This window comes from Sphingomonas sp. BRN-1R (assembly GCF_057748035.1).
The window spans coordinates 1210155-1267179 of record NZ_CM173236.1 but is presented as its reverse complement, the minus strand read 5'-3'; the positions used below and the strand labels follow the sequence as shown (position 1 = coordinate 1267179).

General features: G+C 67.5%; 52 protein-coding genes (2 of these 52 only partly in view). 32 read left to right on the top strand and 20 right to left on the bottom strand.

Going from position 1 to position 57025, the window contains the following annotated elements:
- From AC3ANX_RS05735 to AC3ANX_RS05710, 6 genes are all read left to right on the top strand, one after another.
- On the top strand, positions 1-160 hold the 3' portion of the coding sequence (locus AC3ANX_RS05735) for an NAD(P) transhydrogenase subunit alpha (protein WP_488336059.1). The gene continues 962 nt to the left of window position 1, outside the view; only the last 160 of its 1122 coding nucleotides appear in the window; its start codon lies beyond the left edge, outside the window; its stop codon occupies positions 158-160.
- 17 nt (positions 161-177) lie between these two features.
- Positions 178-489, top strand: a complete 312-nt coding sequence (locus AC3ANX_RS05730; protein ID WP_488336058.1) for an NAD(P) transhydrogenase subunit alpha part 2 — start codon at positions 178-180, stop codon at positions 487-489.
- Between the two features lie 105 nt (positions 490-594).
- Positions 595-2082, top strand: coding sequence for an NAD(P)(+) transhydrogenase (Re/Si-specific) subunit beta (locus tag AC3ANX_RS05725; RefSeq protein WP_488336057.1), 1488 nt, complete (start codon positions 595-597; stop codon positions 2080-2082).
- Between the two features lie 269 nt (positions 2083-2351).
- Positions 2352-3305, top strand: coding sequence for a hypothetical protein (locus AC3ANX_RS05720; protein WP_488336056.1), 954 nt, complete (start codon positions 2352-2354; stop codon positions 3303-3305).
- 98 nt (positions 3306-3403) lie between these two features.
- The gene (locus AC3ANX_RS05715; RefSeq protein WP_488336055.1) at positions 3404-3919 is read left to right on the top strand and encodes a hypothetical protein; all 516 of its coding nucleotides are present in this window, start codon (positions 3404-3406) and stop codon (positions 3917-3919) included.
- 117 nt (positions 3920-4036) lie between these two features.
- Complete coding sequence (locus tag AC3ANX_RS05710; RefSeq protein ID WP_488336054.1) at positions 4037-6415, top strand: TonB-dependent receptor; 2379 nt, start codon at positions 4037-4039, stop codon at positions 6413-6415.
- Positions 6416-6575: 160 nt separating this feature from the next.
- Here AC3ANX_RS05710 and AC3ANX_RS05705 read toward each other — a convergent pair whose 3' ends face one another.
- Positions 6576-7487: a LysR family transcriptional regulator gene (locus AC3ANX_RS05705; protein ID WP_488336053.1), complete on the bottom strand. Its 912-nt coding sequence runs from the start codon at positions 7485-7487 to the stop codon at positions 6576-6578.
- Between the two features lie 105 nt (positions 7488-7592).
- Here AC3ANX_RS05705 and AC3ANX_RS05700 point away from each other — a divergent pair, with 105 nt between their 5' ends.
- From AC3ANX_RS05700 to AC3ANX_RS05680, 5 genes are all read left to right on the top strand, one after another.
- Positions 7593-8291, top strand: a complete 699-nt coding sequence (locus AC3ANX_RS05700; RefSeq protein ID WP_488336052.1) for a pirin family protein — start codon at positions 7593-7595, stop codon at positions 8289-8291.
- A 34-nt stretch (positions 8292-8325) separates the two neighbouring features.
- The gene (locus tag AC3ANX_RS05695) at positions 8326-9153 is read left to right on the top strand and encodes an alpha/beta fold hydrolase (protein ID WP_488336051.1); all 828 of its coding nucleotides are present in this window, start codon (positions 8326-8328) and stop codon (positions 9151-9153) included.
- Positions 9154-9246: 93 nt separating this feature from the next.
- The gene (gene purE, locus AC3ANX_RS05690) at positions 9247-9726 is read left to right on the top strand and encodes a 5-(carboxyamino)imidazole ribonucleotide mutase (protein WP_488336050.1); all 480 of its coding nucleotides are present in this window, start codon (positions 9247-9249) and stop codon (positions 9724-9726) included.
- 94 nt (positions 9727-9820) lie between these two features.
- On the top strand, positions 9821-10891 hold the full coding sequence (locus tag AC3ANX_RS05685) for a 5-(carboxyamino)imidazole ribonucleotide synthase (RefSeq protein ID WP_488336049.1): 1071 nt from the start codon (positions 9821-9823) through the stop codon (positions 10889-10891).
- A 17-nt stretch (positions 10892-10908) separates the two neighbouring features.
- Positions 10909-11259 (top strand): GFA family protein, encoded by a 351-nt coding sequence (locus AC3ANX_RS05680; protein ID WP_488336048.1) that lies wholly within the window; start codon positions 10909-10911, stop codon positions 11257-11259.
- Positions 11260-11277: 18 nt separating this feature from the next.
- Here the strand turns inward: AC3ANX_RS05680 and AC3ANX_RS05675 are convergent, their stop codons facing one another.
- Both AC3ANX_RS05675 and AC3ANX_RS05670 read right to left on the bottom strand, forming a co-directional pair.
- Complete coding sequence (locus tag AC3ANX_RS05675) at positions 11278-11580, bottom strand: hypothetical protein (protein ID WP_488336047.1); 303 nt, start codon at positions 11578-11580, stop codon at positions 11278-11280.
- A 30-nt stretch (positions 11581-11610) separates the two neighbouring features.
- Positions 11611-14418 carry a M16 family metallopeptidase gene (locus tag AC3ANX_RS05670; RefSeq protein ID WP_488336046.1) on the bottom strand — a complete coding sequence of 936 codons (2808 nt, stop codon included), beginning with the start codon at positions 14416-14418 and terminating at the stop codon, positions 11611-11613.
- A 110-nt stretch (positions 14419-14528) separates the two neighbouring features.
- Here AC3ANX_RS05670 and clpB point away from each other — a divergent pair, with 110 nt between their 5' ends.
- Positions 14529-17108 (top strand): ATP-dependent chaperone ClpB, encoded by a 2580-nt coding sequence (gene clpB / locus AC3ANX_RS05665; protein WP_488336045.1) that lies wholly within the window; start codon positions 14529-14531, stop codon positions 17106-17108.
- A 73-nt stretch (positions 17109-17181) separates the two neighbouring features.
- On the opposite strand, the gene AC3ANX_RS05660 is transcribed toward clpB, so the two are convergent.
- From AC3ANX_RS05660 to xseA, 4 genes are all read right to left on the bottom strand, one after another.
- Complete coding sequence (locus tag AC3ANX_RS05660; protein ID WP_488336044.1) at positions 17182-20130, bottom strand: TonB-dependent receptor domain-containing protein; 2949 nt, start codon at positions 20128-20130, stop codon at positions 17182-17184.
- A gap of 234 nt (positions 20131-20364) precedes the next feature.
- Entirely contained in the window at positions 20365-21297 is a 933-nt protein-coding gene (locus AC3ANX_RS05655; protein ID WP_488336043.1) for a peptidoglycan DD-metalloendopeptidase family protein, read from the bottom strand.
- Positions 21297-21494 (bottom strand): DUF2093 domain-containing protein, encoded by a 198-nt coding sequence (locus AC3ANX_RS05650; protein WP_488336042.1) that lies wholly within the window; start codon positions 21492-21494, stop codon positions 21297-21299. The genes AC3ANX_RS05655 and AC3ANX_RS05650 overlap by 1 nt, the downstream gene beginning before the upstream one ends.
- 12 nt (positions 21495-21506) lie before the next feature.
- Entirely contained in the window at positions 21507-22883 is a 1377-nt protein-coding gene (xseA, locus tag AC3ANX_RS05645; protein WP_488336041.1) for an exodeoxyribonuclease VII large subunit, read from the bottom strand.
- Here xseA and purD point away from each other — a divergent pair.
- The gene (gene purD / locus AC3ANX_RS05640; protein ID WP_488336040.1) at positions 22882-24144 is read left to right on the top strand and encodes a phosphoribosylamine--glycine ligase; all 1263 of its coding nucleotides are present in this window, start codon (positions 22882-22884) and stop codon (positions 24142-24144) included. The genes xseA and purD overlap by 2 nt on opposite strands.
- A gap of 10 nt (positions 24145-24154) precedes the next feature.
- On the opposite strand, the gene AC3ANX_RS05635 is transcribed toward purD, so the two are convergent.
- Positions 24155-24598: a hypothetical protein gene (locus tag AC3ANX_RS05635; protein WP_488336039.1), complete on the bottom strand. Its 444-nt coding sequence runs from the start codon at positions 24596-24598 to the stop codon at positions 24155-24157.
- A gap of 195 nt (positions 24599-24793) precedes the next feature.
- Between AC3ANX_RS05635 and AC3ANX_RS05630 the strand changes: the two genes are divergently transcribed.
- From AC3ANX_RS05630 to AC3ANX_RS05605, 6 genes are all read left to right on the top strand, one after another.
- Positions 24794-25102 (top strand): hypothetical protein, encoded by a 309-nt coding sequence (locus tag AC3ANX_RS05630; protein ID WP_488336038.1) that lies wholly within the window; start codon positions 24794-24796, stop codon positions 25100-25102.
- A 48-nt stretch (positions 25103-25150) separates the two neighbouring features.
- Entirely contained in the window at positions 25151-25846 is a 696-nt protein-coding gene (gene ung, locus AC3ANX_RS05625; protein WP_488336037.1) for a uracil-DNA glycosylase, read from the top strand.
- Positions 25847-25910: 64 nt separating this feature from the next.
- The gene (locus AC3ANX_RS05620; RefSeq protein ID WP_488336036.1) at positions 25911-26915 is read left to right on the top strand and encodes a fumarylacetoacetate hydrolase family protein; all 1005 of its coding nucleotides are present in this window, start codon (positions 25911-25913) and stop codon (positions 26913-26915) included.
- Between the two features lie 37 nt (positions 26916-26952).
- Positions 26953-28644 (top strand): alpha,alpha-trehalase TreF, encoded by a 1692-nt coding sequence (gene treF / locus AC3ANX_RS05615; RefSeq protein ID WP_488336035.1) that lies wholly within the window; start codon positions 26953-26955, stop codon positions 28642-28644.
- Entirely contained in the window at positions 28641-29057 is a 417-nt protein-coding gene (locus AC3ANX_RS05610; RefSeq protein WP_488336034.1) for an ACT domain-containing protein, read from the top strand. The genes treF and AC3ANX_RS05610 overlap by 4 nt, the downstream gene beginning before the upstream one ends.
- Before the next feature lie 79 nt (positions 29058-29136).
- Positions 29137-29451 (top strand): DMT family transporter, encoded by a 315-nt coding sequence (locus tag AC3ANX_RS05605; protein ID WP_488336033.1) that lies wholly within the window; start codon positions 29137-29139, stop codon positions 29449-29451.
- 118 nt (positions 29452-29569) lie between these two features.
- Here the strand turns inward: AC3ANX_RS05605 and AC3ANX_RS05600 are convergent, their stop codons facing one another.
- The 4 genes from AC3ANX_RS05600 to AC3ANX_RS05585 form a co-directional block, all read right to left on the bottom strand.
- Positions 29570-30115 carry a 2'-5' RNA ligase family protein gene (locus tag AC3ANX_RS05600; protein WP_488336032.1) on the bottom strand — a complete coding sequence of 182 codons (546 nt, stop codon included), beginning with the start codon at positions 30113-30115 and terminating at the stop codon, positions 29570-29572.
- A complete protein-coding gene (locus AC3ANX_RS05595) occupies positions 30102-33422 on the bottom strand; it encodes an error-prone DNA polymerase (RefSeq protein ID WP_488336031.1) in 3321 nt (1106 codons plus the stop codon). Before AC3ANX_RS05595 ends, AC3ANX_RS05600 begins: the two co-directional genes overlap by 14 nt.
- The gene (locus tag AC3ANX_RS05590; protein ID WP_488336030.1) at positions 33419-35416 is read right to left on the bottom strand and encodes a Y-family DNA polymerase; all 1998 of its coding nucleotides are present in this window, start codon (positions 35414-35416) and stop codon (positions 33419-33421) included. Before AC3ANX_RS05590 ends, AC3ANX_RS05595 begins: the two co-directional genes overlap by 4 nt.
- Before the next feature lie 109 nt (positions 35417-35525).
- Complete coding sequence (locus tag AC3ANX_RS05585; RefSeq protein ID WP_488336029.1) at positions 35526-36305, bottom strand: ImuA family protein; 780 nt, start codon at positions 36303-36305, stop codon at positions 35526-35528.
- A gap of 159 nt (positions 36306-36464) precedes the next feature.
- On the opposite strand from AC3ANX_RS05585, the gene AC3ANX_RS05580 reads away from it, so the two are divergent.
- The 3 genes from AC3ANX_RS05580 (at position 36465) to AC3ANX_RS05570 (ending at position 40387) form a co-directional block, all read left to right on the top strand.
- Entirely contained in the window at positions 36465-37751 is a 1287-nt protein-coding gene (locus AC3ANX_RS05580) for a thiamine pyrophosphate-dependent enzyme (protein WP_488336028.1), read from the top strand.
- Between the two features lie 292 nt (positions 37752-38043).
- Entirely contained in the window at positions 38044-39048 is a 1005-nt protein-coding gene (locus AC3ANX_RS05575; RefSeq protein ID WP_488336892.1) for an alpha-ketoacid dehydrogenase subunit beta, read from the top strand.
- Position 39049: 1 nt separating this feature from the next.
- On the top strand, positions 39050-40387 hold the full coding sequence (locus AC3ANX_RS05570) for a dihydrolipoamide acetyltransferase family protein (RefSeq protein ID WP_488336027.1): 1338 nt from the start codon (positions 39050-39052) through the stop codon (positions 40385-40387).
- A gap of 89 nt (positions 40388-40476) precedes the next feature.
- Here AC3ANX_RS05570 and AC3ANX_RS05565 read toward each other — a convergent pair whose 3' ends face one another.
- Together AC3ANX_RS05565 and AC3ANX_RS05560 are read right to left on the bottom strand one after the other, a co-directional pair.
- Positions 40477-40623, bottom strand: coding sequence for a lmo0937 family membrane protein (locus AC3ANX_RS05565; protein WP_488336026.1), 147 nt, complete (start codon positions 40621-40623; stop codon positions 40477-40479).
- 77 nt (positions 40624-40700) lie between these two features.
- Positions 40701-41483 carry an SDR family NAD(P)-dependent oxidoreductase gene (locus AC3ANX_RS05560; RefSeq protein ID WP_488336025.1) on the bottom strand — a complete coding sequence of 261 codons (783 nt, stop codon included), beginning with the start codon at positions 41481-41483 and terminating at the stop codon, positions 40701-40703.
- Between the two features lie 117 nt (positions 41484-41600).
- On the opposite strand from AC3ANX_RS05560, the gene AC3ANX_RS05555 reads away from it, so the two are divergent.
- Positions 41601-43691 carry a RelA/SpoT family protein gene (locus AC3ANX_RS05555; protein ID WP_488336024.1) on the top strand — a complete coding sequence of 697 codons (2091 nt, stop codon included), beginning with the start codon at positions 41601-41603 and terminating at the stop codon, positions 43689-43691.
- Between the two features lie 192 nt (positions 43692-43883).
- On the opposite strand, the gene pgi is transcribed toward AC3ANX_RS05555, so the two are convergent.
- A complete protein-coding gene (gene pgi / locus AC3ANX_RS05550) occupies positions 43884-45374 on the bottom strand; it encodes a glucose-6-phosphate isomerase (protein WP_488336023.1) in 1491 nt (496 codons plus the stop codon).
- Between the two features lie 107 nt (positions 45375-45481).
- Here pgi and lepB point away from each other — a divergent pair, with 107 nt between their 5' ends.
- Together lepB and rnc are read left to right on the top strand one after the other, a co-directional pair.
- Entirely contained in the window at positions 45482-46342 is an 861-nt protein-coding gene (gene lepB, locus AC3ANX_RS05545; protein ID WP_488336022.1) for a signal peptidase I, read from the top strand.
- A complete protein-coding gene (gene rnc, locus AC3ANX_RS05540; protein WP_488336021.1) occupies positions 46339-47007 on the top strand; it encodes a ribonuclease III in 669 nt (222 codons plus the stop codon). The genes lepB and rnc overlap by 4 nt, the downstream gene beginning before the upstream one ends.
- 198 nt (positions 47008-47205) lie before the next feature.
- Here rnc and AC3ANX_RS05535 read toward each other — a convergent pair whose 3' ends face one another.
- A complete protein-coding gene (locus AC3ANX_RS05535) occupies positions 47206-48216 on the bottom strand; it encodes a glycosyltransferase family 2 protein (protein ID WP_488336020.1) in 1011 nt (336 codons plus the stop codon).
- A 126-nt stretch (positions 48217-48342) separates the two neighbouring features.
- Between AC3ANX_RS05535 and AC3ANX_RS05530 the strand changes: the two genes are divergently transcribed.
- Complete coding sequence (locus AC3ANX_RS05530; RefSeq protein ID WP_488336019.1) at positions 48343-48762, top strand: Rieske (2Fe-2S) protein; 420 nt, start codon at positions 48343-48345, stop codon at positions 48760-48762.
- 5 nt (positions 48763-48767) lie between these two features.
- Here the strand turns inward: AC3ANX_RS05530 and AC3ANX_RS05525 are convergent, their stop codons facing one another.
- Entirely contained in the window at positions 48768-49193 is a 426-nt protein-coding gene (locus tag AC3ANX_RS05525) for a hypothetical protein (RefSeq protein ID WP_488336018.1), read from the bottom strand.
- Between the two features lie 116 nt (positions 49194-49309).
- On the opposite strand from AC3ANX_RS05525, the gene gor reads away from it, so the two are divergent.
- Complete coding sequence (gor, locus tag AC3ANX_RS05520; RefSeq protein ID WP_488336017.1) at positions 49310-50659, top strand: glutathione-disulfide reductase; 1350 nt, start codon at positions 49310-49312, stop codon at positions 50657-50659.
- A 22-nt stretch (positions 50660-50681) separates the two neighbouring features.
- Here the strand turns inward: gor and AC3ANX_RS05515 are convergent, their stop codons facing one another.
- Entirely contained in the window at positions 50682-51620 is a 939-nt protein-coding gene (locus AC3ANX_RS05515; protein WP_488336016.1) for a phosphatase PAP2 family protein, read from the bottom strand.
- A gap of 331 nt (positions 51621-51951) precedes the next feature.
- On the opposite strand from AC3ANX_RS05515, the gene AC3ANX_RS05510 reads away from it, so the two are divergent.
- Both AC3ANX_RS05510 and AC3ANX_RS05505 read left to right on the top strand, forming a co-directional pair.
- Positions 51952-52326, top strand: a complete 375-nt coding sequence (locus tag AC3ANX_RS05510; protein ID WP_488336015.1) for a hypothetical protein — start codon at positions 51952-51954, stop codon at positions 52324-52326.
- Positions 52327-52421: 95 nt separating this feature from the next.
- Positions 52422-52694: a DUF3297 family protein gene (locus tag AC3ANX_RS05505; RefSeq protein ID WP_488336014.1), complete on the top strand. Its 273-nt coding sequence runs from the start codon at positions 52422-52424 to the stop codon at positions 52692-52694.
- Between the two features lie 37 nt (positions 52695-52731).
- Here AC3ANX_RS05505 and AC3ANX_RS05500 read toward each other — a convergent pair whose 3' ends face one another.
- Positions 52732-53568 (bottom strand): class I mannose-6-phosphate isomerase, encoded by an 837-nt coding sequence (locus AC3ANX_RS05500; RefSeq protein WP_488336013.1) that lies wholly within the window; start codon positions 53566-53568, stop codon positions 52732-52734.
- A 143-nt stretch (positions 53569-53711) separates the two neighbouring features.
- Between AC3ANX_RS05500 and AC3ANX_RS05495 the strand changes: the two genes are divergently transcribed.
- Positions 53712-54512 (top strand): outer membrane protein assembly factor BamD, encoded by an 801-nt coding sequence (locus AC3ANX_RS05495; RefSeq protein WP_488336012.1) that lies wholly within the window; start codon positions 53712-53714, stop codon positions 54510-54512.
- A gap of 22 nt (positions 54513-54534) precedes the next feature.
- Positions 54535-56199, top strand: coding sequence for a DNA repair protein RecN (recN, locus tag AC3ANX_RS05490; protein ID WP_488336011.1), 1665 nt, complete (start codon positions 54535-54537; stop codon positions 56197-56199).
- A 3-nt stretch (positions 56200-56202) separates the two neighbouring features.
- Here recN and AC3ANX_RS05485 read toward each other — a convergent pair whose 3' ends face one another.
- A complete protein-coding gene (locus AC3ANX_RS05485; RefSeq protein WP_488336010.1) occupies positions 56203-56517 on the bottom strand; it encodes a hypothetical protein in 315 nt (104 codons plus the stop codon).
- Between the two features lie 345 nt (positions 56518-56862).
- Here AC3ANX_RS05485 and AC3ANX_RS05480 point away from each other — a divergent pair, with 345 nt between their 5' ends.
- Positions 56863-57025, top strand: the 5' portion of a protein-coding gene (locus AC3ANX_RS05480) for a cold-shock protein (RefSeq protein WP_488336009.1). Its footprint extends 44 nt past the window's final position; 163 of the gene's 207 nt are visible here — the first part of the coding sequence; the start codon lies at positions 56863-56865; its stop codon lies off the right edge, out of view.

Below are 57025 nucleotides of genomic sequence, written 5' to 3'. Positions count from 1 at the left end.
GGCAGCGGATGCCTCGGCGCTGTTCTCGCGCAACCTGTTCAACTTCCTCAGCGCGTTCTGGGACAAGGACGCAGGCGCGCCGGTGCTCGATGCCGAGATCGGCGACGCGGTGCGGCTGACCAAGGCTGGTCAGGTCGTGAACCCCAGATTGCTCGGTTGAGCGACAGGAGCGAACCCATGGACTTCATCTCGATCCTGTCGATCTTCGTCATGGCCTGTTTCGTCGGCTATTACGTCGTCTGGTCGGTCACGCCCGCGCTGCATACGCCGCTGATGGCGGTGACGAACGCAATTTCGTCGGTCATCATCGTTGGCGCGCTGATCGCCGCCGCCGCCGCCGGGATCGGCGCGGGGGGCGCCGTGTCCAAGCTGCTGGGACTGATCGCGGTGGTGCTGGCGAGCGTCAACATCTTCGGCGGCTTCGCGGTCACCGCGCGGATGCTCGCGATGTACAAGAAGAAAGAGCGGCCGGCGGCCGCGAAACACTAAGGCCCGTCACCCCGGCGAAGCTGGGGTCTCGTGCGGCTCTTGTCCGTGTGAGCAACGGGAGATGCCAGCGTGCGCTGGCATGACGATCTGGGGGTAGGACAAACGATGGAACAGCTGGCGGTAAATCCCTGGGCGGCGCTTGCCTATCTCGTCGCGGGCGTGTGCTTCATTCTCGCTTTGCGTGGACTGTCGTCCCCTGCCACGTCGCAGCGCGGCAACCGCATGGGCATCATCGGCATGGCCATCGCGGTGGTGACGACGCTGATCGTCCACTTTCCGCTCGTCCCGGTCGGGATACTCCCCGGCGGCGTTCCGGTGTTCGCGCTCGATACCGTGACGGCGGTCGAGATCCTCGTCGCGATCGCGATCGGCGCCGGCATCGGCATCCTCACCGCGCGGCGGATCGCGATGACGGACATGCCGCAGCTCGTCGCCGCCTTCCACTCGCTGGTCGGCCTGGCGGCGGTGCTGGTGGCGGCAGCGGCGTTCCTCAATCCACTCGCCTTCGGCATCGCCGACCGGGTGATCCCGCTGATCGGCCAGCCGTTCCTCGCCATCCACCAGGTCAGCCGCATCGAGATGGGGCTTGGCGTCGCGATCGGCGCGATCACCTTCTCTGGCAGCGTGATCGCGTTCCTCAAACTCAACGGCAACATGGGCGGCGCGCCGATCCTGCTGCCGGCGCGTCACATCATCAACCTCACCGTGCTGGCGGCGATCCTCGGACTGATCGCCTATTTCACGCAGGACCAGAGCGCGTGGGTGTTCTGGACGATCACCGTTCTGTCGTTCGCGATCGGCTTCCTGCTGATCGTGCCGATCGGGGGCGCGGACATGCCGGTGGTGGTGTCGATGCTCAACAGCTATTCGGGCTGGGCGGCAGCGGCGATGGGGTTCACGCTGCACAACAGCGCGATGATCATCACCGGGGCGCTGGTCGGCTCGTCGGGCGCGATCCTGTCGTACATCATGTGCAAGGCGATGAACCGCAGCTTCATTAGCGTGATCTCGGGCGGCTTCGGCGCGGCGACCGCATCAGAAGGCGGCGCCGCCAAGACCGACCGGCCGTGGAAGCGCGGCTCGGCCGAGGATGCCGCATTCCTGATGCAACAGGCCGAACAGGTCATCATCGTGCCCGGCTACGGCATGGCGGTCGCGCAGGCGCAGCACGCGCTTCGCGAGATGGGCGACAAGCTCAAGGAACACGGCGTGCGCGTGAAATATGCGATCCACCCGGTCGCGGGGCGCATGCCCGGGCACATGAACGTGCTGCTTGCCGAGGCGAACGTGCCCTATGACGAGGTGTTCGAACTGGAGGATATCAACTCGGAATTCGCGCAGACCGACGTCGCCTTCGTGATCGGCGCGAATGACGTCACCAATCCGGCGGCGAAGACCGACAAGACCTCACCGATCTACGGCATGCCCGTTCTGGATGTCGAAAAGGCCAAGACGGTGCTGTTCATCAAGCGATCCATGGGCGGCGTGGGCTATGCCGGCGTCGACAACGACGTTTTCTATATGGACAACACGATGATGCTGCTCGCCGACGCCAAGAAGATGGTCGAGGAAATCGTCAAGTCACTCGATTGAAGTCTCTGTCGTAACATTTGAAACGAAACATCGCGAATCGCCAGTAATGCTACGGCTGGCGATCATGCCTCGTCTTGACGCGCTTCAACAAAGGTACAGGATTGGCCACGTTTAATCCTCCGCGCTGGCGCTAATTTTGGAGCGATTTCGCGGCGCAGCAAACATCAACACCGAAATTATCGTTAACAAGTCCATAATGGAGGCTTCCCACCTGCTCCATTCTGGATAAATGCGTAGTTTGTACATGGGGAAAAAGCAGGGAAGCCGAGATGAACAGGTGGGAAGGATGGGAGAGTGCGCGGCCGCCGGCCGCTGCGGCAGCCGCTTTGGTGATCGCCGATCATGACGGCGCCGAAGCCGCTGCCGCGATCGACGCGACCGGCGCGCGGATGTTGGGGCGGGTCGGCTGGGCGGGGGCGGCGGCGCGACTGGAAACGCAGGGGCCGCTGCAACTGATCGCGCTCGACTGCGAAGGCGCGGACGAGGGCGCACTGGCCGCCGCGCTGCCGCACGTCGATCTGTTCGCCCGCGAGAACGAGGCACGGCTGGTCGTCGCGCTCGCCTCCTCGCAGGTCGATCTCGTCGCCGCTAATATGTTCGGGCCGCACGTCGAGCTGTTGTGCGCGCCGTCGCTTGCCGAGCGGGTCGGTGCCTATGCGCTGTCGCTCTCGCACGACGGACGCGAGCGGTTTTCCGATTCGGCGCGCGATGTCGAGGCGGTGCGGTTGCGCCGCCTCAACGAGGAGATTGCGCGTATCGCCGAGACGCTCGCCCGGCTCAGCCGCACCGACGCGGAGGAGTCTCCGCGTGGCCGCATCGCCGATCGCACGGCCGGATACACCGCCCAGCCGCTCGCCACCGCAAGCGACACGCCGCCGGTCGCGCCGCGCGAGGTGCGAGCCGCGATCCGCGCGCGGCGGCTGCGCGACCAGTATTTCGATGCCGGACTGTTCGAGGATCCGGCATGGGACATCCTGCTCGACCTGTTCGCGGCCGAACTGGAGCGCGCGCAGGTCTCGGTGTCGAGCCTGTGCATCGCCGCCGCCGTCGCGCCGACCACCGCCTTGCGCTGGATTGCCAAGATGACCGAAGCCGGCATGCTGGTGCGCGTACCCGATCCGTTCGACCGGCGGCGCGCGTTCATGGAATTGTCGTCCGGGGCGAGCGATGCGATGCGCGGCTATCTCGGTGCGGTGAAACGCGCCGGGCTGCCGGTGGGGTAAGATCCCCGCGCCTGCGTCGGGCCGGTAGAGCCGGTTACCGTCTCGATCACATGCCCATTTGCGGCTAAGGTCTCCGCGCTGCGGCGGAGACCACCGGTATGGACGAGTCGACCCTTTTCACGATCGTACTGCCCGCCATGATCGCGGCCGTGTTCCTGATCTCGGGCGCGCTGTTGTTCTGGATCTTCCGCGCGCAACGCCGCCGGCTGGCAGTGCCGCCGACGATCGGCGCGGACGGCGCCACCAGTTTTCCGGTGCGCGCGATCCACACGCGTGCTGGCGTTTTCGGCGGAGCGTCCAGCAACAGCATCAATCCGGAGTTCGCGGTCGGTCCCGCCGGCATTGACCTGCGTGCGCTGCGCCGTCGCCATCTCGACTTCAGCGATATCGAGCATGCCGACGCGCGCCGCACGATGACCGGCGAAGCGCTCGTGCTGCGGGTGCGCGGCGGGCGCGTGTTCGTGATGCGCTTCGGCGATGCCGATTACGTCCGCCGCATCCTGCGCCTGCTGCCCGGCACCATCCCGATCACCGAGGACGCCGCGATGCTGCGTGACGGCTCCACCGCTGCGGCCACGCCCGGGTTGCGCCGCTACGGCGGGCCGCTCGCCTGATATTCCAGGCGCGTACCGGGATCGACGTCGTGGGTTGAACTATATCCCACGATATACAATAAGCCCCGCCAACGCCCGAAACGGGCAAGCGGCACGCCGCTACGAAAAGGGGTTTTCGTGACATATCCGGTTCTGCGCGCGGCCATCGCGACGCTTCTCGCCTGCACGCCGTTCGTGGCGCATGCCGCCGATGCACCACCTGCCCCCGCCGCCGAGCCGTCAGCGGATCAGCCGGGTGATGCCGACATCCTCGTCACCGCCCGCCGCCGCGCGGAAGATCCGCAGAGCATCCCCGGCGCGCTCTCTGTGGTGGGCGGGGCGCTGCTCGACCGGTCGTACACGGTCAACACGCAGGGGTTGTCGGTGCTGGTGCCGTCGCTCAACTACAGTTCGGCGAACCCGCGCAACACCGCCTTCACCATTCGTGGCCTGGGGTCGAGCGTGGTCGCGGTCAGCCAGGCGAACGACGGGCTCGAACCCGGGGTCGGCTATTACGTCGATCAGGTCTATCACGCGCGCCCCGCCACCGCCGCATTCGACTTCAGCGACATCGACCATGTCGAGGTTCTGCGCGGCCCGCAGGGGACGTTGTTCGGCAAGAACAGCACGGCAGGCGCGATCAGCATTTCCACGCGGGCACCGACGTTCACCCCTGAAGCGTATGAAGAGGTGTCGGTCGGCAGCCGCGACTACGTGCAGGCCAAGGCGGCCGCATCGGGCGCGCTGATCGGCGATACGGTGGCCGGGCGCATCTCGGCGGTGGTCACGCGGCGCGATGGCGTTATCCAGAATACCCGCACGGGTGCCGACCAGAACACGCTCGGCAGTCAGGCCGTGCGCGGGCAGTTGCTCATCAAGCCCACGCAAGCGTTTCAGCTCCGCCTCACCGCCGATTTCAGCAATTTCGAGAGCGATTGCTGCACGCAGGTCTATCTGCGCGTCGCCCCGACCTTGAAGGCGGCGACGCGGCAATATGCCTATCTCGCCGCGCATCTCCCCGGCGGCGCATACACGCCCGCCAGCTTCAACCCCTATGATCGCGTGACCGATATCGACGCGGCGGTCGGCACCAACACCAACGAGGGCGGCGTGTCGGCGGTGGCGGACTGGAACGTCGGGCCGGTAACGCTCACCTCGGTCAGCGCGTGGCGGTTCTGGAACTGGGATGCGGCGAACGACCGCGACTATACCGGCATTCCGATCCAGACCAGCCAGCACATCCCGTCGCGGCAGGACCAGTATAGCCAGGAGTTGCGCTTCGCCTCGAACGGCACCGGCGCGATCAGCTATGTCGGCGGGCTCTACTTCTTCCGCCAGCGCGTGATCGGGCGGCCGATCTCGATTTACGGGCCGCTCGCGACCTACTGGCTGCTCGGCGGGCCGTCGGCGGCGCTGCCGGGCAATCTGCTCGACGGTTACGGCTCGGACGGGCGGACCGACTTCCAGTCGAACAGCTATGCCGCATTCGGCGAGGTCAACTGGCGGCCGGCGGCCGGGCTGACGCTGACCGGGGGCCTGCGCTACACCTACGAGGACAAGACGGGCAGCTACGATACCTACACCTTCGGCGGCCCGACCGGGCTTACGCAGGCGCAGATCAACAGCCAGCTTTCGATCCTGCGCGGGCAGACCTACAGCGCCAAGGTCGACGGCGGCAGCCTGACCGGGCGCGCCAACGTCTCCTATGATTTTACCTCGGGCGTACTCGGCTATGCGAGCTTCGCGCGCGGAGCGAAATCGGGCGGGATCAACATGTCGGGCCTGCCGCTCGACAACAACAATTTGCCCGCGCTTTCGAAGGCGGTGGTCAAGCCCGAGACCAACACCGCTTATGAGGTCGGCCTCAAGACGCGGCTGTTCGACCGGCGGCTGATCTTCAACATCGACGGTTTCTACACGCGCGTCACCGATTTTCAGGCGAACGTGACCGATACCGGCGCGGCGGTCGCTTTGCGCACCTATCTCGCCAACATCCCCAAGGTGACAGTGCGCGGGTTCGAGGCGGACGCGACCGCGATCATCACGACCGGCTTCTCGCTGCGCGGATCCGTCGCCTATGCCGACGGCAAGTACGATTCCTACCCCAACGGCCCCTGCCCGATCGAGCAGATCGGCACCGCCACCACCGTCTGCAACCTGTCGGGCAAGCCGCTGTCGAGCCTGCCGAAATGGACCGTCTCGGCGGGCGGCGACTATACGTTGCCGGTGCCCGCGCTGCACGGCGACTTCATTCTCCACGCCGATTCGGTGTCGCGCACCAAGCAGTACGGCGACCCGACCGACTCCGCCTACACGCTCATCAAGGGCTATACTTTGGTCAACGCCAGCCTCGGCTATCGCAACAAGGCCGGCTGGGAAGTGGACGTGTTCGCGCGCAACCTGTTCGACGCGAACTACATCCAGAACGTGACCATTCAGGCCGGCAATTCGGGGCTGATCCTCGGTACGCCGAGCGACCCACGCACGATCGGCGTGACCTTCCGCGCGCGGCAGTAGCGCCCGCCGTTCGTGCCGAGTAGCGACCGAGTAGGCGAAGCCATATCGAGGGCGCGTATCGAGGCACAGGTCGCGTGCGATCACGCGTCCCTCGACACGCCACCTCGATACGCCCTCACGGGCTACTCGGCGGCTACTCGGGACGAACGGGGTAGAAAGATCACGCCCAAGGCGGCGTCGCCAGCGCCTTGGCGAGGTAGTCGATCAGCACCTGCACCCGGAGCGGCCGCAGCGGCGACGGCGGCATCAGCAGGTGGAGCGCGAGCGGGGCGACCGTCCATCCGGGCATCGCCAGCTCGAGCCGCCCGGCCGCGATGTCGCGCCACACCAGGAACTCGGGTTGCAGCGCCAGCCCCTGCCCGGCGAGCAACGCCGGCCCAAGCATGTCGACATTGTCGGTCCACACGCGCACCGGCGGCTCGACCACCTCCTCGCCGAAGCGCGGATGCGTGAAGCGCCACACCCCGCGCGTGCCGCTGCCGGTATAGGCGAGCGCGCGGTGCGCGGCGAGTTCGGCCGGATGCGTCGGCCGTCCCCGCGCGTCGAGATAGCCGGGCGAGGCGACCAGCAGGATGCGCACCGCGCACAGCCGCCGTGCGAGCAGCGACGAATCCTCCAGCCGCGCGATCCGCAAGGCGAGATCGAACCCGTCCGCGACCAGATCGACCCGCCGGTCGCTCAACGCGAGATCGAGCGTCACGTCGGGATAGGCGTCGAGGAACGGCGGCAGCGCATCGCCGAGATAGCTGATCCCGAACGACAGCGGCGCGCTCATCCGCACGACCCCGCGCGGTGCTGCGGATTGCTCGGTCGCCTCGTCCTCCACCGCCTCGCCCTCGGCAAGGATGCGCGCGGCGCGCACCAACGCGGCGCGACCGCCGTCGGTCAGCGACAAGCGACGCGAGGTGCGCGCGATCAGCGCGACACCGAGCCGGGCCTCGAGACGGCCGATCGCCTTGGACACGGTCGGGTTCGACAGGCCGAGCGCCTGCGCGGCACCGGCGAACGAACCACATTCGGCGACTTTGGCGAAGATCGCCCACGCTTCGAGATCGGGGAGACGACGTGTCATTTTCGGCAATGATACAATGCCATCATTGCTCTTTCGTCAAGTGGCGATCAGCCGCATCTTCAACGGGTCAGGAGCGAAGGCCGCTCCACACAGGGAGTTTGCACCATGATCGACCGTAGGCCCTTCAATCAACTCGGCGGCGCCAACCACGGCTGGCTGGACGCCAAGCATCACTTCTCGTTCGCCGGCTATTACGATCCCGCCAAGATGGGCTGGGGCGCGATCCGCGTGTGGAACGACGACACGATCGCACCCGGCACCGGCTTCCCGCCGCACCCCCACGCCGACATGGAGATCGTCACCTATGTCCGCGTAGGCGCGATCACGCATCAGGACAGCCTCGGCAACATCGGCCGCACCGAAGCGGGCGACGTGCAGGTGATGAGCGCCGGCTCGGGCGTGCGCCATTCCGAATACAACAAGGAGGCCGGCACCACGCAGATCTTCCAGATCTGGATCGAGCCCAAGACGCGTGGGGAAAAGCCCTCCTGGGGCGCCAAGCCTTTCCCCAAGGGCGAACGCTCCGGCCAGTTCGTCACGCTCGCCAGCGGGTTCGCCGAGGATGCCGATGCGCTGCCGATCCGCACCGATGCGCGCATCTCCGGTGCGACGCTGAAGGCGGGCGAGAGCACCGACTATGCGCTCGACGCCAGCCGCCACGCCTATCTGGTGCTCGCCAAGGGTTCGGTCGAGATCAACGGCGTGACCCTCGACGCGCGCGATGGTGCCGCTATCACGGGTGAGACGCTGCTGCACATCACCGCTAACGACGACGCCGAGATCGTCCTCGTCGACGCCGCCTGATTTTTACCACCGCAAGACCAAAGGGAGACACATCATGGCCACCATCACCACCGCCGACGGCACCGAGATCTTCTACAAGGACTGGGGTTCGAAGGACGCTCAGCCGATCATGTTCCACCACGGCTGGCCGCTTTCCGGCGACGACTGGGACGCGCAGATGATGTTCTTCCTCGGCGAAGGCTATCGCGTGATCGCGCACGACCGGCGCGGGCATGGCCGCTCGTCGCAATCGGCGACCGGGCACGACATGGACACCTATGTCGCCGACGTGGTCGCGCTGACCGATCACCTCGACCTGAAGGACGCGATCCACATCGGCCATTCGACCGGCGGCGGCGAGGTCGCCCGCTATGTCGCGCGCGCCAAGCCGGGCCGCGTCGCCAAGGCGGTGCTGGTCAGCGCGGTCGCGCCGATCATGGTCGCGACCGACAGCAACCCGGACGGCGTGCCGATCTCGGTATTCGACATGGTGCGCGAACAGACCGCCACCAACCGCGCGCAATTCTACTACGACTTCACCCTGCCCTTCTTCGGCTACAATCGCGACGGCGCGGAGGTGAAGGAAGGCGTGCGCCGCAACTGGTGGCGGCAGGGCATGATGGGCAGCGTGCTGGCGCATACGCTCGGGGTGAAGGCCTTCTCCGAAACCGACTTCACCGCCGATCTCAAGGCGATCACCGTACCGACGCTCGTGCTGCACGGCGAGGACGATCAGGTCGTGCCGTTCCCGACCACCGGCAGGGTGTCCGCGACATTGGTGCCGGGTGCCAAGCTGATCTCCTACCCCGGCTATCCCCATGGCATGCTGACCACGCACGCCGACGTCATCAACAAGGATCTGCTGGCCTTCGTGAAAGGCTGATCGTTACGAAAATCGGAAAGGCGTGGCACGAAAGTGTCGCGTCTTTGCGCGTGAGGCGTTGCCCTGCCGCCGTGTCGCCGCTACGGCCTCGGCATGGAACCGCAGGTCGGCATCATCATGGGCAGCACCTCCGATTGGGAGACGATGCACCATGCCGCCGATCTCCTGACCGAACTCGGCATCGCCCACGAGACCAAGGTGGTCTCGGCACACCGCACCCCCAAGCGGCTGTACGACTATGCCGAAGCCGCCGCCGGGCGTGGGCTGAAAGTCATCATTGCCGGCGCGGGCGGTGCGGCGCATCTGCCGGGCATGGCGGCGGCGATCACGCATCTGCCGGTGCTGGGCGTGCCGGTCCAGTCCAAGGCGCTGAGCGGCGTCGACAGCCTCTATTCGATCGTGCAGATGCCGGCGGGCGTGCCGGTCGGTACGCTCGCGATCGGCAAGGCGGGTGCGAAGAACGCCGCGCTGCTCGCCGCCGCGATCCTCGCGCTTGCGGATGCGCCGCTGTCCGCGCGGTTGCAGGCGTGGCGCGCGGCACAGACCGATAGCGTCGCGACCGATCCCGCATGATCGTTCAGGCCCACCTCCGTTCGTGCCGAGCAAAGTCGAGGCACCTGCGCATGTCCCTCGACTTCGCTCGGGATGAACGGGTGGAGTTGAAATCTTGAAACCCCTTCCCCCCGGCTCCACCATCGGCATCCTCGGCGGCGGTCAGCTTGGCCGGATGCTCGCGGTGGCGGCCGCGCAGCTCGGCTATCGCACGCACATCCTTGCGCCCGACGCCGAGAGCGTCGCCGCGCAGACCGCCGGCAGCTTCACCCGGGCTGATTACCACAGCCGCATCGTGCTCGACGAATTCGCCGCCATCGCCGATGTCGTCACTTACGAATTCGAGAACATCGCGCTCGATCCGATCGTGTACCTCGCCGCCAAGGTGCCGGTGCACCCCGCCCCCGCCGCGCTGGGCGTCGCGCAGGACCGGGCCGAGGAAAAGAGCTTCGTCGCCGAACTCGGCGGGCGCACCGCACCGTGGGCACGCGTCGAGAGCCTCGACGAACTGCATCCCGCACTCGCGACGATCGGCGCACCGGCGATCCTCAAGACGCTGCGGCTCGGCTATGACGGCAAGGGCCAGGTCCGCATCCACGACGCCGCCGAGGTTGAGGCCGCCTGGGCGTCGATCGGCGCGCGGCCGGCGATCCTCGAAGGCTTCGTCGCGTTCGACCACGAATTCTCGATCATCCTCGCGCGCGGTGCCGACGGTATGATGGTGAGCTACCCGCCGCCGTGGAACGAACATAAGGACGGCATCCTCGCCCGCTCCTCGCTGCCTGCCCCCGCCGAGATCGCCGCGCAATGGGGCGAGGCGGCGGCGCTGGCCGGGCGCATTGCTGACCGGCTCGGCTATGTCGGCGTGCTGGCGTGCGAGTTCTTCGCCGGCGCCGACGGCCCGGTGTTTAACGAGATGGCGCCGCGCGTCCACAATTCCGGGCATTGGTCGATCGAGGGCGCGGTGACGTCGCAGTTCGAGAACCACATCCGCGCGATCTGCGGCCTGCCGCTCGGCGATACCGGCCTCACCGCGCCGACGGTCGTGATGGAGAACCTGATCGGCGAGGATGCCAATCGCTGGGCCGAGATCCTCGCCCAGCCGGGCGCGCACCTGCACCTCTATGGCAAGGAGGTGCGGCCGGGCCGAAAGATGGGGCATGTCACGCGGATCGGGCGCGCCTGAAGCCCGGCGCAGCGGTCATGAGCGACACGGTGCCCGAGCATCACGGAAGCTGCCATTGCGGGCGCGTCCAGCTCGTCTTGCGGGACATGCCGTCGGAAGCCGCCGAGTGCAATTGCTCGATCTGCCGACGCACCGCCGGACTATGGCAGTATTGCGCGCCCGAAGCCCTGACCGTGAGCGGGCAAAGCGTCTCGTATCAGCAGGGCGATCGCGCGCTCGACCTGTGGCACTGTCCCACCTGCGGCTGCACGACGCACTGGACGCCGACCGATCCGGCTTATCCGCGCGTCGGCGTCAATCTCCGCATGTTCGACCCCGCCGTGTGGCGCAATCTGCCGCGCCGGCTGGTCGATGGCGCCAGCTACTAGCGCCACCCAATCAGCCGGTCAGCCCTTGCGCGTACCCGCCAGCGGGAAGCTGCCGAGCATCCCCGCCCCCACCGTCCCGGTCAGCGCATCGCCGTCGATGGTCGCGCTGCATTCGAGCGTCATCGGCATGGGCGAGGTGATCGACATCACCCAGGCGAGCGTGTCGCCGTCGACCGTGCCGTTCGGGATCTCCACCGCGCCGAGCGCACCGCTCAGGTTGCCGGTGAAGCTCGCCCCTGCGCTCTGCACCGCGAGCACAGCCTTCTGGTCGCCAAGCGGTGTGCGCACCACGACATCCCAATTTCCGTCGACTGCCGCCATCACCTGAACTCCTTCTGTCTCGCGCCCAAATCAGCGCGCGGTCGCGACCGATGCCGCCGGGATCACCTCGACAGGCAAGCCGATCGTGTCAAGCTGCGGGCGCACCACCTTGGCATCCCCGACCACGACCCAGAACGCGCGGGCCGGATCGATCGTTGCACGCGCCGCCGCGTTGACCTGATCCAGCGTCAGCGCGCGATATGCCTGCGTGATGTGCGCATAATAATCGTCGGACCGCTGCCACAGATCGTTGTTCTGCATCGCGCCGAGCAGCGCGTTCGACGTCTCGAACTCACCGGGCAGCGAGCGGGTCGCATCGGCGATCGCGCGATCGAACTCCGCCTGCGTCATCGGCGCGGTGGTGACGTAGCCGGACACTTCCTTGCGAAGTTCGAGGATCGCCGGGCCGGTCTTGTCCGCCTGCACCGGCGCGCTGACAAGGTAAGGCGCGGCGTGTTGCAGCCGGGAGAAGCCCCCGCTCGCGCCGTAAGCCCAATGCTTGTCCTCGCGCAGGTTCATGTTGATCCGCGCAAGGAAACCGCCGCCGAGCGCGTCGTTGGCGACGATCACCGGCAGCAGTTCGTCGGTGCCGGCGCGCGCGGTGGGCAACGCGCCGAGGATCACCGACTGCGGGGAATCGGGCCGGTCGACCAGCACGATCTTCGGCGCGGTCGGCACGAGCGGCGCGGCGAAGGACTTCACGCCGGGTGCGCCGGTGCCGGTCCAGTCGCCGAAACCATGCTCGAACGCTGCGGTGATCTCGGCAAGCGGACGGTCGCTCACCACGAACAGCTTGGCCTTGTCGGGGCGCAGCCAGGCATGATTGAACGCGAGGAGATCGTCGCGTGTCACGCGCGCGATCGCCGCCGGATCACCGCTGCCATTCGCCTTGGCATAGGGCGAGGCCGCGCCATACAGCAGCGGCGGCAGCACCCGATTGGCGAGCCTGCCCGGATCGGTCAGTTCCTGTGCGACACCAGCGAGTTGCTCGGCGCGTTTGCGCTCGATCTCGGCAGGTGCATAGGCCGAGTGACGGACCAGATCGGCGAGCAGGTCGACCACCGGCAGCAGATTGGCGCTCGGCGCGCCGAACGAAACGCTGGTGCGATCCGCGCTCATGCCGATGCCGATCCCCGCGCCGAGCCGCTCCTTCGCCTCGGCGATCCCGGTCGAGGTGAGCCGGTCGGTGCCCTCGGTCAGCATCGCCATCGCCAGTTGCGCGGTGCCCGATTTGCCCGGCGCGTCGGCGGCGAGCCCGGCGTCGAAGCTCAGCACCGCCCGCGTGAACGGCACGGCCTGGCGGTGCGCATAGACGATCTCGATGCCGTTGCTCAGCCGCGCGCGTTCGATCTTCGGATACGTCAGGTCGATCGCCGCGCCGGCGGGCGGGATGCTCCCGCGCGTGCCCTTCACCACCGGCTCCGGCTGGTGCGCGACCGGCGCGGGCGGCGGCACCACCGCCTCGGCATACGCGTCGCGCGCGCCGGGCTCGACCGTGAGGGCATAGACCGGGCGCGACAGCCACTTCGCCGCAACGTCGCGAACGTGCGCGGGCGTCTCCGCGGCGAGACGGCCAAGCTGTTTCTTGAAGAAGCCGGGATCGTCCGAATAGAGCGCGCCCTCCGCCAGCACGCGGGCCTTGCCGCCCCCGCCGACCTTTTCGAGGCTGGCGATCGTGCCGGATACGGTCTGCGTGACGTAGCGGCTCAGCTCGTCAGCGGTCGGCCCGGTCCTGAGGAAGTCCGCGACGATCGCGTCCAGCCGCTTCGCCACCAGCGCCGCATCGACGCCCGGCCGCACCACCGCGCGCACGGTGAAGGTGCCGAGCTGCGAGAAACTGCTGTTATAGGCGCTGACCTCGACCGCCAGCTTCTCCCCGCGCACCAGCGCGTTGTCGAGCCGCGAACTCGACAACCCGCCGAGTACGCCAGCCGCCACGTCGAGCGCGGTCGCGTCGGAATCGTTCAGCCCCGGCACCGCCCAACTGCGGATCAGCATGGTCGCACCGACCCGATCCTTCATCACCTCGTATTTCGGCGCGGTCAGCGTCGGGATATCGACGGCGGGCAGTTTGTTTTCCGGCCCGCGCGGGATCGCGCCGAAATACTGCTCGACCAGCGGCCTGGCGGTCGCCGCGTCGATGTCCCCGGCCAGCACCAGCACGGTGTTGTTGGGGCCATAATGCGAGCGGAACCAGTCCTTCACGTCGGCAAGGCTGGCAGCGTCGAGATCGGCCATCGATCCGATCGTGGTATGGCCATAGGGGTGATCGGCGGGGAACAGCCCCTCGGTCAGTTTGTACTGGACGAGGCCGTAGGGGCGGTTGTCGCCCTGCCGCTTCTCGTTCTGCACCACGCCGCGCTGCCGGTCGAGCGTCGCCTGGCTGACCGCGCCGAGCAGATAGCCCATCCGGTCGCTTTCGAGGAACAGCGCGCGGTCGAGCGCGGTGGTCGGCACCGTCTCGTAGTAATTGGTGCGGTCGAAATAGGTGCTGCCGTTCATGTCGGTGCCACCGACCTGCTTCAACGGCGCGTAGAAATCGCCCGGCGCATTCTCGCTGCCGTTGAACATCAGATGCTCGAACAGATGCGCGAAGCCGGTCTTGCCCTTGGGCTCGAACTTGGAGCCGACATTGTACCACACGCTCACCGCGACGATCGGCGCCTTGCGATCGGTGTGGACGACCACGCGCAGCCCGTTGGCGAGCGTGAACTGCGTATAGGGGATGTCGACTTGCCGGATCAGCGACGCGACCGGCGCTGGCTTGGCGGTCCGGGCTTCGGCAGGCTGGGCGAGGAACATAGCGGTTCCGATAAGTGCGAGGGCTTTGAGACGCATGATTTCATCCCGGTAGGTCGGCGCGTGCGCTACCATGCCGCATCGCAGGGGCTTGTGTTGTAAATTGGCAACACCATATGCCGGTGCGTTAAAGGAGGGATTTCACCCACATGAATCTCGAAAAGTTCACCGACCGCGCCAAGGGCTTCCTGCAATCGGCGCAAACCGTCGCGATCCGCATGAGCCACCAGCGGATTGCCCCCGAGCATCTGCTGAAGGCGCTGCTCGAGGACGAGCAGGGCATGGCGAGCGGGCTGATCCAGTCGGCCGGCGGCGACGCCAAGCGCGCGCTGTCCGAGACCGACCTCGCGCTGTCGAAGATCCCGGCGGTGTCGGGCAGCGGTGCGCAACAGTCGCCCGGCATCGACAACGATCTGGTGCGCGTGCTCGACCAGGCCGAGCAGATCGCGCAAAAGGCCGGCGACAGCTACGTCACCGTCGAGCGGCTGCTGGTCGCGCTGGCACTGTCGCCGGGCACGGCGGCGGGCAAGGCGTTGCAGGCAGCGGGCGTGAAGGCGGAGGCGCTCAACGCCGCGATCAACGCGTTGCGCGGCGGCCGCACCGCCGACACCGCTTCGGCGGAAGACCGCTACGACGCGCTGAAAAAGTTCGCGCGTGATCTCACGCAGGCGGCGCGCGACGGCAAGCTCGATCCCGTCATCGGCCGCGACGAGGAGATCCGCCGTACCATCCAGATCCTCGCGCGGCGCACCAAGAACAATCCGGTGCTGATCGGCGAACCCGGCGTCGGCAAGACCGCGATCGCCGAGGGGCTCGCGCTGCGCATCGCCAATGGCGACGTGCCCGATACGCTGAAGGATCGCACGTTGATGGCGCTCGACATGGGCAGCCTGATCGCCGGTGCGAAATATCGCGGCGAATTCGAGGAGCGGCTGAAGGGCGTGCTCGACGAGGTGAAGGCCGGCGAAGGCGACATCGTGCTGTTCATCGACGAGATGCACACGCTGATCGGTGCGGGCAAAGGCGACGGCGCGATGGACGCGTCCAACCTGCTCAAGCCGGCGCTCGCGCGCGGCGAGTTGCACTGTGTCGGCGCGACCACGCTCGATGAATATCGCAAGTATGTCGAGAAGGACGCCGCGCTCCAGCGTCGATTCCAGCCGGTGTTCGTCGGCGAGCCGAGCGTCGAGGATACGATCTCGATCCTGCGCGGGTTGAAGGAGAAGTACGAGCTTCACCACGGCGTGCGCATCACCGATGGCGCGATCGTCGCGGCGGCGACCTTGTCGAACCGCTACATCACCGATCGCTTCATGCCCGACAAGGCGATCGACCTGATGGACGAGGCCGCCAGCCGCATCCGCATGGAGGTGGAGAGCAAGCCCGAGGAGATCGAGACGCTCGACCGCCGCATCCTACGCCTGAAGATCGAGCGCGAGGCGCTGCGCCGCGAGAGCGACGAGGCGTCGCAGGACCGGCTCGCCACCTTGGAGGAGGATCTCGCCAACCTCGAACAGCAATCCGCCGAACTGACCACGCGCTGGCAGGGTGAGAAGGACAAGATCGCCGCCGAGTCCAAGCTGAAAGAGCAGCTCGACGCCGCCCGGCTCGAACTCGATCAGGCGCAGCGTGCGGGCGATCTCGCGCGTGCTGGCGAACTGTCCTACGGGCGCATCCCCGCGCTCGAACGGCAGGTGGCGGAGGCGCAGGGTGCGACCAAGGGCGCGATGTTGCGCGAGGAAGTCACCGCCGACGATATCGCCGGGGTGGTCAGCCGCTGGACCGGCATCCCGGTCGACCGGATGATGGAGGGCGAGCGCGAGAAGCTGCTCCAGATGGAGGAAGCGCTCGGCAAGCGCGTGATCGGGCAGGCCGCCGCCGTGCGTGCCGTCTCGACTGCGGTGCGGCGTTCGCGCGCCGGGTTGCAGGATCCGAACCGGCCGATGGGATCGTTCCTGTTCCTGGGGCCGACCGGCGTCGGCAAGACCGAGCTGACCAAGGCGCTCGCCGAGTTCCTGTTCGACGACCCCTCGGCGATGGTCCGCATCGACATGAGCGAGTTCATGGAGAAGCACGCGGTCGCGCGGCTGATCGGTGCCCCGCCCGGCTATGTCGGTTACGAGGAAGGCGGCGTGCTGACCGAGGCGGTGCGGCGGCGGCCCTATCAGGTGATCCTGTTCGACGAGGTCGAGAAGGCGCACGGCGACGTGTTCAACGTGCTGTTGCAGGTGCTCGACGACGGGCGGCTGACCGATGGTCAGGGCCGCACGGTCGATTTCACCAACACGATCATCGTGCTGACCTCGAACCTCGGTTCGCAGTTCCTGACCACCTTGGAGGACGGGCAGGATGTCGCGAGCGTGGAGCCGCAGGTGATGGAGATCGTGCGCGGACATTTCCGGCCCGAGTTCCTCAACCGGCTCGACGAGATCGTGCTGTTCCACCGATTGGGGCAGAGCGAGATGGCGCCGATCGTCGACATCCAGGTGCGGCGGATCGACAAGCTGCTTGCCGATCGCAAGGTGACGCTCGATCTTACCGAGGGCGCGCGGGCGTGGCTGGGGCGGGTCGGCTACGATCCGGTCTATGGCGCGCGGCCGCTCAAGCGCGCGGTGCAGCGCTACCTGCAAGACCCGCTCGCCGACCTGATCCTGCGCGGTCAGGTGAAGGACGGCGCGACGGTGCGGGTCGATGAAGGCGACGGCAGACTGGAGCTGAGCGTCGCGTAACTTGCCGTCTTAGGACAAAAAGAAAGGGCGGCTCCTCGCGGAGCCGCCCTTCTCGTTTCGGCGGATTCAACCGTTACAGGTTGAACTTCGCGCCCGCCAGGAAGCGACGGCCGTAGATGCCCTCGCCAGCCTGAACCGGGTTGTACAGATACGCGCCGTACGTCGCAGGATCGATGCCGGGCAGGCGATCGAACAGGTTCTGCACGTTGACGTAGAAGGTCATGCTCTTGTTGACCTTGACGCTCGTGTTGAGATCGAACGTGATGTAGCTCTTCACGCGGCAGCCGGTGTAGGCCGGCGACGGTGCGAGGCCGCAATCCTCATACGCGTTGCCCTGGTCTTCCGCCGACAGGTTGTAGCCCGAGGTGTAGTTCACGGTGCCCGTCAGCGCGATCGGGCCCTTCTCAAACGTGTTCTGCCAGTTGCCATGCCAGCGGAACGTGCCCGAGCCGGCGGTCAGGTTGTAGTTGCCGAGCGTGTCGACATACGTCTCCTTGTGGCCGTCCGGGAAGGTCGTGCTCAGCTCGATCTGCCAGGTCGCATCGAGGTTGCTCGTCCAGGTGATGCCACCAATCTGAACGCGGCTGTTGATGCCGAAGTCGACGCCCGACGACTGAAGCGTGTTCGCGTTGACCAGCGCCGACGTCACGTAGAGGACGCGCGGCAGAGCATTCGGATGCGCGGGGTCCGGCGCATCGGCGGTGATCGTGAAGCCCGCCGGGATTGCCTGGCCCGAGTAATAGGCCGAAAGCGCATCGCCCGCCGTCAGCGACGTGATCGCGTTGGTCTTCTTGATGTTGAAGTAATCGACCGAGAACGACACGTTGCGGATCGGCTCGAACACGATGCCGCCGGTGAAGCTGCGCGACTTCTCCGGCTTCAGGTTCGGCGACGCGAGCGTCGTCGAGCCATAGCTGCCCGAACGCAGGTAGGTCGGGCATGCGGTGCTGAAGTTCGCAGTCGAGCAGCCATATTGCGCCAGGTAGTTATCGTTGAACAACGCCGCCGAGTTGGTGACGTAGCCCGTCGTCGGCAGCGCGTTGGCTTCCGCGAAGCTCGGGATGCGGAAACCGCGCGACCACGTGCCGCGGATCGTCAGCTGCTTGATCGGCGTGAACTTGGCGCCCACCTTCGGCGAGAACGCGCCCTGACCGGTCGAATAGTGATCGTAGCGACCGGAGGCGTTCAGCAAGAGCTGATCGAAGATCGGCGCGTTGATTTCACCGAATGCCGAGGCGACCGTACGGTGCCCCTCGGTGCCGAACGCGTTGATCGTGAAGTAACGCTGCGTCGCGCCGTTGATGTCCGAGTTGGCGCTCGGCGAGTCGACCGCTTCGTAATAGACCGACGCGCCGGCGCCGAGCTGGAGCGGACCGCCCGGCAGCTGGAAGATCGCATGGCTCACGCTTGCCTGCGCCTGGTACAGATCCGAGCTCGAGTCGGTGATGTTGGTCGGCTCGAGGTAGTTCATCACCGCAGCGCTGTTCGCCGACGGATTGACAAAGTTGTAGCTGCCATCCGCGATCTCATCGAGCAGATGCTGGATATAGACATACCCGTTCTGCGTGCGACGCAGATCGGTGTGCATCGCGGTCAGGTCGACCCGGTAGTCCCAGTCGTTGAACACGGTGCCGTGGATACCGGCGGCGGCGCGATACACGCGGTAGCGCGTTGCGTCGCTGGTGACCGAGTTCGGCAGGGCGCCGATGATCTGCGCGGTCTGACCCGAAGCGGCATAGGGGTTGTTCGGGTTCAGCGTGCCGTTGGTTGCGTTGCAGTTGACGCGGGCGGCGCAGACATAGACCGGCAGCGTCAGCGCGCCTGAACCCGCGGCGTAGGCGGCCGTGCTCGAACGCGTCGAATATGGCTGGTTGTAGATGCCGGCGGGCGCGTTCGCGTAGATCACCGACGGATCGCCGGTGTACTGCGTGTTGGTTTGCAGGAAGTTGAACTCGGCATAGGCTTCCGAGTTGCCGCCGATCTTGGCGCTGAACTTCGCCGAACCACCGAAGCGTTCGATGTTCGGGGCGACGACGCCGTAGCTGTTGATCGCGTCGGTGGCGCAGATCGTGTTCGGGATGACGCTGGTGGCGCTCTGTGCCGCGGTGACAGGGTTGCCGTTGACGCAGCCGTTGCTCAGCAACGAATATTGCGTGCCACCGGTCGGGCGAACATAGGTGTTCGGGCCAGCCGTGGTCGCGCCGAAGTTGTCGGCGCTGACGATGTTGTTCGGGCCACCGATCCCGCTCTGGTCGGACGAGTTGAACGGCGCGCGCAGGTCGCTGTTCTTCACCGAGCCGCTATGATAGTAGAAGCCGCTGATATAGGCGTTGTAACCGTCGTTATCGAGGTTGCCGTGGCCAGCGGTCAGCGTCAGGCGCTGGCTCGGTGCGATGCCGTCACCCGAGATGCCCGCTTCCGCGCGGCCCGACACGCCTTCGATGCTGCGCTTGGTGATGATGTTGACCACGCCCGCGATCGCGTCCGCGCCGTAGCTCGACGACGCGCCGTCCTTCAGCACTTCGATACGGTCGACGATGTCGTCCGGAACCGTGTTCAGGTCGACGAAGTTACGCGTCGCATCGTCCGCGAGCGGGTAGTAAGCGGCGCGCAGGCCGTCGATCAGGACCAGCGTCGAGCTGCTCGACAGGCCGCGCAGCGAAACCGCCGACGCACCGCCGGCGAACGCGCCGTTTGCGGTGAAGGAATTGGTCAGCGCGGCGCCGTTGTTCGACGACAGACGCTGAATGCCCTCCTGAATCGTCTGGATGCCGCGCTGGTCGAGGTTCTCGGTCGAGAGCGTGGTAACCGGCGACGGCGTGACCGCTTGGCGGAACAGCGAGCCCGTGACGACGATGTCCTTGGGGGCCGCGTCGGGAGCAGCGGTGCCGGCGTCGACAGCGGGCTGAGGCGAGGACGAGGTGTCCTGCGCAAATGCCGGCGCTGCGCCGAGCATCATGGCGAACGGCGCGGTGGCGACGAGAAGACGCGCCTTGCCAGCGATTCGAAGAGTGCTGATCATCAAAGTCCCTCTTTTGGCCCGGTGGCGATCTGCGCGCCATGCACGAGCGTTCGAATCCCGCTGCGCCGCAATCCGCTGCGCCCAGGACAATGCCGGAGGAATGCGGCCCCGTTTCAAAGCTGTAAAGTCGCACCTTCAGAAGCAAGTCACTTTCGTGAACGCTGTATCCATATTGCAACAGATGTGCGTTACCGGCGCAATAAACGCGCGCCAAACCGGCAACTTGCTGCCGGTTTAATGCGCGCCCGGCATCGGCCCGGCGACGAGCAAAGGATCGAGCTTTGAGTCGCGCCAGCGGATCGCCCAGTGGAGATGCGGCCCCGTAGCCCGTCCGGTCATGCCCGACCGCGCGATCGGCTGGCCGCGCCGCACATGATCGCCGACATGCACGTCGATCCGCGACAGGTGCAGAAACGCGCTGTTCACGCCCATGCCGTGGTCGAGCATCAGCAGATTGCCTTCGAGTGTGAAGGGATGATCGGCCGCAAGGATCACTACGCCGTCGGCGGGCGCGAGCACCACCGAGCCGGTCGGCTTGGCGATGTCGAGCCCGGAATGATACGCGCCCGCCTCGCCGTTCCGGTAGATGCGCTGCGATCCGAACAGCGTCGAAATGCGCCCGGTCGCAGGCCACAGGAAGCTTTGCCGCCAGCCTTCAGCATCGGTGACGATGCGGCGCGCGGCGGCGATCTGCGCGAGTTCGCCGGGGCGGACCCGCGCGAACTCGGGCGCGGGCACCGGATATTTGGGGAGCGTCGCCAGCCGCGACACGTCCCACGCGCGCGGTGCGACGGTGAGCTGGTCGCGCACCTGCAAGCCATCATCGAGCGTTGCGACGATCTGCGCGCTCGGCCCGGCGTCACGGTCGAAGCCGAACACGAAGCGGCCGTCGTCGGCGACGGGCACCGCCGCGCCGTTGACGGTCACGCCGGTCGCGCCGGCCGGGGCGATGCCGATCACCAGCCCGCCCTGCGTCATGCTGCCCGAATAGCTGAACGTCGCCGGCCCGGCGCGGCGGTGCGGCTGGACGGTCGGCACGCGCGCGGCGGCACTCGGCGGAGCGGGCTGGACGGTCTGGCGCTGGGCAGTCCGGGGCGGCGGCACCGCCGCACAACTGCCGAGCAGCAGGATGGCGACGCTCGCGAGCGGACCGCCTGCCCCGCGCATCAGGCTTTCAGCGCCTCGGTGGCGAGCGTTGCGCTGGCGTAAGCCTCCTGCCGGACAACGCTCCAATAGCGCAGATCCTCCAGCACGATGCGCGCGCCGCTCACCGCGCAGGCGACGTGATCGCCCGGCGACAGCACGCGGAAACCGTTCGCCATATAGTGCAGGCGGGCGAGGCGATCGGTGTTGGGCATCAGCATAAGGCGATCTCGTCAGAACAGGTCGGGCTGGGCGGGCTCGGGCTTGCGGTCATAGGCTTTGCCGCCCGCCCGCTCAACCTTGGCGTCGACCGCGCCGTCGCGGAAGTGGAGCGTCACCGCCCCCGCCGCGCGCGCCGCAGCGCCCGAGACGAGCGTATCACCCGACGGGCGCGCGGTGACGCGGACATAACCGCGGTCGAGCAATGCATCGGGGTTGAGCGACTGGGCGAGCCGCCATGTCCGCTCCAGCCGGTCGCGCGCGGCGTCGAGCTGGCGCGCCAGCACCGCCGGCCGCAACGCGCCGGACGAGCGATCGAGCACCCCGCGCGCCAGCGTCACCCGCCGTTCCAGCCCCCGGTCGAGCCGCGCGCCGAGGTCGTCGGCGCGCTGGCGCTGGGGCCCGAGCAAAGCGTCGCGTTTGGGGATCACGCGGACCAGCGCCTCGAGCCGCTCGCGCCCGCGTTCGTGGTAACGGCGCGCGCATTTCTCGGTACGCTGGCCGTGGCTGGCGAGGGTGAGGCGCAGGTCCGCCAGCACGGGCACCGCCATCTCCGCCGCCGCCGTCGGGGTCGGCGCGCGCAGGTCGGCGGCATAATCGGCGAGCGTGGTGTCGGTCTCATGCCCGACTGCCGAGATGATCGGGATCGAGCAGCCCGCGATCGCGCGGACCACCACCTCCTCGTTGAACGACCACAGATCCTCGATCGAGCCGCCGCCGCGTGCGACGATGACGAGATCGGGGCGTGGCACTGGCCCGCCCGGCTGGATCGCATCGAAGCCACGGATCGCCGCCGCGACCTCCGCCGCCGAGCCGTCGCCCTGCACCTTGACCGGCCAGACGATCACATGCGTCGGGCAGCGATCCTCAAGCCGATGGAGGATATCGCGGATCACCGCGCCCGTAGGCGAGGTGACGACGCCGATCACGCGCGGCAGGAACGGCAGCCGCTGCTTGCGCGTCGTCTCGAACAGCCCCTCGCCCGCAAGCTTGGCCTTCAGTTTTTCCAGCAGCGCCATCAACGCGCCTTCGCCGGCCAGTTCCATCCGCTCGATGATGATCTGGTATTTGGAGCGGCCGGGATAGGTGGTGATGCGCCCGGTCGCGATCACCTCTATCCCATCCTGCGGCTGGAACGGCAGCATGCCCACCTGCCCCTTCCAGATCACGCCGTCGATCACCGCGCCGTCGTCCTTGAGGCTCAGATACGCATGGCCTGAGGCGACACGCTTGTAACCCGAAATCTCGCCGCGCAGCCGGACATGGCCGAACTCGGTCTCGACCACACGCTTGAGCTTCGCCGCCAGTTCCGCGACCGAAAGCGGCGCGGCGTTGTCGCCCGGCGAGTCCTCGGCTACCAGCCGCGCCGTATCGTAGAAGGGGTCCGCCATGAATGTCCTGTTGATCGGCTCGGGGGGCCGCGAACATGCGCTCGCCTGGAAGCTCGCGCAATCGCCGCGCCTCCATACGCTGTTCGCCGCACCGGGCAATCCGGGCATCGCGGCGCACGCGGAGATCGTCGCGCTCGACGTGACCGATCACGGCGCGGTGGTGGATTTCGCGCGGGCGCAGGCGCTCGGGCTGGTCGTGATCGGCCCGGAGGCGCCGCTGGTCGACGGGTTGGCCGATTCGCTGCGCGCGGCCGGCATCGCGGTGTTCGGCCCCTCGGCGGCGGCGGCGCAGCTTGAGGGATCGAAGGGTTTCACCAAGGCGCTGTGCGACCGCGCCGGCATCCCGACCGCCGGTTATGCGCGCGTGACCTCGCTCGACGCGGGGCTGGCGGCGCTTGATCGCTTCGGCATTCCTGTTGTGGTCAAGGCGGACGGCCTCGCGGCTGGCAAGGGCGTCACCGTCGCCGAGACGCGCGAAGAGGCCGAGGCGGCTCTGCGCGACCTGTTCGCCGCGCCGGGCGGTGAGGCGGTGATCGAGGAATTCCTCGAAGGCGAGGAAGCCAGCCTGTTCGTGCTGACCGATGGCACCGCAATCCTGCCGTTCGGCTCCGCGCAGGACCACAAGCGCGTTGGCGATGGTGACACCGGCCCCAACACCGGCGGCATGGGCGCGTACAGCCCCGCGCTGGTGCTGACGCCCGAACTGGAGGCCCGCGCGATCGCGGAGATCGTCTGGCCGACCGTCCGCACGATGGCGGCGAGGGGCATGCCCTTCTCCGGCGTGCTGTATGCCGGGCTGATGCTGACGGCAGAAGGCCCCAAGCTGATCGAATATAACGCGCGGTTCGGCGATCCCGAATGCCAAGTGCTGATGCTGCGGCTGGAGGAAGACCTGCTCGAGGTGATGCTCGCGGTCGCCAATGGCACGCTCGGCTCGCGCGGCGCGGCGCGGTTCTCGGACACGACCGCGCTGACGGTGGTGATGGCCGCGCGCGGCTATCCCGGCACGCCCGAGACCGGCGGCGCGATCGGCGGGATCGACGCGGCCGAGGCGACCGGGGCGAAGGTGTTCCAGGCGGGCACGCGCATCGCAGATGGTCAGCTCGTCGCGGCAGGTGGCCGCGTGCTCGCCGTCACCGCAAGCGGCGCGGACGTGCGGTCTGCGCAGGCGGCGGCGTATGCGGCGGTCGATGCGGTCGACTTCCCGAGCGGCTTCTGCCGTCGCGACATCGGCTGGCGCGAGATCGCGCGGCAGGAATAAGCGGTTACGCTTACCCGCCCTGCCCCTGCGGACCGCCGTCGAACCCGCCGAAGGTGATCGTGCCGAGCGCGCCGGGGTAGCTTTGGATCACGGTCGATCCGTCGCCGCGCGCGGTGATCTTGCCCGCCTCGGTATAGCCGCCGTCGCCCTGCCGGTCGGCGAGGACGGTGCCGGTGGTCGGATAGCCGGTGCGGCTCGTCACCGTCACGACCGAGTTCGCGCCCGACATCTGATACGTCACCACAATCGCCTTGGGCGCCGGGTGCGCCGGGTCGGTCGCGTACAGCAACTGGTGGCTCTTGCCCGCCGCGAGCGTGAAGGCGCGCGTGTCGCCGGGGTGGAGCGTCACCGCCTCGACATGGACGCCGGAGCCGGGCGCGGGCGCGGTGTCGGTCTGGGCGAGAGCGGGCGCGGCGGCGGCGAGCAGCACGGTGGCGATCACGGGTAAGCGCATGGAGGGGTTCCTTTCGACACCCCAACGCGCTGCCGCGTGCGCGGTTTCCGGCAGAACGGTGCCAGCGGCATCGCCGCGCTGCGGAAGAATGCGTAGGGCCTGAACAAGCGTTTTTTCACCGTAGCTTATTAGCTGGTCTTAACAGCGCCGCGGCTAAACCGGTGCAAACGCAAAACGGATCAAAGGTCGCTTCTCGTGTCGCATAAACTTGCCCTGTCCGCAGGGTTCCTCGCCATGGTCGCCGTGGCGACGCCGCATCTTGGCGCCGTGGTGTCGCCGGTCGGTCGCGCCAATGCGGCAGCGCCGGCGCAGGTGATCGTGACCTCCGCCCCGCTCCCCGCGTTCGTCGCCCCCGCGCCCGCTTCGGCACCGGCCGTCGCAACCGCTGCCGATCCCGCCCCGGCTTACGGCGCGGCCGCCGCACCCACCGAAGTTTACGGCGATCCCAAGACGCCCGATTTCGATCCCGAACATCCCCCCGCCGACATGGGCGAGCCGGGCTGACGGACATGGATTGACAGGCGCGGCGCCCATCCGGCACGCACGCCGACGATGACCGTAACGCTCCGCTCCGAATGGCTCACCCCCCTGCGGGGTGAGTTCGACAGCCCCTATATGGCCGCGCTGAAGGACTTCCTCGCCGCCGAAAAGGCGAGCGGCGCGCGCATCTTCCCGAAAGGCGGCGCGTGGTTCCGCGCGCTGGAACTGACCGCGCCTGAGGACGTGCGCGTCGTCATCCTCGGGCAGGATCCCTATCACGGCGAGGGGCAGGCGCACGGCCTGTGCTTCTCGGTGCAGCCGGGGGTGCGCGTGCCGCCGAGCCTCGTCAACATCTACAAGGAAATGCAGGCCGATCTCGGCATCGCGCCCGCGCGGCACGGCTTCCTCGAACATTGGGCGCAGCAGGGCGTGCTGCTGCTCAATTCGGTGCTGACCGTGCGGATGGGGGCTGCCGCCTCGCATCAGGGGCGCGGTTGGGAGCGGTTCACCGATGCGGTGATCCGCACCGTCGCCGCCACGAGCGAGCCGACCGTGTTCATGCTGTGGGGCAATTACGCGCAGAAGAAAGCCGCCTTCATCGAGGACGTTTCGCGCGGCGGGCGGCATCTCGTGCTCAAATCGGCGCACCCTTCGCCCTTGTCGGCACACAACGGCTTCCTCGGCTCGCGGCCGTTCTCCAAAGCGAACGCGTTCTTACGCGAACATGGCCGCGTGCCCGTAGACTGGGCGTTGCCGGAGACGGCGTAGAGGCGGGTCGACACGCGCGACCAGAAAGCTATGCTCGCCGCCCATAACAAGCAGGAGAGCGCGCATGAAACTGGCCAGCCTGAAAGGGGGCCGCGACGGCCGCCTCGTCGTCGTCTCGAACGATCTCGCCTGGTGCGCGGATGCCGCGCATATCGTGCCGACCTTGCAGGCCGCGCTCGACGATTGGGATCGGTTGCTGCCCGATCTCCAGAACCTCGCCACCGATCTCGAGCATGAGATGATCCCGATGCGGCGCTTCCACGAAAGCGCCGCCGCCGCCCCGCTGCCCCGCGCCTACCAGTTCGCCGACGCCTCGGCCTATGTGAACCACGTCGCGCTGGTGCGGCAGGCGCGCGGCGCCGAGATGCCCGACAGCTTCTGGCACGATCCTTTGCTGTATCAGGGTGGCTCCGACACGTTCCTCGCGCCCCGCGATCCGATCCCGCTCGCCGACGAAAGCTGGGACTGCGATCTCGAGGCCGAAGTGGTGGTGGTGACGGGCGACGTTCCCGCCGGCGCGACCCGCGACGAGGCGCTCGCCGCCGTGCGGCTGGTCGGGCTCGTCAACGACGTGAGCTTGCGTGCGCTGATCCCGGGCGAACTCGCCAAGGGCTTCGGCTTCTTCCAGTCCAAGCCGGCGAGCGCGTTGTCGCCGGTGTTCGTCACCCCCGATGCGCTCGGCGACTGGTGGCAGGACGGCAAGTTCCACCGCAAGCTCCACGTCGACGTCAACGGAGCGCCGCTCGGCCGCGTCGCGGCGGGCGAGGACATGACGTTCGACTTCGGCACGCTGATCTCCCACGCCGCCAAGACGCGCGCGCTGGCGGCGGGGACGATCATCGGTTCGGGCACCGTCTCCAACCGCGATGCGGACGGCGGCCCCGGCAAGCCGATCGCGGAGGGCGGAGTCGGCTACGCCTGCCTCGCCGAGCAGCGCACCGTCGAGACGATCCGGGGCGGTGCCGCGACCACGCCGTTCCTCAAACGCGGCGATACGGTGCGGATCTGGGCGGAGGACGATAGGCATCACCCGATCTTCGGGGTAATCGAACAGACCGTCGGCGGCTAAAACCCGCCCGCGCAGAACAAGGGGGCAGGGTTTGCGGGTGTTGAAAGCGATTCTGGCGGCCACGTTGCTCGCGCTCGTCGGGGGGACCGTTGCCGAGGCGGCACCCCCACAGCGTCCGGCCAGCCACGCCAACAAACACGGGGCCACCGGGCACCGGGCGGCGAAGCACCGCACCGCGCGCCACCGCCGCCACGCAGCACCTCCGCCGGTCGTGGCGGAGGTCGCCTCGTGCATCCCCCCCGCCACGCCGATCGCGGGCGCCGTCCCGACCCCGCTCGATCTGTACGGGCCGATCTTCACCGCCGTGCAGGACGCGCGGCTCTACCCCGACAGCAAGAGCTTCGCCGATGCCGAGCCGATCCGCCCGCACGGCGCGATCGTCGCCGACTGGTGCGCGACGCATCCCGAAAGCCCCGACGCGCTCCACGCCTTCGTCGCGCGCAACTTCGCGGTGCCGGCCGCGGCCCCCACCCCGCCTGCCGACCCATCGCGGCCGCCGGTGCAGGACCATATCGCCGCCTTGTGGCCGCACCTCACCCGCCCGCCGCTCGCCGCGACGCCGGGGGGTTCGGCGCTGGCGCTGCCCGATCGCTATGTGGTGCCGGGCGGGCGCTTCCGCGAGATGTATTATTGGGACAGCTATTTCACGATGCTCGGCCTCAAGGCGGACGGACACGCCGATCTGATCGAGTCGATGCTCGCCGATTTCGTGTCGCTGGTCGAACGCTACGGCCATATCCCGAACGGCACCCGCAGCTATTATGTCGAGCGTTCGCAGCCGCCGGTATTGTACCTGATGATGGCGCTGTCCGACACGCACGATCCGGCGCTGGAGGCGCGGCGGCTCGCGGCGCTCAAGCGCGAGCATGATTTCTGGATGCAGCCGGACCGCGTGGTGACGATGCCCGACGGCAGCACGCTCAACCGCTATTACAGCCACGCCGGTCGCCCGCGTGAGGAAAGCTGGCGCGAGGATACCGCGCTCCAGCAGAAGATCGGACGCGAGGCCGGGCCGCTGTATCGCGACATTCGCGCGGCGGCGGAAAGCGGCTGGGATTTCAGCTCGCGCTGGTTCGCCGACGGCAAGACGCTCGCGACGATCGACACCACCAACGTCGTGCCGGTCGATCTCAACAGCCTGCTGTACGGCATGGAGGGCGCGATCGCCGACGGTTGCCGCGCGAGCGGCGACACCGAGTGCGCGACCCGCTTCGACGCGTTGGCGAACGCACGCCGCGCGGCGGTGGAGCGGTGGCTGTGGGACGACAAGGGCGGCCGCTATGGCGACTGGGACATCACCAAACACGGTTTGCGCAAGGGGCTGAGCGCAGCCACCGCCTTTCCGCTGTTCACCGGTTTGGCGTCGCACGACCACGCCGAACTGGTCGCCGCAACCATCGCCGATTCGCTGGTCGCACCCGGTGGCTTGCGGACCACGCAGGCGCGCACCGGCGAGCAATGGGACGCCCCCAACGGCTGGCCGCCGCTGCAATGGATCGCGATCGAGGGGCTCAACCGTGTCGGCCACGAGACCGCCGCGCGCGAGCTCGCCCAGCGTTTCCTCGCCACGGTGCTGCACGAATATCGCGCGAGCGGGCGGATGCTGGAGAAATACGATGTCGAACAGGCGCGGCCCGGCGGCGGTGGCGAATATCCGCTTCAGGACGGCTTCGGCTGGACCAACGGCGTGGTGCGCGCGCTGATCGCCCGCTACGGCAAGGCCTCGTGACGCCGGTCAGCGGGCGCGAGGCGATGATCGGCGGCATGGCGCCGCTGTTGCAGCCGGGCAGCTTCGTGTTCTGCACCGCCGACGATCCCGCGCGCTTCGAGTCCTACGCGATCGGTTTGTTCCGCGAGGCGGAGGGCTGGTCGGGCATCCTGCCGCAGGCGGAGGCGGCGGTGCTGGGCTTCGCGTGCGAGGCGCCGATGCGGCAGATCACCTTGCAGGTGCTCTCGGCACTCGACGGCGTCGGGCTGACCGCGGCGGTGGCGGGTGCGCTCGCCGAGGCGGGGATCGCGTGCAACATGGTCGCGGCGTTCCACCACGACCATGCCTTCGTCCCCGCCGCCGATGCCGAACGCGCGCTGGCGGTGCTGCGCCGGCTCCAGGCGCAGGTTGCCAGCCCGGCGCCCGCCGCCTAGAACCCGCGCGAGGCCACGCCCTCGACCCGATCGGGGCATCTGTCCGGGACGGCCCGGCCTTTCACCAAGGGAGGGCCGCATGCCCTGGATTGCGTTGACCATCGCCGGCCTGCTCGAGATCGTCTGGGCCTATTTCATGAAGCAATCGGCCGGGTTCACGCGGGTATGGCCCTCGGTGGTGACGGTGGTGGCGATGATCGCGAGCTTCAGCCTGCTCGGCTATGCGATGCGCAGCCTGCCGCTGGGGAGCGCGTACATGATCTGGACCGGCATCGGCGCGCTCGGCTCGTTCGTGCTGGGGATCGCGCTGCTGGGTGAAGCGGCGACGCCGGGGCGGCTGCTCGGCGCGGGGTTGCTGCTGGCGGGCCTGCTGATCCTGAAGGTGGCGTCTTAGAGCAGCGTCACCGCTCGCCCCGAACGATGGCGTGGCTAGACTGTGCCTTGGGCACGGAGAAGCCCTGAACAGCCCAGCCAAGTGAAGGCGCCTCAACACGATGGGTTGGAAGGAAAAGCTACGCCGCGAACGGCAGCATGAACTGTCTGGCGGTGAGCGGCCAGCGCCGCAACACCTCGTGACGCCCTTCGCCGTGATGACTGATGACCAACAACAGCTCGTCGACCCGCCAGACGATCGGGGCGATGACGACGTCCGGGACGAACGGAGCATCATAGGCGAGCGAAACGTGCGGCTGCGCGGTGCTCGATAGGATCGGCACGCCGCAGTTACCGAGCCGCCGCACCAGCGTGTGTCGTACGGCACGCAGACCACTCAGGCCCTTGCTGCCTATCAGCATGTTCCGTTGGATTCTGTCGAATTGCACGCGACAGGGTTCGATCCTGAGCGACGTTACCGCCTGATCGATCTGCGCGAAGGTTGTCGGCGCGATGCCGCCACTGTCACCGAACCGGGCGAGCGTAATGTGGAACCGCTCGGGCGCGTAACGCGGATCGATACCCCGCGCACGCCGCTCGCGATCGACCAGACGCGCAACTTCCGGTGGCGGCTTTGCGAAGATGTAGAGCGGACGGGGCTCGGCTGTCGCCTCAATGAAAGTCATGGCTCTTCACCGGGATCACCGTTTGCTTCTCCCGGTAATGCCAGTCGATCCTCCCGCGCTTCCACTCGGGGTCGCGCGGGTCGATCGTGCCACCGTGGGTCGCGCCGTCGCCGGGCATGGTGAGGCGCGGCCAAGTCTCTCCAGGCAGGTCGATCTCGCCGATCTGGCCGAGCAGCCCGGTCAGATCGACCACGCGATCGGCGACGACGTGGATCACCAGCCCCTCCTTCTGCACGCGCCCGATGATGCTCACCATCGTCGCGCTCATCACCGTGCGGCGCTGCGCCTCGAACCGATCGGGCCACAGGATGCCGTTGGCGATGCCCGTCTCGTCCTCGATGGTGATGAACAGCACGCCCTTGGCGCTGCCCGGCCGTTGCCGCACGAGGATGATCCCCGCCACCTCGACGCGCGCGCCGTCCTTGATGTGCTGGAGATCGCCGCACCGCCGGATGCCGCGCCGCGTCAGTTCGCCGCGCAGGAAGGTGAGCGGATGCGCGCGCAGCGAGAGTTGCGTCGCGCGGTAATCCTCCACCACCTCGCGCCCGGCGGTGAGCGGCACGAGCGCGACCGCCGGCTCCGTCCCCATTCGGGCATCCGCCGCCGCGAACAACGGCAGCGGCTTGGCGCCGAGCCCGCGCACCGCCCAAAGCGCCTGCCGCCGATCGAGCCCAAGCGCATGAAACGCATCCGCGCGTGCGAGCTTGTCCAGCGCGAGCGTCGACAGGCCGGTGCGCCGCCAGACGTCCTCCACGGAGATGAAGGGAGCAACCTCGCGCGCCATGGCGACCTTACCGACATCCTCGCCAGACAAGCCCGAGACGATCCGCAAGCCCAGCCGAAGCGGCGCCAGTCCATTCGCTGGCGCCTCTACCAACACCGTATCCCAATCGCTCGCGTTGATGCACGGCGGCAGCACCTCCACGCCATGTTCGCGCGCATCGCGCACGATCTGTGCGGGCGCGTAGAAACCCATCGGCTGCGCGTTGAGCAGCGCGGCGCAGAACACGTCCGGATGATGATGCTTCATCCAGCACGAAGCATAAGCGATCTTGGCGAAGCTCGCCGCGTGGCTTTCGGGAAAGCCGTAGCTCCCGAACCCTTCGATTTGCTTGACGAGCCGTTCAGCGAAGTCTTGGGTTATGCCCCTGCGGCGCATCCCCTCGATGAGATCGTCGCGAAATTCCCCGACGCCGCCCGTGTATTTGAACGTCGCCATCGCCTTGCGCAACTGGTCCGCCTTGGTCGGCGAAAAACCCGCGCCGACGATCGCTACCTGCATCGCCTGTTCCTGGAACAGCGGCACGCCCAAAGTCTTCTGGAGCACGCTCTTCAGCTCGGGACTGGGATAATCAATCGTACTCTTGCGTCCTGCCAGCCGGTCGGCGCGCTCCTGTTCGCGACGTTTCAGGTAAGGGTGCACCATGTCGCCCTGAATCGGCCCAGGCCTTACGATCGCGACTTGGATCGCGATGTCGTAGAAGTTCTCGGGCTTCATGCGCGGCAGCATCGACATCTGCGCGCGGCTCTCGATCTGGAAGACGCCGAGCGTGTCGGCGCGCCGGATCATCTCGAACACGTCCGGATCGTCGATCTGCATTTCGCGATCGGCGAGCGTGAGGCGCTGCCCCTTGTGCGCGTGCAGCAAGTCGAAACAGCGCCGCATACAGCCCAACATACCAAGGCCGAGAATATCGACCTTCATGAAGTGCAGATAGGCGATGTCGTCCTTTTCCCACTCGATGACGCGGCGGTCGACCATCGCCGCCGGTTCGATCGGCACCAGATCGTCGAGCCGGTCGCGCGTCAGCACGAAGCCGCCGGGATGCTGCGACAGGTGGCGGGGCGTGCCAATCAACTGCCCTGCCAGATCCAGCGCAAGCGCGAGGCGCGGTTCGGTCTTGTCGAGATTGAGCGCCTCGACATGCTTGTCGGGGACGCTTTCGCTCGACCAGCCCCACACCTGCCCGGCGAGCGCGGAGGTCATGTCCTCGGGCAGGCCCAGCGCCTTGCCGACCTCGCGGATGCTGCCGCGCGAGCGGAAACGGCTGACCACCGCGCTCAGCGCCGCACTCTTGTGTCCGTAGGTGTCGTAAATCCATTGGATCACCTCCTCGCGGCGTTCATGTTCGAAATCGATGTCGATATCGGGTGGCTCGCCGCGATCCTCGGACAGGAACCGCTCGAACAGCAGTTGATGCTTGACCGGGTCGATCGAGGTGATCTTCAGCACAAAGCAGATCACCGAATTGGCCGCCGATCCGCGCCCCTGGCAGAGGATGTGCTGGCTCACCGCATATTGCACGATCGAATGCACGGTGAGGAAGTACGGCGCATACTGCCAGTGCTTGACCAGCTTGAGCTCCTTGGTGAGCAGCTTCCGGTAGCGCTCGCTCGGTCGCGGCCCACGCACCTTTCCGCGCGCGAACCATGCGTTGAGAGCCCGCCACGCCATCTTTTCGAGCGCCTTTTGCGGCGTATGCTCGCGCATCACGCGCTCTTCGGGATATTGGTAGCGCAGTTCCCGCAACGAAAAGGTGCAGCGCTCCGCGATCGCCGCGCTCGCCGCGATCGCGTGCGGGAAATGGCGGAAGCGGCGCGCCATTTCGCCCGGCGGCTTGAGGTGCCGGTCGGCGCTGCGTTCGCGGCGGAAGCCGAGTTCGTCGATCGTGCATTTCTCGCGGATCGCGGTGACGACATCCTGCAACATCCGCCGCTCGGGCAGGTCGTACAGCACGTCGCCGGTGGCGAGCGGGGTGAGCCCATAGCGGCGCGCGGCGCGGTCGAGCGCGTGGAGGCGTACCGCATCGCCGGGGCGGCGCAATTGCGTGAGGCAGACGTGGCCGCGCGCGCCGAACACGTCCGCCATCCAGCGCAGATCGACCGGTTCGGCGCCGGCAAGACCGGGCACCAGCGCCGCCACCAGCCCGTCCGAATAAGCGGCGACATCGTCCCAGTGGAGGAAACATTGCCCCTTCTCGCTTGCCTTGCGATCGGCGCGGCTCTTGCCGAGCGTGAGAAGGCGGGTGAGCCGGCTCCAGCCGGCGCGATCCTCGGGCCAGACCAGCAAAGACGCACCGTCGACCAGATCGAGCCGGCAACCGGGGATCGAGCGGATCGTGACACCCGCCTTGGCAATCTCGTCGCACGCATAGAGCGCCTGCACGACACCCGCGACCGAGTTGCGATCGACGATGCCGAGTGCCGGCAGGCCGAGATTGGCCGCGACCTCGAACAATTGCTTTGGCGACGCGGCCCCGCGCAGGAACGAATAATGCGTCGTCACCTGGAGTTCGCAGTACGTCACCCGAACGCACCGTGCATGAACCAGGCGAGATCGCCGGTTTCCTTGCGCTCGCCGTCGCCGCGGCGGAACAGCCAGAAGCGATGGCCGGCCTCGTCCTCGACCTGGAAATAGTCGCGCACCACCTGCGCCTCGGCGGCGCGCTGCCACCATTCGCCGAGGATGCGCTCCGGTCCGTCGGCGCAGACGACGCGGTGCGTCTCGCCTCGCCAGGTGAAGCGGTGCGGCGGCTGATCGGGCAGTTCGGCGATGACATGGTCGAGCGGCTCGGGCCGGCGCAGCAGCCGCGCCGGGCGCGGCCAGCGCGGATGCCAGGGGTGGAGATCGACCCCGCGATCGAGCCGCCGTACGTCGTCTGCCTTCAGACGTGCGCCCGCGCGCGGCGCTTGCGCGAGCGGCGGCGCGTGAGCAAGCGAGCGTTCGGGCACGTCGCTCTCCACCGCCTGCATCCGCCACAGCCGCGCATCGCCGATCCGGTTGGCGAGAGCATCGACCAGCGGCGCGATATCGGCGGGCATCTCCTCGAGCCGTTCGTCGATCGGTTGCGCGGCGAGGCGATCGGCACGGCGGACGTGGAGCGCGAGCGCGTCGATGCCGTAGCCCGGCGCGATCTCGGCGATGCGGCGGGTGATGAGCCGCAGCATGTGCGCGCCGTCGCGGCTCGGTCGGGCGAGACCGATCGCAAGGTGCTGCGGCACGCCGTCGATGCGATCGGCGATCAGGTCGATGGCGCGCGCGCCCTTGCCGGCTTGCGCCAGCGCGGTGACGAGGCGCGGCATCAGCACGCCCAGCCAGTGTTCGATCGCCTCGGCGGTGGCGATCGGCTCGGCGAAGCGCTGTACCACCCCGATCGGCTCGGGCGGGATGACCGGGTCGAGCGGTTCGGCAACCCGCCCGCTCGCCTGATCGAGCCGCGCCAGCAGCGCATCGCCGAACCGCCGCGCGAGCGGGGCCCGCGGCAGCGCGGCAAGCCCACCGACCGTCTCGACGCCGAGATGGACGAGCGCGTCGATCGCTTCGGGTTCGAGCCGCAGCGCCGCGAGCGGCAGCGAGGCGATCGTGTCGGTATGCGCGCCAGGCGGCACCACCACCCACCCTGCGCCGGGGCCGCTGTGTTGCGAGGCGGAACGATTGCCCGACGCGGAGCGGCCCCGGCCTACGCCGGGGCGACGATCGGCACCGAACCGCGCCATCGCCCAGGCCGCGCCCGCGGTATCCGCCACCGCCACCCGCGCGGTGAAGCCGAGCCGCGCGAGCAGCCGCACGATCCGCGCCGCCATTCGCGCCTCGCCACCGAACAGATGCGCGGTGCCGGTGATATCGAGGAACAGCCCGTCTGGCCCCGACAGCGCGGCAAGCGGCGTCCAGCGTCGCGCCGCCGTGATGGCGAGCCGCAGCAGATCGGCGGCATCACCCGCCGGATCGGCATCGCGGATGTCGAGATCGGGCACCAGCGCGCGCGCCTGCGTGATCGCCATGCCCGGAGCGAGGCCGAGCGCGCGCGCCGCCGGGCAGGCCGCCGCCACGACGAGACTGCCGCCCTGCTTGATGCGGGTGACGAGCGGGCGGTCTGCGCCGCTTTCCCGAACCCGGCGCCCGATCGCTTTCGGGGGAGCGATGTCGCGCAGCTTGGGTCGCTGCAACGTCTCGCGGCCAGACGAATCGGGGTGAGCGGGGGCGCTGCGCGAGTCGGGCCCGAGCGACTTCGGCACCGATCCGGCCGGGCGGAACGGGTTGCCGCCGGTCGCCTCGTCGGGACGCATCGCGCGGAACGGCGGCGGGGCTGCTTCGCTGCGTCGGCCCATCTCGCGCACTGGCGGCCGCTGGTGTGCGGGCATGGCGGCGATCTGCGCGTCGATCTCCGCGCGCGCGTCGCCCTTCGCCCAGCGTGCGCCGGGGCGCCAGCCGCCCCCGCGCGGGACCGAGCAGGTGATGGCGCGTTCGGCAGCGGCGGCTTCGACGAGCGAGGGGTTGGCTTGAGAGGAGGTGCCGCCCAAAACGGCCCCGCCACGGGCAAAGCCCGTGGCGTCGGACGGGGCTGCGCCCCGCCGGCCGGCTTTGTCGCTGTGCGAAATAGCTTCGCTATTTCGCCTCGCGACTTCAGCCTCACGCAGCTTCGACGTAGGTGTCGCGATCCGCGTCGACGTACGTGTAACGATCCACTCCATCCGACGCAGCCGTTCGATCGGCCAGTCGGGCAGGTAGAGCGAGGCGACCCGTTTCATCGCATGCCTCCATGATAGTTTCGAAAGGTTCGCCGCCGCGTTGGCGGACCAGCGCGACATGCCAGCAGGCCCGCCCTACCCCCTCTACTGGCAGCGGCACCGAGGGCGCGCTTCCGATCCGCCAGCGCGTCATCGCCGCAGACGGCACGTGCAGCGGGTTGCCGTCCTCGCGCGCGTGGCGTTTCAGCAACAGCGCGATGGTCTTGCCGCCCTCGGCGGCGAGTTGCAGCCGGCGTGTGCTGGGCAAAGCGGCGCGCTTGACCTCGCCGATCACCGCGCCGAGCCCGCGATGCCGCAGCCCCTCCTCCATCAGCGCGAGCACCTCGGCATCGTCCGCCGCCTCGGCATAGAGCACGCGATCCGGATCGAGTCCGGCCTGATAAAGCCCCGGCGCGAACAGATCGCGCCTGCGCACCACCCACAGCACCGGCCCCCAGGCACGCGCGGCGGCACCCGCCATGAACAAGGTGGCGGCGGCATCGTCGCTCGGTCCGGGGGTGGCGGCGGCGACTTCATGCAGCGAATCGAGCCGCAATCCCCCGCTCGCGATCCGCTCGTCGAGCGCCGCCACGCCGAACGGCAGCACCGGGCGACGCTTGTAGCCGTCGCCCTGGATCGCTCGCAGGCTTTCGCGCAATTCTGCTATGGTGGCTGACGACACGATTCGACTCGCTGCTGAATGTTCCTACTTTGTTCTTATCGACACGGCTGAGTCAACCACCTTTGGCGATCAACCGCTGGTCAAGGCTGTTGAAATATAATAACAAGGGTGCATAAGATCATTTCGGGCGCGAAACCCGATCGAACCCGCGGAGATGTGATGCCAAGCGACCGACAGGGCGCTAATCTGCCCCCCCTTTCGCTCTACGTGCCGGAGCCGCGTTTCCGGCCCGGCGACACGGTCGATTTCACGCAGGTCGTGCTGCCCCCCGCCGGTCAGGCGCGCCGCCCCGACACCGCTGACCGCGCGGAGGATTTCACTGACCTCGCTTATGATCTCGTTCGTGTGCTGGGCGACGATGGGCAGGCGGTCGGCCCGTGGAATCCGCGCCTCGACGCCGATACGCTGCGCGCGATGCTGCGCAGCATGGTGACGGTGCGCGCGTTCGACGAACGCATGTTCCGCGCGCAGCGGCAGGGCAAGACCAGCTTCTACATGAAGTGCACCGGCGAGGAGGCGGTCGCCGTCTCCGCCGCCTTTGCGCTCGATCGCGACGACATGTGCTTCCCGTCGTACCGCCAGCAGGGCTTGCTGATCGCGCGCGACTGGTCGCTGGTCGACATGATGAACCAGATCTACTCGAACCGGGGCGACCGGTTGCAGGGCAAGCAGTTGCCGATCATGTATTCGGTCAAGGATGCCGGCTTCTTCTCGATCTCGGGCAACCTCACCACGCAATATCCGCAGGCAGTGGGCTGGGCGATGGCATCGGCGGCGAAGGGCGACACGCGCATCGCCGCCGCATGGTGCGGCGAGGGTTCGACCGCCGAGGGCGATTTCCACTCGGCCTGCACCTTCGCATCCGTGTACCGCGCGCCGGTCATCTTCAACGTCGTCAACAACCAGTGGGCGATCTCCAGCTTCTCCGGGTTCGCCGGTGCGGAAGCGACCACCTTCGCCGCGCGGGCGATCGGCTACGGCATCGCCGGGCTGCGGGTCGACGGCAACGATGCGCTCGCGGTCTATGCCGCCACCGCCTGGGCGGCGGAGCGCGCACGCACCAATCAGGGGCCGACGCTGATCGAGCATTTCACCTACCGCGTCGAAGGCCATTCGACCTCGGACGATCCCGGCCAGTACCGCTCCGCCGGCGAGGCGAGCGCATGGCCGCTCGGCGACCCGATCACGCGATTGAAGGACCACCTCGTCGCGCTCGGCGAGTGGGACGAGGACGCTCACGCCGCGCAGGACAAGGCGGTCGCCGAGACCGTCCGTGCCGCGCAGAAGGAGGCGGAGGCCAACGGCATTCTCGGCCACGGCCTGCACCAGCCGCTCGACTCGCTGTTCGACGGCGTGTTCGAGGAGATGCCGTGGCACCTGCGCGAGCAGCAGGCGCAGATGCTGGCGGAAGAAGCGGCGAGCGGCCGTCCGTGGGCGCGCAAGTGATGGCCGCCATCGTCGCCCCGGCGCAGGCAGGGGCCGCCGCGTTTTGGTCGATCCGCCCGCAAAGCAACCCAGCGGCCCCGGCCTGCGGGTTCCCCGCAAAGTATTACTTTGCGGGGTGCCCCTGCGCCGGGGCGACGGTTTTGAGGGCATCTTCACGCCCCCTCAGCGTCACCCCAGCGAAAGCTGGGGTCTCTCGCGGTTCGCGCGCGCTTCGTAACGGAAAGATCCCAGCTTCCGCTGGGGTGACGCAGGTGATGAAGTGACCGACGTACCCGAAACCTCCACCACCCGCATGAACATGATCCAGGCGATCAACTCCGCCATGAACGTGATGATGGAGCGCGACCCCGCCGTCATCGTGATGGGCGAGGATGTCGGCTATTTCGGCGGCGTGTTCCGCGCGACTGCGGGATTGCAGGCGAAATACGGCAAGACCCGCGTGTTCGACACGCCGATCACCGAATGCGGCATCATCGGCGTCGCGGTCGGCATGGGCGCCTATGGCCTGCGCCCCGTCCCGGAGATTCAATTCGCCGATTACATCTACCCCGCGCTTGACCAGTTGGTGAGCGAGGCGGCGCGGCTGCGCTATCGCTCGGCGGGCGAATTCATCGCGCCGATCACGGTGCGCTCGCCGTTCGGCGGCGGCATCTTCGGCGGGCAGACGCATTCGCAGAGCCCCGAGGGCATCTTTACCCATGTCTCCGGCATCAAGACGGTGATCCCGTCGACGCCCTACGACGCCAAGGGCCTGCTGATCGCCGCGATCGAGGACAACGACCCGACGTTGTTCTTCGAGCCCAAGCGCATCTACAACGGCCCGTTCGACGGCCATTGGGATCGCCCGACGCAGAACTGGTCGCAGCATCCGGCGGGCGCTGTGCCCGAGGGCTATTACAAGATCCCGCTCGGCAAGGCGAACGTGGTGCGCGAGGGCGAGGCGCTGACCATCCTCGTCTATGGCACGATGGTCCACGTCGCCTCGGCCGTGGTGGCGGAAGCGGGCGTCGATGCCGAGATCATCGATCTGCGCACGCTCGTGCCGCTCGATATCGAGACGATCGAGGCATCGGTGAAGAAGACCGGGCGCTGCATGATCATCCACGAGGCGACACGCACCGGCGGCTTCGGCGCGGAACTGTCGGCCTTGGTGCAGGAGCGCTGCTTCTACCACCTCGAAGCGCCGATCGAACGCGTCACCGGTTTCGACACGCCGTATCCGCACAGCCTCGAATGGGCGTATTTTCCAGGGCCGGTGCGGATCGGCGAAGCGCTCAAGAAAGTGATGAAGGACTGACATGGCACGCTTCACCTTCAAGCTCCCCGATATCGGTGAGGGCATTTCCGAGGCCGAAGTGGTCGCCTGGCACGTTGCGGTGGGCGACCGCGTCGAGGAGGACCAGCGCGTCGCCGACATGATGACCGACAAGGCGACGGTCGAGATGGAGTCGCCGGTGTCGGGCGTGGTGGTCGAACTGGGCGGCGAGGTCGGCGATCAGGTGTCGATCGGCGCGGCGCTGGTGGTGATCGAAACCGAAGCGGCGGATTTCGACGCTGAGGAAGCGCCCGCGCTCGGGCCGATCGACGTGACGCCGCCGGCCGAGCAGGTGTTCGAGGCGGAGAATCCGGGTGTGGAGGAAGTGCTTGCGCCTGCCGCGCCCCCGTCCCCCGCTTCGCCGGTCCAGTCGGGGGACGCTGATGGCGAAGCGGAGCGCTCCACTACCACAGCCTCTGACACCGACTCCCGACCTACGCCGGGGAAGGCGGAAGCGGCGCAGGTGCTCGCCTCGCCCGCCGTGCGCGAGCGCGCCAAGGCGCTCGGCATCGATCTCCTGCATGTGAAGCCCGCCGAGGGCGAGCGTCTCCGCCACGCCGATCTCGATGCGTATCTGCGCTACGGTTCGGCACAGGGCTATCACGCCCCGCACACTTCGCACGCGCGCGCCGACGAGACGGTGAAGGTGATCGGCATGCGCCGCCGCATCGCCGAAAACATGGCCGCGTCGAAGCGTGCCATCCCGCACTTCACCTATGTCGATGAGATCGACGTGACGGCGCTGGAAGACATGCGCGCCGACCTCAACGACAATCGCGGCGACCGGCCCAAGCTGACCATGTTGCCGCTGCTGATCGCGGCGATCTGCAAGACGATCCTCGCCTTCCCGATGCTCAACGCGCGCTATGACGATGAGGCGGGCATCGTCACGCGCCACGGCGCGGTGCATCTCGGCATGGCGACGCAGACCGATGCCGGGTTGATGGTGCCCGTCATCCGCGACGCGCAGGACAGGAACGTGTGGCAACTCGCGAGTGAGATTGCGCGACTGGCGGAAGCGGCGCGCACCGGCAAGGCGGCGAGCAACGAACTGTCGGGATCGACGCTGACCGTCACGTCGCTGGGGCCGCTCGGCGGAATCGCGACGACACCGGTCATCAACCGCCCAGAAGTGGCGATTATCGGCCCCAACAAGATCGTCGAGCGGCCTGTCTTCAGGGGCGACGATATCGTGCGCGCCAAGCTGATGAACCTGTCGATCAGTTGCGACCACCGCGTGGTCGACGGCTGGGACGCGGCGAGTTTCGTGCAGGCGCTCAAACGCTATCTCGAAACGCCGGTCCTGCTGTTCGCGGACTGAAACGCTGACGACCGCCCGCTCGGCGCGGACGGTCGTCGTTGGCTATGCCGCCCCGGTAACACCCCCGGGGCGGCGCAAGCGCAAGCCGCTTATAAGGAGCGGCGGCCGGTGATGAGCTGGAAGATCACCACGATCACGGCGATCACGAGCAGAAGATGGATCAGCCCGCCGCCAATGTGCACGGCAAAGCCGAGCAGCCACAGTACGACGAGAATGACGGCGATTGTCCAAAGCATGTGCAGGCTCCCTCTTGTAACAAAGTATGAACGTCGCGAGGGGCCGGAGCGTTCCGCATCCGTGACAAAAGCCTAAGTCACCCGGCGAGCAGTTTCTGGACGCGCGCCGAAATCCGCCGCACCGCGCCGCGCGGCAACAGCCCGACCGACCCCGCCATCACCGCATTCGCCGCGCCCGACACTTTGATCGCGCGGCCCCGCGCAAGCGCCTTCATGCCGTCGCGCACCACGCTTTCGGGATCAGCGGCATTCTTGTCGAAGAAGCCGCCCGCGCGCATGCCGGCGACCTCGGCGAACTCGGTGCGGGTCGGCCCCGGGCAGAGCGCCGTCACCCGCACGCCATCCCTGCGCACTTCCTCATGCAGCGCTTCGGAGAAGCTCAGCACGAACGCCTTGGTCGCATAATAGACCGCCATGCCCGGTCCGGGCTGGAACGCAGCGGTCGAGGCGATGTTGAGGATGCCGCCCCGCCGCATCGCGATCATGCCCGGCAGCACGGCATGGGCCAGCTCGACCAGTGCGCGACAGTTGAGGTCGATCATCGTCGCCTGCACGTCGCCCTCGCTCTGCGCGAACGCACCGCGCACGCCGAAGCCGGCATTGTTGACGAGCGTATCGACCACCAGCCCGCGCGCGGCGATCTCGCGCATCAGCCCCGTCACTGCATCGGCCGCACCCAGATCGCAGGCGATCACATGCGCGGCGGTGCCACGCGCGGCGATCGCCGTCGCCAGCGCCGCGAGCCGGTCGGCACGGCGTGCGACGAGGATCACGTCGTGGCCCGCAGCCGCCGCGTCCCGCGCGAACAATGCGCCAAGCCCGGCCGATGCGCCGGTGATGAGCCAGGTATCACGTGCCATCGTCTCGCCTCCTACCCACGCGCGCATGTTGCAACAACGACACCATGATCGAAAAGCCCAGCTGCACGATCAAGATTATGTTGCCAAGCAGCATGGTACGCCCCACTCTTGGGGGCAGTGCTGCGGCAATATGAACTGGTCGATCGGGTCCTGAGCTACGATCCTGACGCTGACGAGGCGTTGCTCAATCGCGCCTATGTGTTCTCGATGCAGGCGCACGGCAGCCAGAAGCGTGCCTCGGGCGACCCGTATTTCAGCCATCCGATCGAGGTGGCGGGTATCCTGACCGACCTCAGGCTGGACGACGAGACGATCGCCACCGCGATCCTCCACGACACGATCGAGGATACCGTCGCCACGCCGGAGGAGATCACGCGGCTGTTCGGCCCGTCGGTCGCGCGGCTGGTTGATGGCGTCACCAAGCTTTCCAAGATCGAGGCGCAGACCGAGAACGAGCGCGCGGCGGAGAACCTGCGCAAGTTCCTGCTCGCCATGTCGGATGATATCCGCGTGCTGCTGGTCAAGCTGGCCGACCGGCTGCACAACATGCGCACGCTGCACTTCATCTCGAACCCCGAGAAGCGCCGCCGCATCGCGCGCGAGACGATGGATATCTACGCGCCGCTCGCCGAACGGATCGGCATGTACGAGTTCATGAAGGAGATGCAGACGCTCGCCTTCCAGCAGCTCGAACCCGAAGCGTATGAATCGATCACGCGGCGGCTCGCGCAGCTTCAGGAGGGTGGCGACGACAAGATCGCCAAGATCGGTTCGGGGTTGAAGCTGCTGCTGTCGCGTCACGGCATCGAGGCGGAGGTGTCCGGTCGCGAGAAACACCCCTATTCGATCTGGAAGAAGACCACCGAGCGCGACATCAGCTTCGAACAATTGTCGGACATCATGGCATTCCGCGCGATCGTGCCCAGCGAGGAGGAATGTTACGCGGCGCTCGGCGCGATCCACCGGCGCTGGCCGATGGTGCCGGGGCGGTTCAAGGATTACATCTCGACGCCCAAGCGCAACGGCTATCGCTCGCTTCACACCTCGGTGATCCATGCCGAGAACCGCCGTATCGAAATCCAGATCCGCACTGCCGAAATGCACAAGGAGGCCGAACTCGGCCTCGCCGCGCACTGGGCATACAAGCAGGATAAGGTCCGCCCCGAGACGCAGGTGAGCTGGATCCGCGACCTGATCGAGATTCTCGACACCGCCGAGAGCCCCGAGGAGCTGCTCGAACATACCCGCATGGCGATGTACCAGGATCGTATCTTCGCCTTCACCCCCAAGGGAGAGCTGCACCAATTGCCCAAGGGCGCGACGCCGATCGACTTCGCTTATGCGGTCCACACCGATCTCGGCGATCAGGCGGTCGGCGCGAAGATCAACGGGCGGGTGGTGCCGCTGCGCACGTTGATCGAGAACGGCGATCAGGTGCAGATCCTGCGATCCAAGGCGCAGGCGCCGCAGCCCAACTGGATGAACTTCGCGATCACCGGCAAGGCGCGGGCGGCGATCCGTCGCCATCTGCGCCAGACCGAGCGTGAGGAGACGCAGGCGCTGGGGCGCAAGCTGTACGACGAGGTGCTCTCGCGCCTGCCTGCCCCGCTCGGACCCGACGCGATCAAGGTCGCGCTGACCCGGCTGAAACTGCCCGACGAGGCGGCGCTGATGGAGGCGATCGCCAGGCGACGCATTCCCGATGCCGAGGTGATGGAGGCGCTGATGCCCGGCTCGGTCGAGGCGAGCGACCAGCAGCAGGCGCCCGCGCAGACCAAGGCAATCTCGATCCGCGGGCTCACGCCGGGCGTGGCCTATGATCTTGCCGAATGCTGCCATCCGGTGCCCGGCGACCGCATCGTCGGGCTACGCCGCCCCGATCAGGGCATCGAGGTCCATGTCATCGAATGCCCGGTGCTGGCGAGCGCGGACGATGCCGATTGGGTCGATCTCGCCTGGGGCGAAAAGACCGAGGGCGGCACCGCGCGGATCGCGGTCGGCGTGAAGAACGAGCCGGGTTCGCTCGGCACGATCGCGACGATCATCGGCGCGCAGAAGGCCAATATCGTCAACATGCGGCTCGACAACCGCGATACCGGTTTCCACACCAACACGTTCGACGTGGAGGTGCACGACACGCAGCATCTGATGCGGCTGATCGCGGCGTTGCGCGCGGCCGATGCGGTCAGCGGGGTCGAACGGGTTTAGACCCCTCGAAGCTTATGCAATCCGTTCGTGCCGAGTAGGGATCGAGTAGGCGCGTAGCGCCGTATCGAGAACCCGTATCGAGGCACAGTTGCTCGTTCCGGGCCTGTCCTTCGATACACCACAACACGCACTACGGGCTACTCGGCACGAACTGAAAGAGACGAGGGCGGGTCGTAACCCGCCCTCCCCTGATCACCCGAACGCGCGCTTGATGAGATCGGTGGTCGAGACGTCGAAGTCCTGACCGCCCTTGTCGGCCGCCTTGGCCATTTCCTTGCCCAGCTCGACGCCGAACTGGTCGAACGAGTTGATGCCGAGCAGCACGCCGCTGACGAACGTGCGGTGTTCGTAGAAGGCGATCAGCGCGCCGAGCGTGCGCGAATCGAGCGTGTCGAGCAGGATCGTCGACGAGGGTCGATCGCCCGAATAGGCGCGCGCCTTGTCGTCGTTGGCGCGCCCCGCCATCAGCGCAGCCCCTTGCGCGAAGGCATTGAGCAGCAACTGGCGGTGGTGATCCTCGGAGAGCGTATCGCCCGGCTCGATCACCGCGACGAACTCTACGGGAACGAGGTGCGTGCCCTGATGGAGCAACTGGAACACCGCATGCTGCGCATCGGTGCCGACCCCGCCCCAGGTGATCGGCGCGCTCGGCCGGGTGAGCGGCTGGCCGTCGATCGTCACGCCCTTGCCGTTCGACTCCATCTCGAGCTGCTGGAGGTAGGACGGCAGCAACCGCAGCCGCTCGTCATAGGCGAAGGTCGCGCGAGTCTCGCAGTGGCGGACCTGCGCGTAATAGAGGTCGGCGAAGGCGGCGAGCGCCGGGGCGTTCTGCGCGAGCGCGGTCTGCTTGAAATGGCGGTCCATCTCGGCCGCACCTTCGAGCAGCTCGGCGAACTCGTCCCAGCCGAGCGCGAGCGCGGCGGGGAAGCCGATCGAAGACCACAAAGAGTAGCGGCCGCCCACCGAATCGGCGAACGGCAGGATGCGCGTCTCGTCGACGCCCCATTCGACCGCCTTGTCGGGATCGGCGGTGAGCGCGACGACCCGGCCATAGGTGTCCTCCACACCACCCTCGGCCATCCACTGCAAAACGCTCTCGGCGTTGGTCAGGGTTTCCTTGGTGGTGAAGGTCTTCGAAGCGATGACGAGCAACGTCGCGGTCGGATCGAATTTCGCAAACACCTCTTCAAGCGCGGCGCCATCGATATTGGAGACGATCGCCACGTCGTAGCGGCCCGATTCACGTCCCAGCGCATCGACCAGCAGATCCGGCCCGAGCGCCGAGCCGCCGATGCCGACATGAAGGATATGCTCGATCGGGCCGAGCGCCTCGCCCTCGATTGCGTCGATCAGCGCGCGCATGCGGGCGTGGAGCGCCTGCGCCTTGGCAACGTCTTCCTCATTGCCCTCGCCGCGTTCGGCGACGTGGGTGACCGAGCGGCCCTCGGTGGTGTTGATGACCTTGCCCGCGAACAACGCCTCGCGCTTTCCGGCGAGATCCTGCGCCTTGGCGAGCGCCTCGAATGCGGCGACCGCATCCCTGGTGAGGTGCGTCTTCGACCAATCGAAATGGATGCCCGCCACGTCGAGGCTGAAGCTGCCGAGCCGCCCGGCATCGGCGGCGAAAAGATCCGTGAGCTTGGTTGCGGGAAGCTGTTCGATCGCGGTCCAGTCGGCAGGCATGGGCACCTCGGTATTTGGGGTAGGAACGGGATGTCAGATCGTCCTAGTCGTGCCACATTGCAACCGCCAGCTTGACGAGGGGTGGCACCCCGCCCAAAGGCCCGAAAATGTCCGAACCCGACTCGAAATCCGCACGTGCCGCCGCAGATGCGAAAAAACCGCGTTCGGAAACGCGCGAGACGCTCAGTTTCCTGCTCAAGCTCGCGCTCGTCGTGCTGATCTTCCGCAGCTTCGTGTTCGCGCCGTTCAGCATCCCGAGCGAGTCGATGATGCCGCGCCTGCTGATCGGCGACTATCTGTTCATCTCCAAGTGGAACTACGGCTATTCGCGCTGGTCGCTGCCGTGGGGCTGGCCGCTGATCCCGGGCCGGATCTTCCCGCGCGATCCGGCGCGCGGTGACGTGGTAGTGTTTCGCGGTCCGCCGGGCGACGATGTCGACGTCATCAAGCGCGTGATCGGCTTGCCCGGCGATACGATCCAGGTGCGCCACGGTCAGGTGATCCTCAACGGCGTGGCGGTGCCCAAGCAGCGCATCGGCGATTTCATCCTGCCGCTGTCGCCCAATTACGGCACCGATGCCTGCGACGCGCAGTTCCAGAGCACCGACGCCAAGGGCAAGCCCGCCTGCCGCTACATGCAGTTCCGCGAGACCTTGCCCGACGGTAAGAGCTACAATGTGCTCGACAAGGGCGAGATGCCCGACCGCGACGACACCAAGCTGTACAACGTCCCCGCCGGCCATGTGTTCGTGATGGGCGACAACCGCGACAACAGTTCGGACAGCCGCTTCCCCGCTCCCGCCGACGCGCTGCCGGGCGAAGCTTCGGGCATGGGATACGTGCCGATGGAGCGGATCGAGGGCAAGGCGGTGGTCGGTTTCTGGTCGACCGACGGCTCGGCCAACTGGTTCCTGCCGTGGACGTGGTTCACCGCCGCACGGCTCAACCGCGTCGGGGAAGGCTTTTGAGCGAGGCGCTGAGCGGCTGGATCACAGGCGCGCTCGGCCACGCGCCCGTCGATCTCGCCAGCTATGAGCGTGCGCTGACGCACGGCAGTCAGGCGGCGGCGAATTACGAGCGGCTCGAGTTCCTCGGCGACCGCGTGCTTGGGCTGGTGATGGCCGAGTGGCTGTACGCGCTTTACCCCAAGGAGCCCGAGGGTGCCTTGTCGCGACGGCTCAACACGCTGGTTACGGGCGCGGCCTGCGCCGAGGTGGCGCGCTCGCTCGGCGTGCCGGCGCAGTTGCGGCTCGGCAAGCAGGCGCGCGACGATGGCGCGGCGGACAGCGACAATGTGCTGGGCGACGTGATGGAGGCGTTGATCGGCGCGCTCTACCTCGAGGCGGGGCTGGAGGCGGCGCGTGCCGCGATCCGCCAGGCCTGGGGCGACCGGCCGATGCGGGCGACGGCGGCCCCGCAACATCCCAAGTCGGCATTGCAGGAATGGGCCGCCGCCAACAACCGCAAGGCGCCGAGCTACGAGGTGATCGATCGCTCAGGGCCGCACCATGCGCCGCGCTTCATCGTCAAGGCCGCGCTCGGCGGGTTCGCGGACGCGCAGGCCGAGGGCGGATCGAAGCAGGAGGCCGAGACGGCGGCGGCGGCGGCGCTGCTGGCGAAGGTTTCGGGGTAACCCCCCCGACCACCGTTCGTCCCGAGCGTAGCCGAGGGACTTGCCCCCGCGCGCAGATGCCTCGACTCCGCTCGACACGAACGGTTTGGGATATGATCTCCGGCGAAGGCCGGGGTCCAGTCGGAAAGGCATCCGTTACGCCGCGCGACGCCGTTACGAGCGTCCCGCGCCTGCTCCCGGCCTTCGCCCGGAGATCGGCTACTCCGCCGCTGCTTCCGCCACCGGTGGTGCCACGCGAGGCTCCGCGCGAAATCCGAGAGTCGCCTGCCCCTGCACCGGCCCCGCGACGTCGGCGACCAGATACAGCGGCCGGCGCTTCGATTCGACATACAGCCGCCCGAGATACTCGCCGATCATGCCCAGCACGAACATCTGCACCGCACCGAGCAGCACCACCACCAGCATCGTCGAGGTCCAGCCCGCCACCGCCGAGCCGGTGAGAAAGCCGACCGCGATATAGACGAACAGCAGCAGCGACAGGCCCGTCAGCACCAGCCCGGCATGGCTGGCGAGCCGCAGCGGCGCGGTCGAGAAGCCCGTCACCGCATCGAGCGCGAGGCGGATCATCTTGCCGAGCGGGTAATTGGTCTCGCCCGCGAAACGCTCGTGCCGGTCGTAGGCGAACGGCACCTGGCGGAAACCGACCCAAGCGACCATGCCGCGGATGAAGCGCGCCTGTTCGGGCAGCGACAGGAACGCGTCGAGCGCGCGGCGGCTCATCAGCCGGAAATCGCCGGTGTCGAGCGGGATGGCGGTGTCGGTCACGCGGTCGAGCAGGCGGTAGAAGGCGGCGGCGGTCGCTTTCTTGAACAGCGATTCGCCCGCGCGCTTGCGGCGCACCGCGTACACCACGTCGGCCTGCTGCGCGATCATCATCGCGCGCATGTCGGCGAGCAGTTCAGGCGGATCCTGAAGATCGGCGTCGATGATGAGGATCTGCTCGCCCGCGCACAGATCGAGCCCGGCGGTGAGCGCGAGCTGGTGGCCGTGGTTGCGCGACAGGTTGATCGCGACGAGGTGCGGATCGGCAGCGGCGAGGCTTTGCATCACCGCCCAGCTGTCGTCCTTCGATCCGTCGTTGATGAACAGGATCTCGAAATCCTCGCCCACTGCCGCGCGCGCGGCAGCGGCGACGCGCGCGTGCAACTGGCCGAGGCAGGCGGCCTCGTTATAGCAGGGGATCACGACGGAGAGAGCGGGACGTTGCATGGTTTCGCGCATAGCGCCTTGGCCGCCGAATGCCGATGCCGAAAATTGCCGCACGTAGCGAACCTCCCCCATCCTCAAGGTGACGCGCGGTAGCATTCAAACCTTTCGTGTTCGATAAGCCCGGCCATGCCTCCCGAACCCCGCCTTTATGCGACTCCGCCCCGCCTCCGGCTCGCCCCGCTCGTCGACATCCCCGACGGTGGCGCGCGGGGGTTCCGCTTGCAGTTGAAGCAGGGTCGTTTCGATGGCGTGGTGGTGCGCAGCGGGGAGCAGGTGTTCGGCTATGTGGATGTCTGCCCGCATGCCGGCGTGCCGCTGGCATCCACACCGGACGGCTATGAGGTGCATGCGGTCTCGACCGGCCTGCTGCTCGCGTGCCGGTGGCACGGCGCGCTGTTCCAGGCGGAGGACGGCGCGTGCGTCGCGGGGCCGTGCGTCGGCCAGCGGCTGATGGCATGGCCGGTCACGGTGGCGAAGGGCGTGATCGTGACGGCGGGCGACGCCCAGCGCCCGCGCTGGTGGCTACCGTCGTGGTGGCGCCGGTAGCGCGGTCATCCAGCCTTGTGGAAGCGGCAGGCCGGCGTGCCGTCGCTGACGTGATTGGGATCGAGCATGACGTAGGTGACGGGATTGTCCTCGCCGACCACCTCGACCTGCACCTTGCCGCCGTTGACGGTGTATTTGTCGACCGGAGTCGGGATATCGCGACCGGCGCGCTCGGTATCGCTGGTGCGGTGGACGACGCGCATATCCTCGGTGAAGGTCAGCCGATCGTAATTGCAGGTCAGGCCGCTATCGAGCCGCCAGTCGCCGATCAGCGGATTGTTGGGATCGGGATCGATCGGCGATTCGGTCGCGCTGGGCGTGTCGGACTGCGCGGCGACTTCCTGTGCAGGCGCGGCGGCATCGGGCTGTTGGGTGTTCTGCTGGCAGGCGGACAGCGCCAGCACGACCATCACACTCGCAAAACGGCGCATCGTCTCGATCCTCCTCGGCCCCTTGGCCGGCCCCCTACCCCACGGATGCCGTACAGGAAAGCGGCCTTGCGACAAATGCGCTTTCGAAGCGTTGGGCAGCCGTCTAGGAGCCAAGCATGACCGACACTTACGATTATGATCTCTTCGTCATCGGCGCAGGTTCGGGCGGCACGCGTGCCTCGCGCGTCGCCGCCGCTTATGGTGCGCGCGTCGCCGTCGCGGAGGAATACCGCGTCGGCGGCACCTGCGTCATTCGCGGCTGCGTGCCCAAGAAGCTGCTGATCTACGGCGCGCACTTCGCCGAGGATCTCGCCGACGCCCGCCGCTTCGGCTGGAACGTCCCCGACTGCGATTTCGACTGGAAGGTGCTGACCGCCAACGTCTTCGAGGAGGTCGACCGGATCAACGGGGCCTACACCTCAACGCTGACCAACAACGGCGTCGAGATCATCAACGATCGCGCCGTCATCACCGGTCCGCATTCGCTGAAGCTTGGCAACGGGCGGGAAGTCACGGCCGAACGCATCCTCGTCGCGACCGGAGCGACGCCTTCCGTACCGCAATGCCCGGGCCACGAGCTCGGCATCACCTCGAACGAGGCGTTCCATCTGGACGCGATCCCAAAGCGGATCGTGATCGCGGGCGCAGGCTATATCGCCAACGAATTCGCCGGCATCTTCCACCAGTTCGGCGCGCACGTCACGCTCATCAACCGCACCGACGTGATCCTGCGCGGCTATGACGAGCAGATCCGCGACCGCTTGCTCCAGATCTCGATGATGAAGGGGATCGACTTCCGCTTCCACGCCGATTTCCGCGGCATCGAGAAGCAGGCCGACGGCAGCCTGCTGGTGTCGATGACCGGCCACGACCCGATCGAGGCGGACTGCGTGATGTTCGCGACCGGGCGCGACCCCAACACGGACGGGCTCGGCCTCGAGAGCGCGGGGATCGAGGTGGACAAGAAAGGCGCGATCCCCGTCAACGAGGACAGCCGGACCTCGTGCGAGAGCATCTATGCGATCGGCGACGTCACCAATCGCGTGCAGCTCACCCCCGTCGCGATTCGCGAAGGGCAGGCATTCGCGGACACGATCTACGGCGGCAAGCCGCACCGCGTCGATTACGACAACATCCCCGCCGCCGTGTTCAGCCACCCGCCGATCGCGGGGGTCGGCCTGACCGAGAGCCAGGCCAAGAACAAGTTCGGCTCGGTCAAGGTCTATACGTCGGATTTCCGGCCGATGAAGAACGTGCTGGCCGGGCGTAACGAGCGGGCGCTGTACAAGATGGTGTGCGACAGCGTGACCGGACGGATCCTCGGTCTGCACATGATCGGCCCGGATGCGCCCGAAATCCTGCAAGCGGCGGCGGTCGCGGTGAAGGCCGGGCTTACCAAACAGGCGTTCGACGATACGGTCGCGCTGCATCCGACGATGGCGGAGGAACTGGTGCTGCTGCGTTAGGCTTCGCGCCGGGCCGGGCGCATCACACCCGGCTCGGCCGCAGCGCGCCCGCCTCGGCCGGGCGGCCGCGCTCGGCGGCGGCGAAGCCGACCACGGCGATCGCCACCAGCGCGACGAGCATGCCGAGGATCATGTCTGACAGGTAATGCGTGCCCTCGATCGGCGTCGACAGCAGCATCGCTGCATTGACCGCGACGATCGCCCAACGCAGCGGGCGGATCTGCCATCCGGCCGCGATATAGACGAAGGCCGAGGCGGTGTGGAAGCTCGGTGCCGAGACGATCCCGCGCAACTGCCCGAGGTCGATCACCGTATCGCGACCGGCACGCAGCGCAGGGATCAGGCCCTGCTGCCACACTTCGCTTTCGGGCATGTAGGGCACCGATCCGTGCCAGAGGTACGACAGCGGGCCGATCGCGGGCATCAGCGGATAGAGCGCCAGCGTGATGATCGCGGCCAGCCAGAAGGTCGCGATGAACCGATAGGCCTGCTCCTGCCGCTCCTCCCAGGCGAACCAGCCGAGGATGATCGCCGGCGTCAGATAGATGCTGCGATAGGCCATGGTGCCGAGCAGTTGCAGGCTGCGATGTGCGGCGACGGTCTCGTACAGCCCGACCCAGTCGAACCCGATCAGCCGGTCGGCATGCTGGAGCGCCGCATCGCTGAACCCATGCGACAAGGCGGCAAGCGGATAGGTCGCCACGGCACCCATCAGAACGACCGCGATGAACACCGCGTAATTGCCCGCGATCCGCGCCACCGCGGCGAGCGACTTGTGCGGGACTCGCCGCGACGCCACCCGCAACCCGATCGCGGCACATGCGACCGCGACGAACGGCAGGTTGCTCGGGCTCCACAGATCGACGCTGAGCCCGGCACTCTGCATCAACAGCGCGAGAACCACGAACGACACGATGAGCCCGACGGCGATCCACCTGGTGGGCGAGGAAAAGGCGAACATGGACAACCGACGCTCCGGGATGACCGAGCGGCACGGGGACGCCGGTCGGTTCGCGCTGCTATAGCGCGTTACGGTTAAATGACACCCCTGGGCGAATACGGCTTTCAGCTTCCTGAACCACGCATGACAATCGAGTCATGCTCCCGTTAATCGGTGTGCCGCGAAGCGGCCGTCCGTTGATGCGCCACTGGTCGCGGCGGATAAACCACAGCTTAACGCATCATTCCAAACGTGTTCAGACCGACTCGGGTAATCGACTGCAACAAGCTGGTCCACCGGCGCGTTATGTCGGGCAATGCGGATGGGCTTTGGGATACGAGGAGGTTTGGAGATGAACTCGATTTTGAAGAAAGCCGGTCTCGGCCTGGCGCTCGCGGCGACGGCGTTGACTACCGCTGTTCCTGCCGAAGCACAACGCGGCTTCCGTGGTGGCTATCACGGCGGGTATCACGGTGGCTATCGCGGCGGTGATCGTGCCGGTGCGGCGTTGCTTGGCGGCATCGTCGGCCTGGGCGTCGGCGCGGCGATCGCGAGCAGCAATCGTGGCTATTACGGCGGTGGCTATTACGATCGTGGCTATCGCGGCTATTACAACGGCCCGCGCGGCTATTATTACGACGGCTATTATCGTGGCCCGCGCTGCTGGACGTCGTACCGCTGGGATCCCTATTATGGGGCCGATGTTCCGGTTCGCGTCTGCAACTGATCCGGCGAACGTGAACGGCGAAACGGCGCGGGTACAGCCCGCGCCGTTTTCGTATCTGGCCATCGTCGAGTTTTTCCGCCAAGAGGCGGGCCATCATGACCGACACGCCCCCCGATCGCCTTTCGTCCAACCCGCGCAGCCCGTTCTTCGACGAGGCATTGCTCTCGCGCGGGATCGGCATCCGCTTCAAGGGCAAGGAGCGTAACGACGTCGAGGAATATTGCCGCTCGGAAGGGTGGATCCGCGTCGCGCTCGGCAAGAAGGTCGATCGTAACGGCCAACCGCTGACACTCAAGCTGTCAGGCGAGGTCGAGGCATGGTTCGAGCGCCCGGCCGAGGGCGAAGACGCCGCTTCAGCCGAGGCGTGAACGGCCGGCGGCACACGCCGCCAGCCGTCCTTTCCGCTTAAATCCGCTTGTCGCCCGGGTAGGTGAGCAGCAGATCGCTGCCCGCCGCCGCGTTGATATGGCACGCGCCGGTCAGCGTCAGGCACTCGCCCACCTTGAACGCGACGCCGTCCGCCACGCCCTCGCCGGTGACGGGCACCAACCATGCCATCACGCCTTCGGGGAAGGTGATGTCGCGCGCGCCGCCGGCGAAGCGCTCGATCACGAACTTCGGTCCTTCCGCCAGAATCGTGCGATCCTTGCCGGCCGCAACCGGATCGGGCGCGGGCGTCGGCAGCGGCACGAACGGCACCGGGTTCGACGCGGCGACACCGGCATCGAGGTGCAACTCACGGTCGCTGCCGTAATCGTACAGGCGGTAGGTCAGATCGACGTTCTGCTGAAGCTCGATCACCGTCAGTCCCTTGCCGATCGCGTGGACCGTGCCCGCCTTCGAATAATAGAACTCGCCCGCCTTGACCGGCTTCCAGTCGAGCAGATGTTCGATCGACCCGTCGAGCGCGGCGGCGCGGAGCGTGTCCTTGCTGATCGGCTCAAGCGTGCCGAGCGCGATGGTCGCATCCGGTTCGGCGGCGAGGATCAGCCACGCCTCGTCCTTGCCGCGCGGATAGCCCGCCGCGCGCGCCTCGGCATCGTCGGGGTGGACCTGCACCGACAGCCGATCGCTGGTGAACAGATATTTGATGAGCAGTTCGGGCTCGCCGGCGTGCGGGGTCTGGAACCACACCTCGCCGATCGGCGGCGCATCGGCTGCGGGATCGGGGAAGCCGGGCCACAGATCGTGCCGTCCCCAGGGCTTTTCCACGCGCTTGGTCGCCAAAAGAGTCGCCGTCATTCACTGCCTCGTGCTGTTTGCGTAACGATGTAGTCGGAACGCTTGAGGCAAGCCAAGCGATCCGTGGCCGAAAAGCGGCGCGATCACGGCTTTTTTCGAAGGGGATTGTTAGCGCCTCGGGCGTTCGGCTAAGGGTGCCCGCGATGCGTATCACACTGTCTCGCTCGATCGCGCTTGCGCTCATTGCCGCCTCGGCGCTTCCTGTCGCCGGCTGCGCCGGTCGCGGCAAGGCCAAGGCCGATATCCCCTATGTCGCGCGCGACGTCGGCACGCTCTACACGGCGGCGCGCAAGCGGCTCGACATGGGCCAGTACAAGATCGCGGCGGCGCTGTTCGACGAGGTCGAGCGGCAGCATCCCTATTCGATCTGGGCACGCCGCGCGCAGTTGATGAGCGCGTTCAGCTATTACCTCGCACACGATTACACCAATTCGATCCAGGCGGCGCAGCGCTTCCTGTCGGTCCACCCCGGCAACCGCGACGCACCTTATGCCTATTATCTGATCGCGCTCGGCTATTACGAGCAGATCAGCGACGTGACGCGCGACCAGAAGATCACCCAGCAGGCGCTCGACGCGCTCGGCGAGCTGATGCGGCGCTATCCCAACAGCAAATATGCGCTCGACGCGCGGCTGAAGGTCGATCTCGTGCAGGATCACCTCGGCGGCAAGGAGATGGAGATCGGCCGCTTCTACGAGCGACGCGGCCAGTGGCTCGCCGCCGCTTTGCGCTTCCGCAACGTGGTCGACAATTACCAGACCACCACGCATGCGCCCGAGGCGCTGATGCGGCTTACCGAATGCTATCTTTCGCTCGGCGTGCGTGAGGAGGCCGAGAAAGCGGCGGCTGTGCTCGGCGCCAACTATCCGGGCACGCAATGGTATCAACGCGCCTACAAGCTGATGCAGGACCATCCGGTCAAGCCGGCGGCGAAAAAGGCCTGACGCGCGAGCCGGAGGGGCTGGCATGCTGACCTCGCTCTCCATTCGCGACGTGGTGCTGATCGAGGCGCTCGATCTCGATTTCCACGAAGGCTTGGGCGTGCTCACCGGTGAAACCGGCGCGGGCAAGTCGATCCTGCTCGATTCGTTGGGGCTGGCGCTCGGCGCGCGCGGCGATTCGGGGCTGGTGCGGCAAGGTGCGACGCAGGCGGTGGTGACGGCCGCGTTCGACACGCCGCACGCGCAAGGGCCAATCGCATCGCTGCTCGCGCAGAACGGCCTCGACGTCGAACCCGGCGAGCCGCTGATCGTGCGCCGCATCGTCAAGGCGGACGGCGGCAGCCGCGCCTTCGTCAACGGCGCCCCCGCCCCGGCCGCGCTGCTGCGCGAACTCGGCACGCACCTGGTCGAGATCCACGGCCAGCATGACGATCGCGGGCTGCTCGCGGCGACCGGCCACCGTGCGCTGCTCGACAGCTTCGCGCGCATCGACATTGCCGCCGCGGCCCGCGCGCACCGCGCCTGGCGTGACGCCGAGGATACACTGGCGGTCGCACGCGCAGACCTCGACACGCAGGAGCGCGACCGCGAGTGGCTCGAACATGCCGTCGCCGAGCTGCGCGGATTCGCTGCCGAGCCCGGCGAAGAGGAGGAACTCGCCACGCGCCGTGCAGGGATGCAGCGCGGCGAGAAGATCGCGGGCGATCTTCAGGCCGTGGCCGATCTGCTCGAAGGATCCGACGGCGGGCTCGCGCGGCTGCGGCAGGCGGCGCGTATCCTCGAACGGCTGTCGGAGGATCACGAGGCGCTCGCCGAGGCGCTGGAGGCGATCGACCGCGCGATCATCGAGACGGGTACGGCACAGGACGGCATCGATACGGCGGCAAGCGCCCTCGCCTTTGACCCCGCACAGCTCGAAGCGGACGAGTCGCGGCTGTTCGACATGCGTGCGCTGGCGCGCAAACACCGCGTCCAGCCCGATGCGCTCGCCGAACTGACCGAGCAACTGGGCGCACGGCTCGATCTGCTGGAGAGCGGCGGCGCTGGCATCGCCGCACTCGAACGCGCGGTGGCGGAGACGGCCGCGGCCTACGATGAGGCCGCCGCCACGCTGACCGCAGCGCGCACGCTGGCGGCCGCGCGGCTCGACGCGGCGGTGAAGGGCGAACTCGCCCCGCTCAAGCTCGACGCCGCGCGCTTCCGGACCGTCGTTGCCCCGCTCGCGCAGGCGATGTGGTCGGCGAGCGGCAAGGACCGCGTCGAGTTCGAAATCTCCACCAACCCCGGCGCGCCGTTCGCCCCGCTCGTCAAGATCGCGTCGGGCGGCGAATTGTCGCGCTTCATCCTCGCGCTGAAGGTTGCGCTCGCCGAAGAAGGCGGCGCCGCGACGATGGTGTTCGACGAGATCGATCGCGGCGTCGGCGGCGCGGTGGCGAGCGCGATCGGCGAGCGACTCGCGCGACTGGCACGGCGCACCCAGTTGCTGGTGGTGACGCACAGTCCGCAGGTCGCGGCGCGGGGCACGCAGCATCTGCTGATCGCCAAGAGCCACGACGGCACAGTCACCCGCACCGGCGTCCGTACGCTCGACGCGAGCGAACGCCGCGAGGAGATCGCGCGCATGCTGTCGGGCGCGACGATCACGCCGGAGGCGCGTGCGCAGGCCGAGCGGTTGCTGGAAACCGCGTAAGGCTCAGAACGGCGTCTTGAGCGTCACCATGATGCGCTTGTCGGGCTTGCCGTCGATGGTCTTTTCCTGCGCGACATAAGCCTTGCCGGTGACGTCGCCGATCTTGAAGCCCAGCCCCGGCCCGGTGTTGGCGTGATACCGCTCGGGCACCGGGCGCAGCCGGAACCCCTCGTCATCGACTCGCCCGCACACCACCACCTCGCCGTCCGCGCCTGTGCCGGCGCGGCAGCGCGGCGGCGGCGCGAGCGGGCCCGTCGTCAGCGGTGTGGCGGTGTCCGTCGGCGTGGCCTGCGCCAGCATCGCGAGCAGGATGAGCATAAGGCGAAGCTACCACGCCGGGCGGCAGCGGCCTACTGGATTAACAGGCGACAGCCCCGCCGCGCCGTGCTACACACGGATTATCCCGCGAATTGGCCCACAAGCATCGCCGGGACTGAGAGACCTCCCGCGCTCCCGCTTGTTTGGCGACGGATGCGGTTTCTGGTTCTCCCCTCATACTTTCCCATCGTGCGCGGCCGCCTGCGGGCGGACGTGCGTGCGCGCTCGCCGCACGGCTGAGCGCTTGCCATCGAAGACGCCGGCCGGGGCCGGACGGCGCCTTCGTCTTCGATCCCGGCCCTGCGGCTCCGCTTCGAGCGGTACCGATTCTCAAGGAATACAGTTATGCCGACAGGCACCGTCAAGTTCTTCAACGCCGACAAGGGCTATGGTTTCATCGCGCCGGAAGACGGCGGCAACGACGCCTTCGTCCACATCAGCGCGGTTGAAGCCGCTGGCATGCGCACGCTCGATCGCGAGCAGCGCGTCAATTACGAACTGGAGCAGG

Excerpts from the sequence above, each read along its gene's own strand:
- AC3ANX_RS05675 (WP_488336047.1), bottom strand. The coding sequence starts at position 11,580 with ATGGCGGCAGTCGACGGAAATTGGGATGTCGTGGTGCGCACACCGCTT.
- gor (WP_488336017.1), top strand. The coding sequence starts at position 49,310 with ATGACCGACACTTACGATTATGATCTCTTCGTCATCGGCGCAGGTTCG.
- AC3ANX_RS05505 (WP_488336014.1), top strand. The coding sequence starts at position 52,422 with ATGACCGACACGCCCCCCGATCGCCTTTCGTCCAACCCGCGCAGCCCG.
- AC3ANX_RS05695 (WP_488336051.1), top strand. The coding sequence starts at position 8,326 with ATGGCCACCATCACCACCGCCGACGGCACCGAGATCTTCTACAAGGAC.
- AC3ANX_RS05650 (WP_488336042.1), bottom strand. The coding sequence starts at position 21,494 with ATGCTGATGCCCAACACCGATCGCCTCGCCCGCCTGCACTATATGGCG.
- AC3ANX_RS05660 (WP_488336044.1), bottom strand. The coding sequence starts at position 20,130 with ATGATCAGCACTCTTCGAATCGCTGGCAAGGCGCGTCTTCTCGTCGCC.
- AC3ANX_RS05620 (WP_488336036.1), top strand. The coding sequence starts at position 25,911 with ATGAAACTGGCCAGCCTGAAAGGGGGCCGCGACGGCCGCCTCGTCGTC.
- AC3ANX_RS05730 (WP_488336058.1), top strand. The coding sequence starts at position 178 with ATGGACTTCATCTCGATCCTGTCGATCTTCGTCATGGCCTGTTTCGTC.
- xseA (WP_488336041.1), bottom strand. The coding sequence starts at position 22,883 with ATGGCGGACCCCTTCTACGATACGGCGCGGCTGGTAGCCGAGGACTCG.
- AC3ANX_RS05535 (WP_488336020.1), bottom strand. The coding sequence starts at position 48,216 with ATGCAACGTCCCGCTCTCTCCGTCGTGATCCCCTGCTATAACGAGGCC.
- AC3ANX_RS05715 (WP_488336055.1), top strand. The coding sequence starts at position 3,404 with ATGGACGAGTCGACCCTTTTCACGATCGTACTGCCCGCCATGATCGCG.
- purE (WP_488336050.1), top strand. The coding sequence starts at position 9,247 with ATGGAACCGCAGGTCGGCATCATCATGGGCAGCACCTCCGATTGGGAG.
- AC3ANX_RS05485 (WP_488336010.1), bottom strand. The coding sequence starts at position 56,517 with ATGCTCATCCTGCTCGCGATGCTGGCGCAGGCCACGCCGACGGACACC.
- AC3ANX_RS05515 (WP_488336016.1), bottom strand. The coding sequence starts at position 51,620 with ATGTTCGCCTTTTCCTCGCCCACCAGGTGGATCGCCGTCGGGCTCATC.
- AC3ANX_RS05700 (WP_488336052.1), top strand. The coding sequence starts at position 7,593 with ATGATCGACCGTAGGCCCTTCAATCAACTCGGCGGCGCCAACCACGGC.
- AC3ANX_RS05605 (WP_488336033.1), top strand. The coding sequence starts at position 29,137 with ATGCCCTGGATTGCGTTGACCATCGCCGGCCTGCTCGAGATCGTCTGG.
- AC3ANX_RS05705 (WP_488336053.1), bottom strand. The coding sequence starts at position 7,487 with ATGACACGTCGTCTCCCCGATCTCGAAGCGTGGGCGATCTTCGCCAAA.
- ung (WP_488336037.1), top strand. The coding sequence starts at position 25,151 with ATGACCGTAACGCTCCGCTCCGAATGGCTCACCCCCCTGCGGGGTGAG.
- purD (WP_488336040.1), top strand. The coding sequence starts at position 22,882 with ATGAATGTCCTGTTGATCGGCTCGGGGGGCCGCGAACATGCGCTCGCC.
- AC3ANX_RS05670 (WP_488336046.1), bottom strand. The coding sequence starts at position 14,418 with ATGCGTCTCAAAGCCCTCGCACTTATCGGAACCGCTATGTTCCTCGCC.
- lepB (WP_488336022.1), top strand. The coding sequence starts at position 45,482 with ATGTCCGAACCCGACTCGAAATCCGCACGTGCCGCCGCAGATGCGAAA.
- AC3ANX_RS05725 (WP_488336057.1), top strand. The coding sequence starts at position 595 with ATGGAACAGCTGGCGGTAAATCCCTGGGCGGCGCTTGCCTATCTCGTC.
- AC3ANX_RS05565 (WP_488336026.1), bottom strand. The coding sequence starts at position 40,623 with ATGCTTTGGACAATCGCCGTCATTCTCGTCGTACTGTGGCTGCTCGGC.
- clpB (WP_488336045.1), top strand. The coding sequence starts at position 14,529 with ATGAATCTCGAAAAGTTCACCGACCGCGCCAAGGGCTTCCTGCAATCG.
- pgi (WP_488336023.1), bottom strand. The coding sequence starts at position 45,374 with ATGCCTGCCGACTGGACCGCGATCGAACAGCTTCCCGCAACCAAGCTC.
- AC3ANX_RS05525 (WP_488336018.1), bottom strand. The coding sequence starts at position 49,193 with ATGCGCCGTTTTGCGAGTGTGATGGTCGTGCTGGCGCTGTCCGCCTGC.
- AC3ANX_RS05495 (WP_488336012.1), top strand. The coding sequence starts at position 53,712 with ATGCGTATCACACTGTCTCGCTCGATCGCGCTTGCGCTCATTGCCGCC.
- AC3ANX_RS05720 (WP_488336056.1), top strand. The coding sequence starts at position 2,352 with ATGAACAGGTGGGAAGGATGGGAGAGTGCGCGGCCGCCGGCCGCTGCG.
- AC3ANX_RS05530 (WP_488336019.1), top strand. The coding sequence starts at position 48,343 with ATGCCTCCCGAACCCCGCCTTTATGCGACTCCGCCCCGCCTCCGGCTC.
- AC3ANX_RS05510 (WP_488336015.1), top strand. The coding sequence starts at position 51,952 with ATGAACTCGATTTTGAAGAAAGCCGGTCTCGGCCTGGCGCTCGCGGCG.
- AC3ANX_RS05560 (WP_488336025.1), bottom strand. The coding sequence starts at position 41,483 with ATGGCACGTGATACCTGGCTCATCACCGGCGCATCGGCCGGGCTTGGC.
- AC3ANX_RS05680 (WP_488336048.1), top strand. The coding sequence starts at position 10,909 with ATGAGCGACACGGTGCCCGAGCATCACGGAAGCTGCCATTGCGGGCGC.
- AC3ANX_RS05635 (WP_488336039.1), bottom strand. The coding sequence starts at position 24,598 with ATGCGCTTACCCGTGATCGCCACCGTGCTGCTCGCCGCCGCCGCGCCC.
- AC3ANX_RS05575 (WP_488336892.1), top strand. The coding sequence starts at position 38,044 with ATGAACATGATCCAGGCGATCAACTCCGCCATGAACGTGATGATGGAG.
- AC3ANX_RS05600 (WP_488336032.1), bottom strand. The coding sequence starts at position 30,115 with ATGACTTTCATTGAGGCGACAGCCGAGCCCCGTCCGCTCTACATCTTC.
- AC3ANX_RS05655 (WP_488336043.1), bottom strand. The coding sequence starts at position 21,297 with ATGCGCGGGGCAGGCGGTCCGCTCGCGAGCGTCGCCATCCTGCTGCTC.
- recN (WP_488336011.1), top strand. The coding sequence starts at position 54,535 with ATGCTGACCTCGCTCTCCATTCGCGACGTGGTGCTGATCGAGGCGCTC.
- AC3ANX_RS05570 (WP_488336027.1), top strand. The coding sequence starts at position 39,050 with ATGGCACGCTTCACCTTCAAGCTCCCCGATATCGGTGAGGGCATTTCC.
- AC3ANX_RS05580 (WP_488336028.1), top strand. The coding sequence starts at position 36,465 with ATGCCAAGCGACCGACAGGGCGCTAATCTGCCCCCCCTTTCGCTCTAC.
- AC3ANX_RS05500 (WP_488336013.1), bottom strand. The coding sequence starts at position 53,568 with ATGACGGCGACTCTTTTGGCGACCAAGCGCGTGGAAAAGCCCTGGGGA.